Here is a 57,671-nt window from a genome sequence, read left to right on the forward strand (position 1 = left end):
CTCCGCGCTGAGCCATGGATACAAGCGCTCGTCGTACACGCCCATCGGACCGCCTAATACGACGGCCAGATCGAAATCGCCAAGCGCGGGGAAAGCAGTCTGCTCGAATACCTTCGTTCCCGTTACCGTATGGCCCTTCTCCCGGGCCCACGCTTCAATGAGGCCAAGTGTTTCAAACGGCACGTGCTGAATGTAATGAAGCTTCACGGAACATTCACCTACCCTTCCTTTTTCCTATCGTTTACTATATAATGATCGTCAAAATCTATGATTGTACGATACCAAATTCGAATGACATCCCGGAGGAATGCCCCTTGGAACTCAGACAATTGGAATATTTCATGGCCGTATGCCAGGAGCTGCATTTTACGCGGGCGGCCGACAAGCTCGGCATCGCCCAGCCGTCGCTCAGCCAGCAAATCCGCACGCTTGAGCACGAAATCGGTTCGCCTTTGTTCGATCGCGTCGGCAAGAAAACGATCATTACCGAGGCGGGGAAAATTTTGCTCAGCCACAGCTACAGCGTGTTCCACGAGCTGTCGCAAGCCCGCGCCGCCATCAGCGAGCTGCAGGGCTTAAAGCGCGGATCGCTGACCATCGGAGCGCTGCTGACGGTCGTCAATTATTTGCTGCCCCCGACCGTCATCTCGTTTCACGAGCGGTATCCGAACGTCAAGCTGTCCGTCCAGGGCCTCCGCACCGGCGATATTTACAGCGGGCTGCTGCACAACGAATTGGATCTCGGCATCGTCTTCATGCCGATGGAGCATGAGGAGCTGGAGACGATACCGCTATGCAAGCAGGAGCTCGCCCTGGCGGCACCGCTTGATCATCCCATCGCGCAAAAGCTCTCCGTGACGCTTGAGGCGCTGCGGGACACCCCTAGCATTTTGCTGCCGGGCAACTATCATCTGAGGCAGCTTCTGGAAGAGCGGTGCCGGGCGTTCGACTTCGCCCCGCAGCCGGTGCTGGAGATGACGACGATGGAATCGATTATCAATATGGTCGCTCAAGGCGTCGGCGTAACCGTGCTGCCGAAAGCTTACCTCGACTATATCGCCGATCCGCGAATCCGCATCGTACCGATCGCGAATCCTGCGATCACGACGCAGATCGGTGTCGTCTACCGGAAAAATAAATATTTGTGCGCGGCAAGCCGGGTCTTTATGGAGCAGCTTATCTCTACGGTCAAAACCCAAAGCCCCGGGTAACGGCATCCTTTCCCGCAACGGTAAACCATCAAACTCCTTGGCGCCCGTCCGCGGAAACTACTTGTCCGTAGCTTGGGAAAGGACATCCGCAAGCCGTTTCACCGCTTCGTCGATTTCATCGTGGGCCACGTACAAATTCGGCATAAACCGGATCACGTATGGCCCTCCCGGCAGCACCAGCAAACCCATACGCTGCAGCTCGCGGATGAACGGCTCGACCGGCCGATCCAACTCGATGCCGATCAGCAGCCCGAGCCCGCGGACCATCTTCACCTGCGGGGTATGCTGCAGCTCCGCGGCCAGCCGCCGCAGCGCGTAGCGCCCGGCCGCTGCCGCCCGCTCCGGCAGCCGCTCCTCCAGCATCGTCCGCAGCGTGGCGATGCCCGCCGCCATGGCAAGCGGCGATCCGCCGAACGTGGAGGCGTGGCTGCCCGGCGTGAAAGCTTCGCGCAGCTTGAGTTTCCCCAGCATCGCTCCGACGGGCAAGCCGCTCGCCAGCCCTTTGGCCAGCGTCACGATATCGGGCTCGATGCCGTAGTGCTCGTAGGCAAACAGTTTGCCGGTACGCCCCATCCCCGTCTGCACCTCGTCGACGATCAACAGCAATTCCCGCTCTTGGCACAACTGGGCCAGCTCGCGAACAAACACCGGATCGGCGGGATGCACACCGCTTTCGCCCTGCACGAGCTCCAGCATGACCGCTGCGGTCCGCTCGTTGATGCACGCCTCCACCGACTCGATATCGTTATACCGTGCATAGGCAAACCCTTCGGGGAGCGGATAGAAGCCGTCCTTCACCTTATCCTGTCCGGTCGCCGTCAGCGTGGCTAGCGTACGGCCGTGAAACGACTTCTCGAACGTCACGATCTCGTACCGTTCCCTACCCTGCACCCGCTGGGCATAGCGCCGGGCCAGCTTGATGGCCGCTTCGTTTGCCTCCGCACCGCTATTGCAGAAGAACGCGAGGTCCGCGCAGCTATGATCCGCCAGCAGCTTCGCCAGCGTCTCCTGCTGGGGACTTTGAAACAGGTTGCTTACATGCCACAAACGCCCCAGTTGCTCCTCCACGTTCCGTTTGACTTGTGGGGGAACATGCCCTAAGTTGCATACGGCAAGTCCCGACATAAAATCCAAATACACGTTCCCCCGATCATCCCACAGCCGCGAGCCTTCGCCGCGGACGAAGGTCAGAGGATGCCGCGCATAGGTCGGAAACAGCGCGCTTTCCCTCGTTTCAAGCGACGCTAACTCCATGGCAATCCCTTCTTTCTTCAATCGATGTCGTCATAGAGCGGAAAAGCCGCCGTCAATTCCTTCACCTTTCGGCGCGCCTGCTCGCGGACTCCGGCATGGTCCGGGTGCTTGAGCACCGTACCGATTAAGCCCGCGAGCTCGGCCATTTCCGACGGCCCCATACCCCGCGTCGTGACCGCCGGTGTCCCGATACGGATGCCGCTGGTGACCATAGGACTGGCCGTGTCGAAAGGAATCGCATTTTTGTTCACCGTAATGCCGACGCTGTCGAGCAGCTCCTGCGCATCGATGCCGGTCATCTTGATGCTGCGCAGATCGAGCAGCAGCAGGTGATTGTCCGTTCCGCCGGTCAACACGTTCAATTCTTGCGCAAGCAGGCCGTCGGCCAGCGCTTTCGCGTTCGTCAGTACGCGCGCGGTATACTCGGCGAAGTCCGGCTGCGCCGCCTCGCCCAACGCCACCGCTTTGGCGGCGATGATATGCATCAGCGGCCCCCCTTGCGTCGCCGGGAAGACCGCCTTGTCGATCTGGGACGCCCACGATTTGCGGCACAAAATGATGCCCCCGCGCGGACCGCGCAGCGTTTTGTGCGTTGTCGTCGTGACGAAGTGCGCATGCGGCACGGGACTCGGGTGCAATCCTGCGGCAACAGGACCGGCGATATGCGCCATATCCGCCAGAAACAAAGCTCCGACCTCGGCGGCGATTTGCGCCAGCCGTTCGAAATCAATGATCCGCGGATAAGCGCTTGCGCCGACGACCAGCATCCGCGGCCTGTGCTTGAACGCCAGGCTCCGCACTTGGTCGTAATCGAGCCGGTGCGTCTTCTCGTTCACGCCATAAGGAATGAACCGGTACATCTGACCGGAGGCGTTCACCGGACTACCGTGCGTAAGATGGCCGCCGTGCGCCAGGTTCATCCCGAGAATCGTATCGCCGGGGCGGACGGCTGCCAGGTAAACCGCCATATTGGCCTGCGCGCCGGAATGCGGCTGTACATTGGCGTGCTCCGCTCCGAACAGCTCCATTGCCCGCCGGATGGCGAGCGATTCGGCCATGTCCACATACTCGCAGCCGCCATAATACCGTTTGCCGGGATATCCTTCGGCGTATTTGTTGGTCAACACCGTCCCCATCGCCTTCAAGACGGCCGGGCTGACGAAGTTCTCGGAAGCGATCAGCTCGATATGGTCCCGCTGCCGGGCGAACTCCTTTCGGATCGCTTCCGCCACCTCGGGGTCTTGATTTTGCAAATGCCGCATCGCTTGCCCCCCCTTTCGATTCCATCGTTCGGTCTCCGAATGACGGTTAACGATTTTCATTATAGGGAGGGTAGTCCGAGCCATCAATTACGAATTCCCTATCGCTATCATAGGCTAGAGCAATCGTTCATCCCGTATGCATCGGCGCTCCCAATCGTTTTTCGAGCTCCCGAGCTGCAAACAAAACGATGCCGCAAGCGGCAAAAAGCCGTCTCCTCCGAAGAAGAAACGGCGTTGCCGCGAAGCATATGGATGTTCGCTTCCTGCGTCACTCCGCTTTCCCTGTGTTCCGGCAGCAGCACCGTATCCGCTCAGGCATGGGAAAAGCGCTTGCGGTAAGCGCGCGGAGTCAGGCCTTCCACTTTAACAAAGCAGGACGTAAAGTAGGCCGCTTGGTTGAAGCCGACCTCTTCGGCCACCCGGGCGACCGGAAAGTCGGTCTGCAGCAGCAGCAGCTTGGCTTGCTCCAACCGGTACCGCAGCAAATACTCGAAGGGCGAGCAGCCGAACTCCCGCTGCATGCAGCGCGCGATATATACCGGGTGAAAATTGAGCGCCTCCCCCAAGCTCTGTGCAGTCACCGTTTGTTTGAAATGCTGGCGCAGGTAGGATGCCGCCTGATCCGCCACTTCCGCTCCGGGCGGGGGCGTTTCCGCTTGCAGCGAAGCGTTAAGCTGCTCCAGCACCTGCTGAAACAGCTGCTGATGCTTCCAGCGAGCCCAGTTGCGGTGCGACTCCTTCTCCAGCTCGCCGAGCTGCTGCATCGTCCGGTAGACGGACGTCGGCTTCAGCAGCTTGGTAAACTGGGGGAGCTGAATCGCGAAGGTTTGCATCGTGAAACTTTTTTCCTCTATCGAAACGGGCGGAAGCGTCGGCACTTCCTCCTCCGTCTCTCTCCACGCGCCCGTCGTGTTGAAATGAAGCCAATAATGCGCCGTATCCGTCGTGCACCCCTGCGGAGAATAATGATGCCGGTCAGGCCGGAGAATGATCGCATGGCCGGCCGTAACTTCGTAGTAAACGCCGCCTTCCATGATATAAATGCAGCCTTCCTGCACGACGAGCAGATCGAACACGCCGATGTTGCGCCGGTTCGGATGCTTGCGCCCGGGCGCAATGACGCAGAAGCCGCTGGCCAAATAGTGAGGCAGCGGCGGGGATGTAAATTCGAGAATTGGCATCGCTTTCACCTTCTTACCATACGAAGTCGGGTTTATAAATTGATATTTTTAGTTCGGATACTGATACATGATTTCAAGTATACGCTCTATAATGTGATATGGGAATACGGCATCAGGAGGATACGGAACATGAACGACGACAAAAAGTTTACGCTATGGGCGCTCGCCTGGCCCATTTTTATTGAAATGTTTTTGCAGTTTTTGCTGGGTACGGCGGACACGCTGATGGTCAGCCGCATATCAGACGGCGCCGTTGCCGTCGTGGGCATTTCCACGCAATTGTTTGCCGCCGTCACGATCTTGTTCATGACGGTCGCCAACGGGGCCGGCGTGCTGATCGCGCAGAAACTCGGAGCCCGTAAGCCGGAAGACGCTCGGACGGTAGCCATCATGGCCGTCAATATATCGGTCGTGATCGGGACTCTGCTCAGCCTCCTGCTCTATGTGTTTGCCCGCGATATCGCTGCGCTGTTGCAGGTCCCGGCCGCGCTGCTGCCGATGGCCGACACGTACATTTCCATCGTCGGCGGAGGCATGACGCTAGCCGCCGCCATGGCCGCTCTCAGCACGGCGATTCGCAATACGGGGAACACGCGCGGTCCGATGTATATCGCGATCGGGATGAACGTCATTCACGTCGTGCTGAACTACGCCTTTATTTACGGCGCCCTCGGCTTCCCGCAATGGGGGCTGGCCGGCGTGGCCGTCTCGACCCTTGTCAGCCGGCTGCTAGCCACGATCGTGCTCGCCTTCCTGTTTGTGCATTCGTTCGAGCGCAGGGTCGGCTGGAAAGATCTATTGCAGTTCGACCGCCCTTTGTTCCGCGAAACGATGCAGATCGGCTGGCCCATGGGCGTGCACTCGGCTTCGTGGGTATTCTCGCAGCTGATTCTGTTTTCGTTCATTGCGATGCTCGGAGCCAAGGAATTGGCGGCACGGACCTATATGAATACGATGGAGTCGTTTTGCTTCACGCTCGGGTATTCCGTCGCGATGGCTCTGCAAATTCAGATCGCTCATCTTTTCGGGGCCGGACGGGCACAGGACGCGTACCGCGCCGCTTATCGGGGAATGTGGACGGGACTTGCGGTCGTCATGACCAATGCGCTGCTGCTGTACGTATTCGGCAGCAAGGCACTATCTCTGTTCACCGTTGATGCGGAGATTGTGGCGCTCGGGGTTGCGCTGCTCGGTTTGAACCTGCTGCTGCAGCCGGGGAAAATGATCAATATGGCCATGGGCAGCGCCTTAACCGGAATCGGCGACACCCGTTTCATTATGATTACCGGAATGTTCTCGCTCTGGCTGCTCGCAACGCCGTTTTCCTACTTCCTCGGCATTCGGCTCGAGTGGGGCTTGGCCGGAATTTATACGTCGATGATCGCCGACGAATATTTACGCGGCTTTCTCGTTCTCCGCCGTTGGAAAAGCGGCAAAATGCTGAACCCGGCCGCAGCCTCGCCCGGGCATCAGACGACCGTCTCGGTACAAAGCTAGCGCGCACGGCAAAAGACCGTCCGATTCGTCATCATTCGGACGGTCTTTTGTTTAGCAAGAAGCCCAGAGATAAAGCAACCGCCTTGCGAACCACCGGTCAATCCGGCTTCGGTCCGCTGCCGGACGGCTTGTCCAGGTTGGCCCGCCTTCTTTTCTTGAGAGCGGCATGACCTCCCAGCAAGGCGGCGGGAATGACGGCCACGAAGCCGATGAGATGATACCATAACGGAACCTCGGCGTTGGCGAATGAATAATAAAAGCCGATCGCGGCTCCCACGACACCGATAATCGAAGCGTGAAAATAAGCGTCCCGCTTCGCCACCGAAGCCGATACATACCCGCCGAGCCCCGTACAGAACAAGCCGACAAGCAGGTATATCGCCAAAATCGGCGTATCCGCGTACACCTTTGAAATCTCGCTCGGACTGATCTGATTGGACGTGATGTAGATCGTGCCGATCAATAGCGAAGAGACGAACGAAGTGACCTGATCCACCAAAATGCCGGCCAGCACGCCGCCGAAATGTACGTTTTTCTTTTCCATGATTTCAGTAGGTCTCCTATAGTGATGTAGTGCGACTTCTTTTACTGGCGCTGCTCCTATGCCTCCTACGTTCCAACTATACCATACTCCAATCCGGATCGACAGCGCCCGGTCCCGAACCCGCATCCATCGGCTAATGATGCTGAAGTGCAAATTTCCCGAATAATCCGGCAAAGAAAAAGACAAGCAAGGCTGTTATGATAACGTTAAGTAAAGGAGCGATGTCTATGGAAAAACGGATGGAACCCGATGTTCCGGAAAACGCCGGAATGAAGAGCCCAATTCGCGGAAAACGTTTGACAAGGAGAATGCTGCTTGCCTCCATTGGAATGGCGGGCGCGGCGCTTGCTTGCGGAACCGTACTCCGGCCAAGCGTAAGCGGTGCCGGGGCTGGCGCCAACGTTTTCGAAAGCGTTTACACGAATCCTCCCGCGGATTCCCCGCCGCAAGAAGGCGCTGCTTATCCGCCGCAAGTCGACTTCGTCCGGCTGCTTCGGGAGCATAACGAAACGGCGGTCACACTTTACGCGAAGGTTTCCGGAAACCGCGCCCTGGAAGTGCTCATTCCGTTTAAGGGAAAGCGGTGCGCCCATTACGCGTTCGCCAAAGATCCGAATGACGATTTCATGAAACTGATGAACGGGGCCGTATCGGTCATGATCCCGGTAAATCCCCCTTCCGGCGCAGTCCATGCGAGCAAGCAATTTGACGTGCTGCATTCCTGGAGCAACAAGGAATTTGCCTTCTCTGTTACGCCGGCGGGCTCCGGCCTCCCATCGCAGTGGCTGCCCGAGCATGTCAATGTCGGCACCGTCTACGCCGTTGCCCAGCGCATCTATTTCGATGATACGGAGATTGCCGATTGGACTCCGGAGACGTCCTTCCGACCCGTCAAATCGGTAAAAATCGTACAGCGGATGCTCGGCAGACACCCCTCTGATCCCGGCAATCCGCTTGCCGAGATCAATTGCGTGCATACGGCTTCGGCAAGCGGCGTATCGGTCAAATCGAAGGTCAAATGGCTTCGTCCGGTTACGATTTCAACCGGCTACGGCATGATGTTCCCCGTGCCCGGTTCGTTCGCGGCCAAGCTTCTCACCGGCTGCGGGAGGTCATATAATGCCGTCGCTACAGATGGCAGCATAACAGACCTGACGGAAAACGACCAATCGTCGAGCTATGCCTACGTGCATAATAGCGCCGGAACGAACGGAGAGCCTGATACGATGGTCGCCCTGACGATTCACGACATCGCCAAAACGTTCAGGCAGGGCATGCCGGGACGCAGAGCCGCCGGCTCAATCGTTTGGCTGCAGCACCGCGACGCGGGCATGCAGAAGCTGTATCCGCAAGTATTCGATCGTTATGCCGCCGCCGCAGGAGAAACCTACGAAGCGGGCGGCACTTACTTCATCGGGGAGCTTCCGCTGGCGGACCGCTTCTTCGGCTGAATCAGCTGTTTTGGCAAAGCCCTAATATCTGATCCTTAACATTTACATTACTCAATCCCCCGTGATAACAAACCACAGATGCAATGTCGAGGTCTAAATACTTTTTTAAAGAGAGACGGGCTGCATTCATATCCGGTGTGGTCGGGACATGAATTCCCCCGAGCATCCCGTTTACACTGTACATCGAATCCCCGGCAACGAGAGTCTTGCTTTGCCTTAAATAAAGGCTGATATGACCGGGAGTATGCCCAGGAGTATGGATGACGCGAATCCCGCCGCAAAACGGCAGTTCCTGACCGTCAATCAAGGTATCGTCCACTCTGCCTTTCGGGGGATTCTCAAGGTGCCCGTCTTTTAAAAGCGGTATCTCCCCCTGGATATACGGCTTATCCAGTTCGTGCGCATAAACTCTAACATGATGACCGCACTCCTGCAAAATCTCAGGAAGACTGCCTATATGATCCACATCCTGATGCGTCAAAATCACAACTTTTAGTTTGTCGAACGATACTTCTACCTTTTCCATGGCCACGCGTAAATCTTCAATTTGCCCTGGGAATCCTGTGTCTATTAAAACAGCCATTTCTCGATCCCACAAAAGAATTGGGTGGATAATATTCCCATGAAAATCTAGATGAAGCATTTTTACTCCCTTTGAAATTTCCATCATATCGGGCCTCCGTAAAATTAAATTTTTACGCAAAATAATATTATTATGTAGGTTTAGTTGTTGTCAATATCTTCTCTATCAATCGATCAACATAACAGAACGGTTCTGCACAGCTATAGAAAAGAAGGCTGTCTCTCAAGTAGATCGCTCTACTTTTTGAGACAGCCCTTGTTTGGCCCATATGTTACACAATCGCGAAACCGCTCCAAGCGCTCTAGGCGCTCGCCCCTTCCGTGCTCCGCTTGCGGAACAAGCTGTCCACCGCCAGCACACGGTTCCCGCTGATCAACAGGTGCAGGGACATGGCGAACAGCGCAAGATCCAGCTCATACCCGCCGACAAATCCTTGCGGCAGCTTGACGGTCAGGATCGCGCCAAGCATAATGATCGAAAACAATGCGCCAAATACACGCACGCCAAGACCGAGAATCATGCAAATGCCGCCGATCAGTTCGATGCCGCCGACCGCATAGGCCAGAAAACCGGGCAAGCCGATGCTTTGAAAGAAGCCTGCGGCTTTTTCAATCCCCGATTGAAATTTTTGCAGCCCGTGCAAAAGAAAAGTCACGCCCAATACGATACGTACAATTAAAGCTCCCAATTCAGAAAACATTGTCATTTTACCTATTCCTCCTTGAATTAAATCTTAATTTCAGGCTGACTCAAGGACCGCTCCCTTTCGTCCGCCTTGCATCCGATCCGCATCACCTCCTAACTACCGGACACTACTTATTGTAGTGTCCGACCGCAAAAAAATGCGCCGGCCGGAAAAATAATCCGCCTGCGCAGCGGTTTTTTACTGCTCGATTAGAGGGTGGCGAAGAAAAACATCGCGCCAAGCAACAGCACCGCATGGAATGAAATCATGGTCAGCTTCAGCGGCAATTTGAACGGAATTTCGAATTTCGGGTCCAAAATTAACTGAATGCGGCAGTTGATCGAGTTGTCTGCGAACGAGACGTAGGAAAATACCATCGTTTCCGACTTTCTATGCTTCAGGAGCTTCAGCAAGGCGCTGCCGATCTCTACGGACGAGCCCAACTGTTCGATCGCATAGTTATCCGCGAGCACCTCGCGAACGGTCCGGTATTTCTGGTGCACCCACCGGAGCAGCGGGACGTATCCCATGACCGACGAGCAGAGGGACAGCACGAACGTTTTGAGCGGATCGCCGTGCTTCCGGTGATACATTTCATGATGGATGACCGCCTCCAGCTCCCTCGCATCCAGCAGCCGGATCAAGCCCGTCGACAAAACGACTTTCGGGTTCAGCAGGTTCATCGTAAACGCGCGCGGCTCATCGCACGCGACGACCAGAATCGGCTCGCCGCCGCTGCCATACTGCCCGTTCAATTCCGCCGTCATCCGTTCGTCCCGTTTGCTTTGCAAGCGCCGGAACGCGCGCCACGACGCCCATTGCTGCTGGACGATGAGTCCGACGGTCAGCAGCAAAGTGTAGAACACGACGATGTCGAAAGCGTACACCAACCCGTCCAGGCCGTAGGTGCTCGCCGTACTGGCACAAAATTGGATCAGGTTATGCTTGATATCCAAGCCGAACAGCAAATGCAGCGCATACGCGACAATTTGGGACATGATCAGGGCCGACAACCCAAGGCCCGTTAGGAATAGGGTCCTGGAACGTTTTTCCCACATAGGCTATCTTTCCTTTTTCAGAGCTTGAATTTTTTGCTCCAACTGCTCGAGAAGCGCTGGGTCCGCTTCTTCCAAGGCGTCCAGCATATGATTCACGACAAGCGGTCCGAATTCTTCAAGCAAATCGTTCGTCAGCTCTTTGGATTGGGTTTCGAGAAACTGCTCCAGCGATTGGGTAGGCTGGAATAAAGAAACGCGCCCTTCCGCTCTTTTGCGCAGCACGCCCTTGTCCACCAGTCGGTTCATGACCGTCATTACCGTATTGAAATTGATTGCCTGCTCCTTGGCCAGCCTCGCCTGAACATCTTTGATCGCCATCTCCGGACCGTTCCACAGGATATGCATGATTTTCGCTTCCAGAGGTCCGAAAAAGCGGTTTAATCCGCTTTCGTTCGTTTTGAATGAATGTATTTTCATGAAAGCACCTCACACTACCTATTGTAATGTTCGCAAAAGGCACCGTCAAGCTTACAGTCCGTTCCAGCAAAAAAGCACGGCAGCGGGCTCATACGCCTCTGCGCCGTGCTTTTTCCTTCAAAGTTACAAATACTCGCGCAGCCAAGGAAGCTGCGATTCGATCTCGCTTCGAACCTCGTCCGGATCGCCTAGCTCAAGCACCGCTTCCGCCAGCTTGCCCATCTCGCTCCGGTCCAGCTTCGCGAGGAGCGCCCGCGTACGCGCCACGTGGACGCCGCTCATGCTGAACTCGTGCAGACCCATGCCCAGCAGAATCGGAACCGCGTGCGGCTGCCCTGCCATTTCCCCGCACATGCCGACCCATTTGCCTTCCCGCGCCGCCGCGCGGATGACCTGATCGATCAGACGCAGCACCGCAGGCTGAAGCGGATCGTTCAACTGCGCCAGCTTCGGATTCATCCGGTCGGCCGCCATCGTATACTGCACGAGATCGTTCGTCCCGATGCTGAAGAAATCGACCTCTTTGGCCAACCGGTCCGCCATCAGCGCCGCTCCCGGCACTTCGATCATGATGCCCGTCTCCAGATCGTCCCGGAACGCCCGGCCTTCGGCCCGCAGCTCCGCCTTGGCTTCCTCCAGAATGGCCTTGGCACGTCTCCACTCGCGGAGCGAAGCGATCATTGGGAACATGATCTTGACGTTGGCCTCCGCGCTGGCCCGCAAAATGGCGCGAAGCTGCGTCTTGAACAGCTCCGGCCGGTCCAGGCAAATGCGGATCGCCCGGTAGCCGAGGAACGGGTTCTCTTCCTTCGGCAGCTCCAGCAGCGGCAGCTCCTTGTCTCCGCCGATATCCATCGTGCGGATCACGATCGGCGCCCCCGGTCCGAAGGCCCGGGCCGCCGCCGCATAAGCTTCGTACTGCTCGTCCTCCGTCGGCAGCGAGTCGCGGCCCATGTATAGAAACTCCGTGCGGAACAGCCCTACGCCCTCGGCCCCGCCGCGCGCGGCCGCTTCCGCATCGGCCGGCGAGCCGATGTTGGCAGCTAGTTCTACGCTTGCTCCGTCCAGCGTCACGGACGGGCGGTCTACAAATGCACGGTACCGCTCGGCCAACGCCTGCTGTTCGCTTGCTTTTTGGCGGTAGGCGGCAAGCTGCTCCTCTGTCGGAGCGACGAGCACGACGCCTTCGCGGCCGTCGATGACGAGCCGCTGGCCGTCCTGCACTTGGAACAGGCTCTCGCCCAAGCCGATGATCGCCGGAATGCCCAGCGAGCGGGCCAGTATGGCGGAATGCGACGTCTTGCCGCCGGAAGCGGTGACAAAGCCCGCCGTCGATTTCGGGTCAAGCTGAGCCGTCTGCGAAGGCGTCAGCTCATCCGCGATCAGAATGAAGGGCTCTTCCGTCAAGCTCGCGTCCACAGACTCAACAGCATGGAGCAGCTTGCGGATCACACGGCGTGTCACGTCGCGGATATCCGCAGCTCTCTCCCGCAAATATTCGTCGTCCAGGCTTTCCAGCAGCGAGACGGTCTCCTGCATCGCTTCGTCCAGCGCCGCTTCCGCCCGGATAAGTTCCTCGCGGATGATCGTCTGAGCTTTGCCAATCAGCTCTTCATCCTGAAGAAACAGCCGGTGGCCTTCGAAAATTTCCGCTTCGTGCTCCCGGCCCCGATCCGTCAAGTCCCGGCCGATCTCCTGCAGCTCCTCGTCCGCCCGGCGGATCGCCTCGGCCAACCGTTCAAGCTCGGCATCCATCTCTTCCGCCCGGATCGGAAACCGTTCCGGGCGCTGCTCCTCACGCATCACTTTCGCGACGCCGATCGCAATCCCCGGCGCCGCGGCAACTCCCTGCAGCCGCACGGTTACCCCTCCTTCCGGGCCGGCGCTTCGGAATATTCGGCCAGAATGCGGCCGATCTCCTCCTGCGCCGCTTCTTCCTGCTCCCCCTCGGTAATGAGCGTGACCGTGTCTCCATGCTTGGCGCCGATGGTGAGCACGTTTACCAGGCTTTTTGCGCTGACGCGCTTACCCGATTTTTCCAAAAAGATGTTGCATTCCTTATAGCGTCCGGCCGCCTCCACAATTTTTTTGGCGGGACGTACGTGAAGTCCCAACAGATTTTGAACAATATAGTCGTTTTGCATCGCTCTGCACTCCTTTGTTCCGTATAGTTTATATTTCTCTATCTGAATGGTTGCCCACAGCAGGCAAATTTACATGATCTTCTTAATCTCGTCTTTCAACTGCTCGGATTGCGGTCCGAAAATAACCTGTACCGCGCCTTGACCAAGCCTCATGACGCCGGAGGCACCCAGGCCCTTCAGCGCTTTGTCGTCAACCGCCGCTTCGTCCTTCACGACCAGCCGCAGCCGGGTAATGCAAGCGTCCAATCCTACGATATTGTCGGCGCCGCCGATGGAAGCCAGGACTTGGCCCGCCTTTTGAGAGACCGGCGTTTTGCCCGCAGGCGCCGCCGTTTCTACGGCAGCAGCCTCGACGATGTCGTCGTCCTCCCGGCCGGGCGTCTTCAGATTCAGCTTCACGATCAAGATGCGGAACATGAAGTAATAGACGACCGCGAACGCAAGACCGATCGGAATAATCAAGAGCGGCTTCGTTGCCAACGGATAGTTAAGGGCATAGTCGATGAAGCCCGCCGAAAACCCGAAGCCATGCTTAATGCCAAGCGCATACGTGACATAACCGGCTACCCCGGACAGTACGGCGTGAACGGCATACAAAGCGGGAGCGAGGAACATGAAGGCAAATTCCAACGGCTCCGTAATTCCGGTCAGGAACGAGGCGAATGCCGTTCCGAACAACATGGACGCCACGATTTTGCGCTTTTCCGGCTTCGCCGTATGCACCATTGCGAGCGCAGCAGCCGGGAGCGCGAACATCATCATCGGGAAGAACCCGGTCATGAACATCCCCGCCGACTTGTCACCTTTGAAGAAGCGGTACAAGTCCCCGTGAATCACTTGCCCGGTCGCATCCGTAAAGTCGCCGATCTGGAACCAGGCGATCGAGTTCAGTACGTGATGCAGACCGAACGGCAGGAGCAGCCGGTTGCCGACCATGAACCCCGCGGCCCCGAAGCCGCCCAAGCCGACGATGAAGCGGCCGAGTTCGTCCAGCGCATGCTGAATCGGCCCCCAGATAATCCCGAACACGATCCCGATCAGCACCATTGCAAGCGAGGTAATGATCGGCACAAACCGCTTGCCGCTGAAAAAGCCTAACCAATCGGGCAGCTTGATATTATGGTATTTTTTATAAAAGTAAGACGCCAATGCCCCTGCGAGAATGCCGCCGAGCACGCCCATGTTCAGCTTCACGTCTTTATCGACAAGAGCCGGGAAAGCCGCGGGAATTTTAGATAATACGTTGGTCAATACCAAGTAAGCGATTACAGCAGCCAACGACGCGACCGCGTCTCCGATGAAAGCAATCGCGATGCCGACCGCGAAAATCAGCGGCAGGTTATCGAATATGGCGGAGCCGCCGGCGTTCAGGAACGGCGCGATATACTGGTTCAAAAAGCCGCCGACGCTCTCCCCCATATGAAAGTCTTTGACGTAATCAATATTCCCGAACCGCATCAGGATAGCGGCCGCCGGAAGGACGGCGACGGGAAGCATCAGGGCTTTTCCGACTTTCTGCAAAGAAGCGAGCATACTCACTCAACCCTTTCGAAAAGTATATGTTATTTTTTTAAAACCGCACTCAGCAGTCCGGCGTCTCCCGCACGGACCGGCCCCAATCGGTATTCCACGGCCGACACGCTTTCTTCGCCGTTGGCGATGATAACCGGGGTAATCAGCGGGTAGCCCGCTTCCTTAATACGCTCGATATCGAATTCGATCAGCGTCTGGCCGGCCGTCACCTTGTCGCCCGTAGATACGTGGGACGTAAACCCTTCGCCGCGCAGCGCCACCGTGTTGATCCCGATATGAACCAAGAGCTGGACGCCCGACTCATGCTCCAGAATGAGCGCGTGATTCGTGTCGATCCGATGCGCGACCGTGCCGTCGAACGGAGCGACCAGCTTGCCTTCCGTCGGCTCGATGGCAACCCCTTCGCCCATATGCTTGCCCGCGAACGCTTCGTCGGGAACCTGTTCGAGCTCTACCGCCTTGCCCGTTATCGGAGATGCGATTTCCAGCCGATTCGTCTTCGACTTGTTCGATAGCCATTTTGAGAACATCTGTTAATTCCTCCCTTGTTGTGTTGACCGCTCTCCCGGATACGTTTGAAACAACCGGTACAAATGCATGACCATATAGCCGATCTCATCTTCGGGAACATCCGTCTCCAGCCGCTGCCCGATCAGAGAGCCAAGCTCGGCGGCCAGCCGGTATTCCTCGGGATATTGGGTTTTGAATTCGTTCATAAATGGGTTGCGAACGACTTTGCCTTGGGCAATTCGCTCGATCGCATGCCGCAAATGCGTGATAAGCCGGACATAATCCATACTGTCGCGCGGAACGGGGGCGCCCAGCTCGCTTTCCACCACCGCGACCGCTTCGTTCACCAGGTTGGAGAACTTCACCAGCTCTCCGACCGGAACGCTGGACACTGCCGAATGGACGTGAAAGGTCAGGAACCCGATTTCGTCCTCCGGAACTTCGATGCCGAACGCCTCGCTGATCATCGCCGCCGCGCTTCGCGCAATTTCGTACTCCTTGGGAAACCACAGCAGCGTTTCCTGCAGGAACGGATTGACGATATCCATCCCGTTCTTGAGCCGGTATACCGCGAATTGAATATGACTTGGAAGCGCAAAGTACACCTTGTTGTTCAGCGGCTCGGAAAATTGCCCGTTAATGCTGTCGATGATCTGCTCGGAGATTCGGATCACCTCAGGGTCGATTCCTTCCAGCAGTGTGTGATACTCGCTCATCTGATCGCGATTGTCCAGCCGAAATCGTTTTTCAATGCGGGGGTCTTGAGCCTCGATCGTCCCGCTTCCTTTGGAGGAAAATCCGATGCCCTTGCCCAGCAGCACGTACTCCTTCCCGGAATCCGAATCCAACACCATAAGCACATTATTGCTGATGACCCGCTCGATTCGAAGCAGACGATTCGCTTGCATAGCCTAACCCACCACCTTTCCTTACGTTCCGAGCTGACGGCAAACAAAAAAGAGCCAAAAAAAGACCTTTGATCTTAGTCTTTTCCTGGCTCATGCCCTTTTATCGGTAACACGCCAATTTGTATTCGGTTACAGTCTCATCATACCTATTTGTAAATGTTTCGTCAATAGGATTTGCGTGGAATTTAAGGGCGAATTATTGAACAAATTACCAACGGCTATCCTTCTTGACGAGGCAAGCTTTGCAGCGCCGCGTTCACAAGCAGGTCGTAGAAATCGTCGTCCTCTTCCAGCCTTTCTTCTACCGCGAGAATATCCTCTTCCGATCCCGATTCTTTGGAAAAGATCAGGCTGTAGCTCCAATCCTTCGCATTTTTGCTGTACAGCGTAATTTCATACGGCGCTTCATGCCCTTCATATTGAAACTCGACATGGCCCACGTAGCCGTTCTCTTTACTGTGCGTCATCCGGCTTCCCATGATACTTACGTTCATTCGTCAGCTCATCCCTTTCTGTTTGTCTATAGACATTATCGCCTTTTTCGCCCGCTATGCACCAGCCTTTTTTTATTTACGCTTTGTCCCGCAGCGTTTCTGCAGTCGACGCCACCCGGCTTACCGCACTGCCTATTTCGCCAATCGTATGTACCAGCCGGTCCATCTCGCTGCCGACCTCTTCCGTCCGATCGATATTCGTTTGCATCGAGTGTACGATTTCGCCGAACACCCTCCGCGCTTCCAGCGCTTCCGTACGGCTCGTTTCCACGACTTGACGCACCTCGTGAATGGAACGTACGACCCGGTCATTGCACTTATCCGATTCGGTAACGATATCCGCAATGCGCGTCAGCGTCTTCTTCGTATCGTCGGACAATTTGCGCACCTCGTCGGCGACAATAGAGAATCCTCTTCCGTGTTCCCCGGCCCTGGCCGCCTCAATGGCCGCATTCAGAGAAAGCAAATTGGTCTGCGCCGCAATGTCTTGTACGATCGTAACGATATCCTTAATCTGCGACGACAATTCGTTCAACTGCACGGCAGACTGCTGCATATGATCGGCGCGCTCGTGAATGACGACGATTTTCGCTTCCAGCGCCTGAATCTGCTCCTGCCCTGTGCCGGCCATGTTCTGGCTCGATCTCGACTGCTCCGCCATGGAGGCAAAGGCTTCTTTCACGTCGCTGCTCGTTGCGATTAACGTCTCGACCGCCGCGTTATTTTCCTGCGTTAGCGCGGCGAGCTCCTCGCTTAACATGCGCAGATCGCTGCGGTATTTTTCATGCTGCAGCTCCCGCTGGCGCAAATTCTCTTTTTCATACGCTTCCAGCACGAGCTGCTGCTCGAAGTTGAACAGCTTGGTCAACACCCGGTTAATCGCCACCATGTCGTCTTTGTGCTGAACTTGACTGACGACAGCGTCGATAAATCCGTTCTGCAGATTTTGGAAAGCGCTTAAATACCACTTTGGCTCCAGTCCGATCCGCTCGTGAATCAGGGCGATTTTCGTTCTCTTTTCTATAAACGCCCGGTCCATTTTGCCATCGAGCAGCTCGGTCAAATGCGTCTTCATCGTCCGGGTCAGCCGTTCGACGGTCGAATTATCCCGTATAATCCGGTCCAGCTTGTCCACTTGCAGCACGGCTTTGTAAAACGAATCGACAATCTCGTCGATCCGCCCCTTGATCATAGGCTTGAAAACGGCGAGTATACGCAAATCCTCTTCAGACAAAGCGATCATCCTGAGCTGTGCCTCCAGCTCCGCATCGTTCACTTTACAAGTAACTTCAGCCGCGTTCAGCTTGTCCTGCTGCAATAACGAAACATGTCCCTCCGGCGCGGCGCTACCTTTCCCAAACCAACGGGCAATGGTGTGAAACGGACACTTGCTCATAAAACGGACCCCTCCTGTTTATCTGTGTCGGTCCCGAACGCACGAAAAAAACCGCAGCAGCGCGCGCGGCTTCTATGGTTGGCGTTGAAGTGGCGGAATGTCACAACAGTGGCAACCTGGCGATCGTTCTTCCCGTTCGGGAAGGGCAGACCCATGGCTTTGCGTCCCTGCTTTTCAGACAGGTATGCCTTATTCCTTATGAATATGTAAATACTTGATCTATTCTACTACAGTTTGTGAGCGTTTTCTAGCACGATTTATTTTACTTTACCTTCAGGGGCTGCGAATTATTTTTTTCGACACATCCTGTAGAATATTGTAAAATGGAAAAGAACAGGACGAATAGGAGGGAAATTCTGTATGAACAAATGGTACGCTATGCTGCCGGCCTGTTTGCTATGGACGGCACTTGCGGCACCGGGCTTGGCAGGCGCAGCAGATCCGCAGGTGCGCGTGTATCTGGACGGCAAGCCCATCAAATTCGAAGTTCAGCCCATTTTGGACAACGGAACGACGCTGGTTCAATTTCGGCCGATTTTTGAAAAAATAGGGCTCACGGTCGGCTGGGACGAGGCGACGCAAACCGTAACCGGCACGATGGACGACCTCTCCATTAAGCTGGTCATCGACGATACGGACGCTTATATCAACGACCGGGTGAACGAGCTTGAGCTTGCGCCCCGGCTGGTCGAGGGCAATACGTTCGTCCCGCTGCGGTTCGTCAGCGAAGCGAGCGGCAAAGAAGTAACATGGGACGGAAAAAGCATGTCGGTACATATAAAAAGTCCGGCGGATTCGACGGGGCCCGGGAATTCCGGCGGAAATTCCGGCGGCGGCTCCAAGCCTGGCAGCGGAGACTCCAGCAAACCGGGCAGTGGCACGGACACGACCAAGCCCGACAAAGGAGACTACACCTATCCGAACGGGGACAGGTATACCGGCCAGATGGTGAACGGGTATCCCGAAGGACGGGGCAAGCTGTACAACCTGGGCGGCAAGCTGCTGTTCGAAGGCACGATGTCGAACGGGCTCCCCGGAGACGGCCACCTCAAGAGCTACTACGAGAACGGCCAACTGGAATTTGACGGGAATTTGAGAAACGGGGTGCGCACCGGCTCCGGCAAGCAGTACTCTTCCACAGGCTCACTGCTATTCGACGGCACCTTCTCGGTCGGCGAGCGGGAAAAAGGAACGCTGTACTACGACAACGGTGACAAATATACCGGTCCTTTCGATAACGACAAGCCGAACGGAGCCGGCAAGCTCGTCTACAAGAACGGCGACGTGTACGAGGGAGATTTCTTCGATGGACGGCGCGAAGGCAAAGGAACCTATACGACGACCAAGGGCGAGAAGCTGGTCGGGGATTTTAAGAACAACATGATGAACGGAATCATCTCTCATTATGACAAAAAAGGCACCTTGCTGTCCGTCAGCGAATTTTCCAACGACGTCCTGATCCGCAAAGTCGATATGGGCAATGGCAATACGACGCTGCCGAATACGAATCCTTCGGCGCAGCCGGACAGAGTCAAGCTTGAGAATGAGCGTCACGAGAAGCTCGTGAATTCGATACGGGATAATTACAATCAGAACAAAAAGCAGCTGGAGGACCAAATTGCCCAAATCCGCAAGGATAACCCGGGAACCTACTCCAGCCAGGCGGAATATAACAAAGCGCTGAAGGAAGCCGAGACGAAGCAGACGGATATTTCGAATAGGCTGAATTCGTTAGCGGGCGATTATTCCAAGGCGGCGGAGGCGGCCAAGGCCGAGCTGAACAAGCAGCTGACGAATGTTCAGACGCTGATCACGCAGATCCATGCCAAAGGGTCGGCGCAACAGCGGATCGAGGCGTTGAGGGATCAGTTGAACTTCCTGAGAGACAATTACAACAACGAGTTGAAAAGAGCGAACGACCAGCACTTGGAAATCATCAAGCAGCTGAAGTAATCATGATCCGTTGTTCGTTATAACTTACAAACGTACAAAAAGGCCTGCATCGTTTCTGATGCAGGCCTGAGTTTGTTGAGAAAGTGGTCTTATAAAAAATAGAGAAACATACGGAGGTGGGGTATCTACTGGAGGAGCGATAGCGATCGCCTTTGTCTGCGGGAAATATCCGCTGCTAAGCGGCTTCAATCAAAATTTCCCGCGGACAATAGCGACCGGAAGTAGATACCCCACCCCCTTCGTAACCTCTATTACCTCAATTGATCACTTTCTCAACACTCTGAGGCCTGCATCGTTGCGGATGCAGGCTTTTTGCGCATGCCCTCGTGCTTACCCTTTGACGGAGCCGCTGGTCATGCCGGCGATGAACGACTTGTTCATCAGGAAGTAGACGACCAGAATCGGGAGCATCGATACCATCGAGCCGGACAGCATCAAGTGCCATTCCGCCGCAGCGTTAGCGGAGTACTTCAGCGAGATGACGCCGACCGTCAGCGGCCGCAAGTCGGGATTCGTCATCGTAAAAATAAGCGGGAGCACGTATTGGTTCCACGACTCGCGAAACGTAAACAGCCCGACGACACCGAGGCCCGGCGTAAGCAGCGGCAAAATAATGCGCCAATAGATCCCGAAAAATCCGCAACCGTCGATCGTCGCCGCCTCATCCAAGTCTTTCGGAATGGAGCGTACGAACCGCTCAAGCAGAAAAATATTAAAGGACAAGTGCGTACCCACGAAGATCAGTACGATGCTCCACAGCGACTTGTGCAAATGCACCTCGCGCATCATGTCGTAGAGCGGACGGTACGTAATGGCCCCGATCGTGATGAACATCGTGACCGCAAGGACGGCCATGATGAGGCCGCGTCCCGGAAACATGCGCCGGCCGAGCGCATAAGCACCCATCGAGCAGACGATGATATTGATGACCGTGGACGCGATGGAGATAAACAAGCTGTTCCACGTATATTTTGCAAAGTTGGCCCGCTCCCAGGCCTCGGCGTAATTTTTCCAATGCCATTCCTTCGGCCAGATGCTTGTACTGTTCAGCAGCTCGAAGTTCGACTTAAACGAGCCGAATAGCGTAAAGACGACCGGATACAATATAGCGATGACGATGCTCAGCAGAAAGATCCAGACGATCGTCCAGGCCAGCAGCGGGCCGACGCGTACGGAAGCGCCCTTTTTGGCGGCGATTGTGCTCATGATACGGTTCCTCCTTCCTTAATGCGCCTGACTGGATTTGCGCGAGATATATAAGTAAGCTGATGTAAGCAGACCGACGATCAGCGCGGAAACGAAGCCTACGGCAGCGCCGTAGCCGTACTGCTGCACGACCGCGTCGCCCTCGGACACCGGGAAGAACAGCTTGTAGATGTACAAGTACATGACTTCCGTTTTGCCGCCGGGACCTCCGGCTGTCAAGACCATGATGCTTTCGTAGCTCTTGAGCGTATTGACAATCGCCAGCATGACGATGATTTGCATGACCGGCCCGAGCAGCGGTATCGTAACGTACCAGAACTGCTGAACCTTATTGGCGCCGTCGATGGCCGCGCTTTCGTACAAATCGTTCGAGATGCCCTGCAGGCCCGCGAGAAACAGCACCATGTAGTTCCCGACCGCGCCCCAGATGGCGACGAGAATGGCGGTAAACATCGAGTACTTGACGCCGAGCCATTCGATCGGTTGATCGACTAGTCCGATCGACATAAGCATCTTGTTAATAATCCCGTTGTACGAGTTGAACATCAGGTAGAAGACGAGCGAGATGACGGCCGTACTGATGATGGTCGGCATGAAAATGATGGCGCGCATCGTATTTTTGCCGAACAGCTTGTTGTTCAGGATGAAAGCTAAAATAAGAGAAAGCGGCAAAGTAATGACGAGCTTCCCGGCCGTAAACACCAGCGTGTTCCAGACCGAATGCCAATACTGCGAGTCGCGCGTGAACAGCCGGACAAAGTTTTCGAGCCCGATGAAGGTCGCATCCGAGAAGCCGTCATAGTCATAGAACATATATTTGAAGGCCCATGCCAGAGGATAGATGGCAAACAGCAGCAGGAGAACGACCGTTGGCAGAACCATGATGTAAGGTCCCGTATATTCCTTCAATCTTTTTTTGAGCGGCACGCAAATCAGCTCCTTCCAAAGGCGGTTTTTGGCAAAAAGAGAGCAGGCGACTCCCGGATATCCATATAGGAGAGCCACCTGCTGCCCGGTCGTTTATGCAAACGAGAACTTTATTTTTTAATTTGGCTGCGCGGGTCGAAATTCGGCTCGACGATCCGCTTCATGTTGCCGGCTTTTTCTTCGTTGTTCAAGCCGTCGTTGTAACGCTTGTTCAGATCTTCGATCCCTTTGTCAAGCGGCGTCAGGCCGAGAATCGTCTCGGAGATGACGTTCTGCCACGGCTTGCCCTCGATTTTGTGTACGGGATAGGCCGGCCACATGACATCGTCCTTCGGCGCGAATTCCTTGAAGTTTTTGAGCGTCGGCTCTTTCGCTTTGCCGAGAACGCTGGGCACGACGCTGATGCCTTTACCCTGCTCGTAGTAAGGAACGAGCACGTCATCGCTGTAGAGGAAGTTCAGCAGCTCCCAGGCTTCTTTTTTGTGCTTGCTTTTCCCGGACATATACAGCCAGGATGCGCCGCCGTTGATATAGTTCGCGCCCTTCGGCGTTCCGCCGTCGAGCGTCGGCACCTGCGCTACGCCCCAGTTGACTTTGGTCGGGAACTGCGTATCATACACACCCGGCTCGGCGGACAGCGAGAAGTACATGCCGATTTTGCCTGCCGCAAACTGGTTGCGCAGCGGGTCGATATCCAGCGATTCGTAGCCCGGAAGAATGCTTTTGTTATCGACGATTTGCTTCAGCGCTTGGACGTAAGGCTTCAGCACCTCGAAATCATACTTCCCGTTTTTCCAGTCGTAGTAGTCTTTGCCGTCGAGACGAACCATCGGCAGCAGTCCGCGCTCGAAGGCCGAGGCAGGCGTCTTCATATTTAACGCGAAGCCGTATACGTTATCCGCTTTGCCGGCTTCAGTAATTTTTTTCGCATAATCCACAAGCTCCGCCATCGACTTCGGCGGCTCGCTCAGGCCGGCTTTGGCGAACAGGTCTTTGTTATAAACCAGCCTCCAGGTTGTACCGTAGTTCGGAAGGCTGTAGGTTTTGCCGTCCAGCGAGTTTTGCCGGTCGACCTTCAGAAGATTGTCGCCAAAGCGAGACTTTACTTCCGGCGTCAAAAATTCGTCGAGCGGTTGAATCGCTTTCATTTTGACCAAATCTTCTAACTTGAGCTTCATTTTGGCGTTGAAAATGTCCGGCGCCTCGTCCGCTTGAATCGCCGTTTGCAGCGCTTGCTCGTAGTTGTCCGTCATGATCTGGGATTCGACTTCGATCTTGCCTTTAAACTTCTGATTGAACTCGTCCAGCTTCGTTTTCATCAAGTCGGCGTCATGCCGCGCATTGGTCCAAAATTTCAGCTTGACCGGTTGGCCGCTTGCCCCGCCGCCGCTTTCGGAGCCGGCTTTCGTTTGTTCGCCGCCGCCGCATCCTGCCAGCGCCGATGAAGCCAGTGCCATCGCCAACCCGAGCTTTACATAGCTTTTTGTATTCACGAACTTCGTCCTCCCCTATAAGATTCTCTGCGTATACGTGAGTTGATCTTCCTATTTCCAAGTATAGCGAACCGTGTCGAATTTCCTAGGGAGGGAATTTTCATGAGCGAGGGGGAGGATTTACTCCTCCTTGAGCTGTCGAGAAACCCGCTTCGCGCAGAAAACTCTCAGCATACGCCGGTGGGGTATATCCCTCCAGCCGCTCTTGAAACCCGTGAACTTGATTAGAATTTGCGGTATTTTCACGGGTTTCAAAGGCGGACGTAAACTCTTACGGGATATACCCCACCTCTATTTGTCTGAGTTTTTCTACTTCCGGGTTTCTCAACACTCCAGGGGAGGATTTACTCCTCCCCCGTCGAGGTGCCGAGCCGCTGCTCGCGGTACTCGGACGGCGTGATGCCGTTCTTTTTCTTGAAAATTTCGCGGAAATATTTGCGGTCATGGTATCCGAGCCGCTCGGCAATCTCATAGATGGGAATCGCGGCGTCCTCAAGCCAGTCTTTGGCCTGGGCCAGCTTCAGATCGGTGACGTACTCCACGAAGGAGATTCCCGTCTCCCGTTTAAACAGGCCGCTGAAGTAGTTGGGGCTGACGCCGACATAATCCGCTACCGCCGACAACCCGATCGGCTGAAGCAGATTCTGCTCGATGAACGTCTTCGCTTCGCCGACAATGGATTTGGAGCCCGCTTGGACAAACTGCTTGACCAGCATCGCCGCCTGATGGAACCAGACCGGAATATGCTCCTTCAGCTCGCCCAGCTTCGCGCGGTTGCACAGCTCAAACCACGCCTCGGGCAGCGGGCCCCGTTCCCCTTCCGCCATCCCCAGATCGTGCAGAAGCCGGTTCAGCGCAGTGACAAGCTGAATACAGGAGAAGCGGAAGTCGGCAGGCTTGCCCTCCTCCCCTTCGAGCGCACGGAAGAAGGAAGCCGCCGCTTCCTGGGCCGATTCTGCCTGGCCCCGCCTGACGAGCGTCAGCAGCTCCTGCTCCTGAAGCGCCGGGTAACCGGTCCGCTTCATCCGAAACGGAATCAAGTCCTCCACGTGCACCACCTGGTTGTTCCCGAAAAAATACATATGCTCGATTGCCTCGCATGCTTCCCGGTATGCGCCGGGCAGCTCGCGCAGCTCCGGACATAACGAGCTGATGCCGATCGTTACCGTGAGGCCCGAATGCTTCTCCACCGAAGTGCGGCACCAGTCCGCAAATTTCAACAGCTTTTCCTTGATCTCTTTGGCCAGCTCGGCCGGATCGTAATTGACGAGCATCGCCAGCAGGCCCCACTCGGCATAAAAAGCGATGCCTGTCCCCCACGACGACAAGCAGTCGCCGATAATGTTCTCGACGATAAAGCGGCTGAGCTCGACTTCCTCTACGGGTTTATGCGAAATTTCATCGAAACGGTCGATCGCGACAGCCAGCAGCGCGAAGCTCGAAGGCTTGAGCGGAATTTCTGCAAAATCCCATTTATCCCGCAAGCGTACCTGCCGCTCGTCCCGAAACCGGATCATCTCGTTCAAATATTGCTGCCGCAAGGCCGGCAGGCTGCGCCGGATCGTCTGCTGAAACTTTACCCGCTGCGCGTCCCGCTCCTGCTCCATGCGCAGCTCGCCGAGCAGCTTGGCGATAATCCCGGTCATTTCTTTAATGTCAACCGGCTTCAATACATAGTTCGAAGCGCCGAGCGCGAGCGCTTGCTTCGCGTAGTCGAATTCCTCGTAGCCGCTAAGTACGACGAAACGGACGGCCCGCTCGAAGCGTGCTCTGATGTGCTCCATCAGCTCGATCCCGTTCATATTCGGCATCTTGATATCCGTCACGATGAGATCGGCCGGATTGCTTGCATAGCAGAGCAGCGCCTCCTTGCCGTCGAGTGCGATGTCGACCTGCGATACGCCGAGCGTCTCCCAAGGAATATGCTTGCGGATGCCCTGCACGACGCTCTCCTTATCGTCCACCAGCAGTACTTTCATGCGGTACCTCCTCCTTCGCATCCCGGATGCGGATCTCGAATTGCGAGCCTTCCCCTACCCGGCTCTCGACCCGGAACGATGCGCGTTCCCCGAAAAAGTAACGGAGCCGTTCCTTGATATTCATAATCGCGTAACCTTCTCCGCTCTGAGAAGCGACGCCCGTCGCTGCGTCGGCGTCATACAGCGGTGCGTTGAAAAGTCCGATCAGCTCCGGATCGATCCCCGAGCCATTGTCTTCCACGGTCAGCACCGTCGTGTCCGTTCCTTCCCGGAAGGTTTTCACATAGATCCGGTTATTTTGATACTCGTTGTCTTTAAACGCGTGCAGCACCGCATTTTCCGCCAAAGGCTGCAGGATGATTTTCGGTACGACGATTTCCTTCGTCCGCTCGTCCACCGACACCTCGAACGCAAACTGCCGCTTGTATTGATAATTGACGAGCTTCAAATACTGCCCGACGTGTTCCATTTCTTTCTCCACGGTCGTCGCTTCCTCGCCCCGATTCAGACTGAGCCGGAAGAAGCGGGACAACGACAAAATAATATCGCTGGCCGACGAATCGTTGAATTCGAGCGATTTCCAATAAATTTCGTCGAGCGTATTGTACAGAAAATGCGGATTAATCTGCGCTTGAAGCGCGCGCATCTCCGCCCTCCGCTTCGCGAGGCTCTCCTCCACCACCTGCTTCAGCAGCCGCTGAATTTGGTCCAGCAGTTCGTCGAACCGCCGCCCCAGCTCGCCGATCTCATCCCGGCTCTCGGAAGCGAAGCGCACGTCGAGGTCGCCTTTTTGGGCTTGGGACATGAGCCGCTGCAGCCTGCGCACCGGAAGGGTAACCCAGCGGGCGATCGATTTGTTCATGAAGAAAGAGAACGCCAGCAGCGCCACCGTTAGCAGTACGGTAAAATATTTAATGTAAGCGATCTTGACGAGCAGCTGCTTTTTCGGCTGAACGACTAGCGCCTGCCAGCCGGCAATCGGAATCGGCTTATGATTGACCAGATACGTCTGATCTCCCAGCTTCACTTCGAAAAACGACGGTTTGACCGAGAAATCCGGCACCTGCGCCTGCTCCAGAAACTGTTCCGTCACCTCACTGCGGGAGGATAGCAAGATCGGCCGACCGTTCTCGTCCAAAATCATCGAGAACCCGTCGGGCACCAGTTGGATGCTCTGCAGGTTGCGTTCGAAATAGTCTGCCCGCAGCGAGATCACCAAATAATTGTCCAGTTCCAGCGCTCCGGTGGCCGTCGCTGGTCTGCTAACGAGACCGATCACCGCCCCTTCCTCGACAAAGAGCGGATTTTCCCCGGCGTAGACCCAACGGTTCGTCGATGACGGCTTAATCGCTTCGTAATACGCCGTCTCCTTGAAATCGGTTTCCTTTCTTGCCGCCGGAACCCCTTCGAAAAATTCTCCCTTGGGCGTGTATAAATAAATTCCGCGAATCGTAGGGGAGGACAGACTCGCTTTCGAGAACAGCGAAAATACGTTATTGAAAATGACGGAATACGTTTCGTCCGACCGGTTCTGGCTCCATTCGATCGCCCGTGCCAGCTCGTCGCTGGAATTGATCCAGTACAGCTTGTCGCTGACGTTCTTCAGCTCGTTGCCGACATTGGCGCTAAGCTGGCTGACCGTCCGGTCTGCGGCGTTATAGGCGTACTCTTCGATATAGCGGGCCGCCTGATTGAACGAGAATGCCCCCGTCAGCGGCACGGCGATCAGAATGACGATGGACGTCATCAGGAACACCTTCCATTCGAGCCCCCAATCGCGGAAACGCTCCGTTGCCCGGCGCATGCGGGCTCCGAACCACGGCATAGCCACCACCTCTTTCTAGTCTGTTGTAGCATAAACCTCAGGGCCCGAAAAGGGATAAAAATTACAGGCTCTCCTGCTTCGAGCGTAAATATACCGCCTCTCCTCCCTGACGCCCGGCAAAAAAAATAAACCGCGCCTTGAATGGCTCAAGGTTACGGTTTACAGTTTCAGTGCATGGCTCGCGCCGGCGGCGATGAATTTATAGCCTACGCCATGGACGTTGATAATATATTTCGGATTCGACGGGTCCGGCTCGATTTTCTTGCGAAGGTTGCTGACGTGTACGATAATCGTTCTCGTATCGTTGAAGCTTTCCTGTCCCCAAATTTCGCGAAACAGCTGCTCGTGGCTGAAGGTTTGCTCCGGACGCGAGGCGAGAAAGCTCAGCAGATCGAATTCCTTGCGGGACAACGTTACTTCTTGCCCGTTCACTCTCACCACACGGCTTAACCGGTCGATCCGCAAATGGCCGACGACCAGCTTGTCGGGCTGTCCTCCCGCCTGCTCCGCCGCAGCCAAATGCGGCCTGCGCAGATGCGCGCGCACCCGGGCCATCAGCTCGTTCGGGCTGAATGGCTTCGTAATATAATCGTCGCCGCCCAGATTCAAGCCGGCGATTTTGTCCGCTTCGTCTTTTTTGCAGCTCAAAAATAAGATCGGCACGGGAGAAACCGCCCGAAGCTCCCGGCATACTTCAAAGCCGCTTCGCCCCGGCAGAAGCACGTCCAATATCGCCAGATCCGGCCGCTCCGCCTCCGCGATCTTAAGCGCTTCTTCGCCGCTGATTGCGAGTAGGACACGGTAATTGTTTTTTTCCAAGTAAAGACGGATCACTTCCCGAATCTCGGGATCATCTTCCACAACTAACACTGTTTGCTCCGTCATCCGTTTCACCACCGCATCGATGTAGTTCCCTGGTCCTAAGAAGAGAATAAACAATTGGACTGCTGCCGGTCAAGCTTTTTTTGGGGATCGGCAACAGGTATCGTGAAGCAGAACACGGTTCCGTGTCCCGGTTCGGTCCGGTCGACCCAGATGCGTCCCCCATGGTATTCTATGATTTCTCTGGATATGGAAAGCCCGAGCCCTTTGCCGCCCGCAGCAGAATTGCGCGATCGGTTGCTGGTATAGAACCGGTCGAACACGTAAGGCAAATCCTGTTCGTTAATACCGCCCCCCGTATCGCTGACCCGGCACAGCAGTTGTTCTCCGTCGTCGATCATTTCTACCTGAATAGAGCCGCCTTCCGGCGTGAACTTGATCGCATTGAAGATCAAGTTGCTGAACACCTGATGCAGCCGCTCCAGATCGACCTCCACCGCGGAAAATTCACTCGCCGGATCGTCGCCTCCGGCCCGAAGCGTCAGCATATAATGAATGCCCGCATTGCGCGTATCCAGCTCGTAGCGGCTGAACAGCAGCTCGATCAGGCGGTCGGTGCGCATGAGCTGCTTTTTGAAGGTCACCTGTCTGGCTTCAAGCTGGGAGAGCTGGAACAGGTCCTCGATCAACCGGTCCATGCTGATGACTTTGCTGTGTATAAGCCGCAAATAACGCTCTTTCTGCTCCTCCGTATCCACGATGCCGTCCAGCACGGCCTCCAAATAGCACTGGATCGTCGTCAGCGGCGTGCCCAAATCGTGCGATATGTTGCTGAGCAGCCGGCTTCGGGATTTCTCCATTCGCGACAGCTCATCATTTTTCCGCTGCAGCTCCAAATTCGCCTGCTCGAGATCAGCCGTCCGTTCCTTGATCTTGTTATGCAGCCCGCTGTTCAGCTGCGTCAAAGCAGCCGAAAGCTTCTCCTCGCTCCCGTACCCCCGCGACAGCTTGACCGACAGCAGCACCGATTGGGAGAAAATAAAGATCAGCAAGCCAAAAGCGGACATCTTGTCCGTCGTCTGCACCAGTTCGTGAGCATACAGCATATCATTGACGAGTGTAGCGGCAAAGATCAAGCTGGCGAGCAGCAGCAGCCCTCCACCCTCTCTTCTGCGCAAAAAGGCGAGCACGATGATGCATAAAATGTAGCCGACACCCGCTCCCACAATGAGCTGCAGGACGATGAGCCATTTCGTAATCAGCATGGTTGGCAGCAGCGGAACGACAACGGCGTACAGCAGTGTTACCGCGCAGAAATACGTCGTTATTTTCCGCGAGCTTTCCCTCGGATACATGCTGGCGAAAAACAAGACGAACAGCGGCATGCTCAAATCCGCCGTCAAATACTCCAGAACGAGCGCCAGCGTCCAATCGAAGCGGGGAAACGCCTGGGTCACGACCATTTCCCCGATCAGCGCCATGCGCAGGCAGAATACAAGGCAAAATAATCCGAAATAAAGCATGGCCAGCTCTTTGGTCCGTACGACGAACAGGCCGAGATGATAAAGCCCCATAATCAGCAGGCTGCCGATCAGCAGCGTATCGAAGCCGACCGACAGCTGCTTCGCCCTCGCCACCGATTCGAATAGGCCGAATTCGATCGGCTGCCGGATGCCGCCCTTCTCGTGCGAATAGTTCGATACTTGAAGAACCAGCACCAGTTCCTTAGTATGAGTATGAGCGACGGCCAGCTGGGTTAAAAAATGAGGCTTCGATTCCGGCTCGGACTTGCTTGCGGTTCCGGCGGACGCGATTTCCTTTCCGTTTACCCAGAGCTTATAAGACGTGTAGATCGGAGGAAGCCGCAGGGCGAGCATCCGATCATCATCGGACAATAAAATTTTGAGGCGGTATGTGGCGTACCCTTCGCCCGTCAGCACCGTCCCGTCCTTCGTCATGCCGTTCCAGGAACCCGGAAGACCGGCGTAGCTTGGCGCACCGAAGCGTTCCGCAGCCAAGTCTTCGGGATGCTTGAATTCGTTCCAGTAAAACTCCCACTCGCCATTTAGCGGAAGGTGTCCTTTCCGATCCCAGTTCCATTGCCGCAGATCCAATTCGCCTCGTACCGCCGTCGGCGAATTGCCGTAGGTGAAGAACAACCGTTCCCCCGCAATCAGCCCTACGATCAAAAAAACGACAATGGTAATAAATGCGGCAACCCGCCTCGATATTCGTTCCAGCGGCATATGCTACCTCACGCTCCTCCGGCTTCGAGATACCGGCGGATGCCGCTTGCGATTCTTTCAGCCAATTTCGTTTGGTATTCTTGTTGACATGATGGTTGTTTAAAACTGATCGGTTCGATCAATTGTGTATTCGCCCCTCAAGCGTTAAATCCTGCTTTTTCCAGACTCCGGACTCAGGCGTGCGGAGCCGACTGCTTCGAGCGGACCGACGTCCAATCCGTACGGTAGAACCGAATGCACAAGGCCAGCGCAAAGGATGCAAGGAAGGTGTAGAGCGACAGCCAGGCGCCGGTGCTGCCAAGATCCGCGACAAAGGTTAAGACGTAGGCCAGCGGTACAAAGAACAGCCAATTGAGCACCAGTGACGTCCGCAGCAGGAAGGTTGTGTCGCCCAGACCGCGCAGCGCTCCCGCGTAATAGTTCAACAGCCCGTCGAACAGCTGGAGAAAGGCAGAAATCATGATGAGCTTGCCGGCCAGCCGGAATACGGCAGGCTCGCTTGAATACAAGCGCGCCACCGCCTCCGAGAAAACAAACTCAACGATGCCGAGCGCTAGCAAAAACAAGCTGCCGAGCACCGCAACGTCGGTACCCATACGCCTTGCCCGCAGCGGTTGCCCCCGTCCGGTCTCCTGTCCGACCAGAATCGTCGCCGTCGCCCCGAAAGCGAACGCCGGCATAAATCCGAGTCCCATCACATTCAATGCGACTTCGTTGGCGGCCAGCGCCTCGGTACCAAGCCGGGTAACGAACATCGTAAACACGAACATGGCCGCGCTCATGGCCAGCTCCTGCATCCCCAGCTTGCCGGATTCGCCGGCGATCAGCCGCGCTTCACTCCCATTGACCGCTACACGCCGCCGCGTGGCGTAGCGGGCGTGCAGGCGAACGAAGAAGACGTAGGCGCTGCCGAGCAGCCCTAAGCCTTCGCCAATAAAGACCGCCATTCCCGCACCCGCCAAGCCGACTTCAGGAAATCCGAGCTTGCCGTAGGTCAGCGCATAGGTAAAAAAGATCATGGCCGCGTTTGCGATAATGGACATGATCATCGGAGTGCGCGTATCTCCAATCCCCCGGAAAAAGCCATGAAAAATAAAGCTTATCGTAAAACAAGCCACTGCGTACAACCGGAAGCGGAGGTAATTCTCGCCCGTCGATACCAGCTCCGCAGAGCCTCCCATCAGACGCAAGATCAGGTCCGGTGCCAGCCAACCGACCGCAACGGCCAACAGCGCAACCGCGATGCCGACGTATAGCGCAACATACGTCCGGCGGACCGCTTGATCCATTTGTCCGGCCCCGTAATTTTGCGCTACCAAATAATTGATCGAATGCCCGAAGCCCGAGCAAAGTGCCCATGCGTTATAAGCGACAATATTGGATACGCCGACGACCGCAATGACAAGCGCTCCCATCGGGCCGACCATAATCAGGTTGATCGTACCGGTCACGGTGCCTGAAGCAAAGGAAATGACGGAAGGAAGCGCAAGTCCGAGTATCCGCCTCCAGTTTTCAAAAAATGCGGCCTGCCGCTTGTTCATTTCTGTGTCCTCGGTTGATATGAGAATTTTAACCTATCTCTTCCCATTGTGCCTGAATTTGCCGAACTGAACAAGGGAGAAAATACTATAGTCTTTTCTTCCTATTCCAAGGCAGATTTTGCCGCTTTCGTTCCTATGTAAAACGGCCCGGCGTAAATCCGCCGGGCCGGGTAACAGCTCAATGAAATGAAAAGATGCAATATGATAGCTGACGCTCTGTAGTACTTTTCCATAGCTTGCTTATTTGCTTTGGTAAGACAGGGCAAAATCCAAGGTGCCGCCAGAGCGGTCGATCAATACAAGGTCGCCTTTTCCATTGCCGTCGGCGTCCCGGACCATCAGATTAACGCCTTTTCCCTGCGTCCCCCACGGCCCGAAGGTGGAAAGCAGCTTCCACTCCCGGTCCTCGTCCCTTGAATAGACGGTGCAGCGCATCGTCTTCGGGTCCCAGCGGAGCGCGTCTTCCCGGCCGTCCCCGTTGAAGTCCCCGAGGCGGATCAAGCCGTCTTCATTCGGGAGACCGAGATCCACACGGGTCAGCTTCCACGTCATGTCGACGATGTCCGGCTGAAGCTGAATGCCACCCGAGGCGCCGTCTTTAGAAGCAAACAGCGCGGGGCCGCCCTCCATGCGAACCTGAAGCTCCTGATTCATTTCGCTTCGGAGCTTATACGGTTTAATCGGCTTCAGCTCCTTCCCCCGGATTCGCCAGCCGTATAGTTGAAGCTTATCCTTCGTTAGTCCGGCCACAACCACTTCGCCGTTCGATAACGGGAGCGTGTATAGGGAGCTCCAAGCTTTCGCTTCAATTTTCCAGCTCTGCGCCAGACGGAACTGCCGCCCGTCCGATACGTAGCGGTCCAAGCGCCCGCCCGGATTCGCCGTCCAGAAGCTGCATGGCCCTTCCGCATCTTTGCCGCTGACGGCGGCGGCAGCCCCGTTCGCATATCCCGCCTGCCCCCATCGCACCGGCGCCGGTTGCGCCTCATTGCGCAGTCCCTTGTACCGGCCGGGAATTACGCTGATCTCCCCATTCGCCGCATTCCACTGTATCGTATCGGCTTGCCCGTCGCCGTCGGCATCTTCGAGATAAACGTTCTGTTTGCCGCCCGGCAGCAGCTTGACGCTTTGAGCAGGCGTAAACGGAACATAGTCGTGGATGGAATGGAAGGCATACCCTTTCGCCCGGAGACCGGCGATGAGCTTTTGCAGCACGCTTTTATTCTGCTCGGGGTATCGATATTCCGGAAGGCCGTCCCGCATGACCGGTTCGCCTCCCGGATCCAGGACGGGGGTCAAGTATTTAAACTCAAGAAAGGGATGATAAAAAAAGGAAGCCACGTGATTCGATTGACCGACCCGGTCCACAATCATTTTCTCATCTTTATTATAAGGGATGTAGTCGTAAGGTGTCGGAACGTAAGCCGCGCCAAGCGTCGGACTGCCGTAGCCGGAATTGCGCTGATTCCAATAAAAGACGCCTTCGGCATTGCGGTGAGACTGTACCTCCGCCTGATAGTTCAGGCCGAAGTAGGAGCGGAACACCCGATCCTGTTCGGCGGTGGTCCGGTAATGCGGCGCCTCCCAAAACTGCGGCTTCAGTCCCGCTCGCTCGAATATCGCAAGCCCGTCTTTGATTCGCTGCTCCGCATACGATGCCTTCATCGTTTCTTCCGCATCCTCCACTTGAAACTCGTTGCCGATCCCTGATTCGTGGTGGCCGTCATCCCGGCGCACGCTGCCGACTTGGTGCGTATAGCCGTGCATGCCAATGACCGCGCCGCTGTCCGAAGCCTGTTGGAGCACCTTGCGAAAAGCGGCCGCGTACGGGTTAGCCTCCTGGTCAAGCGGTACGTCGTACCGCGATCCGTCCGGGGGCAGATTGATCCAGCGGGGAATCACCGCCATATGATACGCCACCTTCTGATCGCGCAAATATTCCAGCACGGTTCTCAGCTTCCCAAGCTCCTCAAGCGAAGCATATTGTCCGCCGGGACCGATGTCCTCCAGACGCATTAAGACGAATTTAGGCGTACGAGCCTCGCCTTCTACGGTAAAAATCCGATACGCCGACAGCAGCAGCGTAAGCGCAATTAAAGAAACAACAAAACGTAGCCATTTCGAATGGCGTAAATAGGTCATTGGGTGTCCGGAGCTCCCTTCTTGCTGCGTAAATCTACACCCGAATTGTACCAGATTTCCCGCCGGGCGAGTATGTTTTTTTGCAGCGATAGGGCCGAAAGCATTGTTTATTCGCCATTTTTTTCTCCTCTCCCTGCCGACGGACCTAAACGGATCTGCGCCGCTCGAATCATATGAAGAACGAAAAATCCAAGAGAGGGGTGCTTTCGACGCATGGAAAATCAACTGCAAGCGATAACAAAAGAGCTGACGGACCTGCATAAACGGTATGCCGGAATTTCCCTAAGCTTTGCCGCCCTTGAGCGGAAATTGTCAGCCATGGAACACCGCATGTCTACGCTTGAAACCGAATTTGCGAGGCAAGTCCCCTTTCTGCCGGAAGAAACCGGCGCGCCAGCCCACTAAAGGCACCTTCAGCCGCTATTTTCCATCATCCGTATCTTTATCCCGCCAAAGAAAGAAACTCTTCCCCCCTGTCGTCCGGAGGCTTGCGACTGATGCGCAAGCTTCCATGCGCAGCTTGTCCCTCCTCCGTTGCCTGTTTTCAAAATAAAGACTACACGCCGTTTCCCTCTGCAAAAGTCCGCTATCCAAGGCTTGGCATTTACTTCCCGATTCGACGCGCTATATAATGAAATGGCCGCTTCTCCGCGCCATTACCAGCCGTAAGAGCTCGTTTGGAAGCCGGCTTGGCACTTACGCTCCGAAGCACCTGACCCCCGTTCGGATTGCCTTCGGGCCTTTTTTTAATCTGTTACGATGGGGGCAAGCATGGTATAATGAATCGAATGTGACAGGCAGGTGATATCAAAATATGCAAAAAATCCCAGTCATTCGTGATAAAAAAAGTTCTGACATCACCATCATCTCTTCTGATGAAGTCGTTAAAATCGAATGCGTACGGGACAAAGAATATATCATTCATACGGTTTCCGATAAATATTACTGGGCAGCGTCGCTGGAAGCTTTCGAAGAATGGCTGTACGAGGAGGGCTTTCGCCTGATCGATCAGATGAATGTGGTCAATATGAACCACGTAACGGAGTACGAGCCGCGCAAAGGAATCGTCACATTGCAGCACGGTCCTACGCCCCATTATAAAACCGCTTCCGCCGCCTGGATTCACGGCGAGCATATTACGAACGTCATGAATCTTCTGGGAAAGATGAAGGATCTCGACAAAGGCATCATCGACGACGAAGCCGATCGCATTTTCGAGAACGTGCTGGCCCAAGAAGAGGATCATCGGTTCGCCCGGTCTTACGCGATGATCAAAGCGCTGTACGACAAGAAAAAGACCGAACTGCTGCTCGAAGAAAGCGAGCTGCGCTATAAATCGCTGTTCGAACACAATCCCGATCCGATCTGCTCGCTGAACCTTGCGGGCCTCATTACGAGCGTCAATCCCGCCATGTTCGGCGTCACCGGCTATGCGGAAGCGGAATTGCTTCACCGCACGATCAATCCGCTTATTTTCCCGGAAGATTACATGCGGTGGCTCGACCATTTCGAGGAAACGCTCAACGGCATGACTCCTCATTATGAGATTACGTTTGTACGCAAGGACGGCACCCCGGTCGAGCTCAGCGTATTTAACTTCCCGATCTTCGTCAACAAACAAATTGCCGGCGTTTACATGATCGGTCAAGACATCAGCGAGCGCAAGCGGGCCGAGGAAATGATTCTCCGCTCCGAGAAGCTGTCGATCGTCGGCCAGTTAGCCGCCGGAGTCGCTCATGAAATCCGCAATCCGCTAACCTCGCTCAAAGGCTTCGTCCAACTGCTCCAAAGCAAGGTAAGCGGCTACGATAATTACTTCGAAATCATGATCGACGAGCTGGAGCGGATCAATTTTATCGTCAGCGAATTTCTGGTCATCGCGAAACCGCAAGTCGTCAAGTACCAGCCGAAGAACGCCTTTGCCATTCTGGAAAATACGATTATGCTGCTCGGCTCTCAAGCCATGATCCATAATGTCGACATCGTCACGGAAGCGGACCCCGATCTTCCCGAAATCAATTGCGACGAGAATCAAATCAAGCAGGTATTTATCAATATTCTGAACAACTCCATCGATGCCATGCCGGAAGGCGGACAAATCCGCGCCGAATTCCGCAAAATGGAGGGCGGAAAGCTGTTGATGCGGTTTACCGATCAAGGCTGCGGCATTCCGGAAGACCGAATTCCCCGACTGGGGGAACCGTTCTATACGACGAAGGAGAAAGGTACCGGACTCGGTCTCATGGTCACCTTTAAAATTATCGAAAATCACGGGGGCAGCATGAAGATAAGCAGCGAGCAGGGAAAAGGTACGACTGTAGACATTTATATGCAAGGCGTCCGAAGGATCCGGTCTTAGTAAGCGAGACGGGAGTCCGATATAAGCAAACAGCCTTTCGATTCCGACGGGATTCGAAAGGCTGTTTTTCGTTGTGCTGCGGCGCCGCTTATTGTTTGAGCGTGGTAATGTATCGTTTGGCCAGGCCGCTTGGCGTATCAAACGCTTCGTAAACACGGATCGTAAACGGATTTTCGAGCTGCTCCGTTTTCGCGGTGAAGGTCAAAATCTGCTTGCCTGTAATCAGCTTGTTCGGACCGGTAAACGGACCTTCGGCCGTGCCAAGCATGCGTCCTTGCGAATCCACCAGCTCCATATATAGCCTGGAGAAGTTCTGGTCAACCACGACGTTGTCGGTCTGCTTCACATCCAGCGTAAACGACAGCTTGTAGCCATAGGACAGACCGGTCAATCCAGGAGCGGTTGTAGCGGACAATGTCCAATCGACAATTTTCAGATCAAACGGATACATGGCGAAGGTATCTCCCGCCGTCTCGCTGCTTGCAGCCGTCTGCAGCGAAGCGATCGTGCTCGTATAAGGAGCCGCGGACTGCGTATCCAACAGCTTGATCGTCAGCTGCTTGCCGTTCTCCGTCTTCGGCACGTTGAACGAATAATTCACGACGTAGCTCATGTTCGGGTTCAGTGCAGCCGTGACCCCGGATTGCCGCGCACCGGCATAAGCGGCTCCGTCGCTACCGACGATCTCGGTCTGGAAAGCGGGCACGGGAACCGGCTTGTCGCTCTTGTTCGTGATCCGGAATTTGGCGACTACCGAATGAAAGCCGTTGTCACCCTCATGAAGATGCATTTCCATCAGGGTCACTTCCGTATTGGCATTGATCATCTTATTCACCGGATCGAAGATGATGGGGCTGCCGATCCGGTAAGAAATCGCAGGTGTCGTATCCGTCTGCGCACTACCCGGAACCGCAATCTGCACGCGGCCGACGTCAAATCCCGTTGCCGTTGTCGGCGCGCCCTGTCCTCCCCCGGAAACGAACGTTTCAGTCGACGTAACGAATAAGCAGGTCAGCGTCACGTTGTTTTCGACCGGAATAGCGAAATGAATATATTTTTTCTCTCCAGCATCGACCGTCACGGCGCCATGCTCCGTACGGCTGCCGGTATACGTCTTCTTCTCCGATTGCCCGTCGATACGGAATTCAGGTACCGTTTCCCGCCCGACGCCAGGGTTTTCCACCAATAAGGTGACGAGCGCCACCGGACCGGTTCCTGCTCCCGCTTCCGTTCCTTCAGCATCCGGTGCAACTGCAGGAGCCCCGGTCGGAGCGCCAGGCGCTCCGCCGGACGCACCCGCCGCACCGCCGGGAGCTGCCGAAGCCCCTCCCGCTTCCGGCGAGGATGCGCCACCGGAGGTCACCCCAGACGCCGCTCCCGCGGAAGTTCCGCCGGACGGCGTGCCGGAAGCTCCCGCAGAAGCTCCGCTTATCGGATACTGTACCTTGATAGCCGCAGGGGTATAGCGCAGGCTGGAATTTAAGCCCGGAATCGTAAACGCTTCTCCCCATCCCTTCGGCTCGGCAGCTTTATCCGCTCCTGCCGCCGACGCGTACCATACTTGCCTCGCGCCTAGCGGAATCGTCAGCAGGTTCGTTTCCTTTTTCGGATAAACATACTCATCCACATTGACGAAGGAAAGCTCCGACAGTTTAATCGCCGGCGTGCCCTCGATGACGGTCATATACACGAGCTCGCCGATTTCGCCTGGCTCCAACGCCGTCTTGTTCCCAGCGCTCGCCTTCAGCGTATATTGAACTCCGCCCGTCGTGCGGACGTGCAGCTGGTGATCGGGAATCCGCGTTTTCTGCGTTCCTCCGTTATACAAGCGAACGGATGCGCCTATGCGTGTGCCGCCGGCGGTCGTTTCGATCGCCAGACTTTTCACCGCGGCACGGATCGAATCCGTTAAGCCGAAGTTGCTCGGAGCGGCCACAGTCGCTTGGGTCGTATCGGCCGCAAGCGCCGGCAGATTTGCCGGAAGGAGTGTCGTCCCGATTATGACGAAGGTTAGCGCTGTTTTCCAAGGTTGTTTCATCGATGATTCCTCCTTATCCAGTCGATCTTATTTTTTAGCCGGCTCTTGGGCCGCAGGAGCGGGCTGGCCTTGGGGGGCCGGTTTGGCCACCTCCACCTTCTGGCCGTCCTTCAGTTGATGCTGCCCGCTCGTTACGATTTGCTCTCCTTCCTTGACGCCTTCCAGTACTTCCTGATAAGCGTCGCTGATGCGTCCCAGCTTGATTTTACGCTTCTGGACCGTATCCCCTTGAAGCACGAAGACGAACGAATTCGATTCTTCGCGGACAATGCTGAGCGTCGGCACGGCGGCAACCTGCTCCTCCCCCTCGGTGGTGAGTTGAACCATGGCCCGGGTACCCGGTTTCAGCTTCTGATCCGGATTCTGGACTTCCAGTTCCAGAGAATATGATTTGGTGGCTGCGCTCATGACGTTCGATAAAAACGTAATTTTGGCCATGCCTTTATCGGCCGGATGATCCGGGCTGTAGTAGGCAAGCTCCTGCTTGTTTTTGACCAGCTCATACGACGGCTCCGACAGCTCGACCTTTAGCTTGATCGGATCGATCTGCTGGACTTGCCCTATCTTGCCGTTAGGCGAGACGGTCCCGCCAAGCTCTATCGTATAATCCGTCAGCACCCCGCTGACAGGCGCTTTGACGTCATAATTCTCAAGCGACCGCTGAGCCTCTTCCAAGCTGATCCGCGAGGACTCCACCTCCGTCTGCTGGTCGGCCAGCGAATTCGTTTTGTCCAGGGCTGTCAGCTTGTTGCGCTGCGCCTGCACATCCATGCGGGCATTCTTCAGCGCCTGCTCGGCCTGTTCCACCTGCCGCTGCGTTGCTGCGCCGGCGTCAAAATCGTTGCGCATTTTGTTGTAGTCTTTCTCCGCGTCGCTAACCTTCTGCTCCGCCTTCGTAATCTCGTCCTGCAAATTGCGGCGGGAATTGGCGTTGTCCTCCACTGTTTTCGCAAGCGTCTGTTCCGAGCTCTTCAGCTTGACCTGGCTTTTCCTCAAGGTCGATTCGGCCTCGCGATTGTCGATTCGGAACAACACCTCGCCCGCCTGCACAACATCTCCGCGTTTCTTCAAGACTTGCGTAATCTGACCGCTCGCCTTCGGAATAACGTCCATGGCGGACATCCCCACCACTTCCGCCACCTGCTCGCGCGGATCGCTTATTTTGCGCTTGGCGATTGCCTCCGTCTTCACCGGGCGGTTATCCAGCTTGAGGTCAACCGTGGATTCTCCCTTGGCGCCCGGGGCCGAGCAGCCTGCCGCAAGCAGGGCGGCCGCTGCCAATAAGGCGAAGACCCGAAGCGTGAGGACTTTCTTCATCGCAACGTCTTTTCTAACCTTTCTCATCTTTCCGTGCCTCCTCCTTCGTTACATCTCTATTGTCGCCGGCTTCGAACCGTCGTCTGATTTTTTTCGATTAAACCAACCGGAAATCCGGTTTTTCCAGTTCTCAATCATTTCATAGACAATCGGCACGACGACCAGCGTGAGAATGGTCGAAGTCGTCAAGCCACCGATAACGACAACCGCAAGCCCTTTGGAAATCAAGGTGCCATGTGCAAATCCGAGCGCAAGCGGCAGCAGTGCCATGATCGTAGCCGCAGCGGTCATAATAATCGGACGCAGGCGGACCTTGCCCGCTTCCATCAGCGCGTGGCGCACTGTGTATCCTTCTTCCCGAAGCTGCTGCACCCGTTCGAGCAATACGATGGCGTTCGTAACGACGATCCCGATCAGCATCATGAAGCCGATCATCGACGTAACGTTAAGCGACTCCTTTGTCATGAGCAGCGCCAGCAAACCGCCGATCGCCGCAAGCGGCAGCGAGAATAAAATGGCGAATGGCGCCGAGGCGTTGCCGAAGGCCAGCACCATGACCAGATATACGATAAATACAGCGACGGCCATCGCCATATACAGTTGGCCGAAGCTTTCGTCGGTGTCCTTGTTGACCCCTCCGAGCTCGCGGGTTACCCCCTCCGGAAGCTCCAGGGTTTTCAAAGCCTCGTTCACTTGAAGACTGACGCCGTTTTTATTCGGGCTATTGATTTTCGCCGTGATGGAGACCTCTTGCTTTTGGGTTTTCCGGGAGATGCTCGCCGGAGCCTCCACTTCGCGTATTTTGGCCACTTCGTTCAAATAGACTGTTCCCGTCTTTGTAGAAATCGGAAGCCGGCCAAGCTTCTCAAGCGTATCTTTATCTTTTTTGCTAAGAGAAACGGTCGTCTTGTACGTTACGTCGTCCAGCCTAATATCGCCGAGCTGCTGCTTCTGAACCCAACCCCGCGCCGTTTCGCGAATCGTGTTGACATCCAAGCCGTACGTACGTGCCTTTTTCTGGTCCACAACGATATCGACTACGGTTTTGGCGTCGCTTAACGCGTCCTTCACTTCGTAAAGCTCCGGGAACTCCGCCAGCTTCTTCTTGACAATCCCCGCCGCAGTAATCAAATCCTTCTGATTGTCTCCGTACAGGGTGTACCCGAAGTCAGTCGTAGACGGACCTCCTCCGCCGAGAGAAGAAGGAAGAACTTCGGAGCCTTTCGGCAGCTCGGCCAAAATCGCACTCTTGAATTGATCCCTCACTTGATCGGGCTTCACGTTCTCGTTCATTTCCACAAAGAGCTGGAACGCATAAGGCACCCGGTCGTTATTAACCCCGTCTCCGCCGTTATACCCGACGAGCGCCTCCACGTAACGGAATACGGGATCGCCGTTGGAATCCTTGCTTTCCATCAGCATCTTTTCCAATTCCTTGGATTTGAGATCGGTCGCAGCATAGGAGGTCTCGTAGGGCAGCTTCACGGTATAGTACATATTGCGCGGTTGAGCGCCGTCCGGAAAAAAGGCAATAGCCAAATTCGGCACGGTAATGACAATCGAAAGGACAAACAGAACGCCCGATATGAGCAGCGACTTGATCCGGTGCGTCAAAGACCACTCCAAAATCGATTCGTACATCAAAGTGAAGCGGCCGACTTTCGTTTCGTCGTGCGCTTTGAACTGTTTGCCCCGCAGTACCAGCAGCTTGGCGAGCATCGGAATGACGGTCAATGCCACCAATAACGAAGCCATCAAGGCAACGGCTATCGTAATGGCAAACGGCCGGAAGATTTCGCCGACAATACCGCTGACCATCCCGATCGGAGCGAATACGGCCACGGTTGCTATCGTCGAGGACGTAATGGCCATGGCCACCTGCTTGGTCGCCATCAGGATGACCGATTCGTTGCGCTCCTGCGCTTTTTCCAGCGACGTATAGATATTCTCGATAACGACGATCGAATCGTCTACGACCCGTCCGACAGCGATGAACATGCCGCCAAGCGTCATCATATTGAGCGTGATGTTTAAATAATGCAGCAGCATCAGCGTGATCAGCATAGACAGCGGAATCGAAACGAGAACCACGAGCGTCATCCGGACGTTACGCAGGAAAATGAGAATCATGAGCGAAGCAAGTATCGCCCCCATCACGCCTTCCCGCAGCATACCGCTGATCGATTCCTTTACTTCGTCAGCCGTGTTAAAGATCGAGCCGAAGGTGACGCTCGGCATCGTTGTCTTCCAATCGCTCATCAGCTTGTCGGCGGCATCTGAGAACTCCACAGCGTTCGCATCGCTTGTTTTAAACAAATGAATGCCGAGTGCTGGCTTGCCGTCGAGTCTGGCCATAAATTTGGACTCCGTCACGGCGGAAACTTTCGCCACTTGAGACAAGAGAATCGTTCCGCCGGAGCTCGCATTCAGCTCCAGCTGTTCCAGAGCATACAAGCTGTCCAAATCGCCGGATACGCGGGCCATCTTGTCATTCCCGCTCAGCTCGACGGAACCGATCGGGCCTTTGGACAGCGCGGATTCGATCGAAGCGGTCACTTGCGATGGCGTCAAGCCGAAGACGCTCAGCGCGTCGGCATTAAGTTGGATGTCCATCGTCGTTTCCCGGTTGCCGATGGCTGCGATATGGTCGATGCCTTTAATGCCTTCGAACCCCGGCTTGATCTTGTCCTTATACAGCTTATCGAGCTCGGTTTGACTCACGCCTTCGTTCGCCGACACAACCAGATAATAGGCTGGCATCGACGAGAACCCGAACGTCATCGCCTTCGGCCTTTGCGCCGTAGAAGGCAAACTGACATCCTGGATCAAGTTTTCGACTTCCCGCTTTTTCTTGTCCAGGTCCACCCCATGCTTGAACATCACCGTGATGAAAGAATTGTTGTCGTTAGAGGTCGAAGTCAGTTGGTCAAGGTCCGGTATATTCGCCAGCTTATCTTCGATCGGCTTCGTCACGTTGTCCATCACATCTTTTGGCGATCCCGGGTAGGTGGTACTGATGAAAACCGCAGGGAACGAGATGTTAGGGAAGTTCTCCTTCTTCAGCTTCGAGGCCGAATACATCCCGCCGCCGAACAGCATGGCGACGATGATGATCACTGCCGCGACGTTCTTCATCGAAAATTTAATCAGTCCGTTCATTCCACTCCTCGCTCCTTTATAAATGTCCATCCGATTCTGGAAAATACTTTACCTTGCGAATATGAACGGAGCGTGAACCGGATAAAAAAAAGATCAACCCGATTTGGATTGATCTTTCACGCTGTTATTTCTTGTCCGGGGCGTTCCGCTTGCCGGAGAAGCTGGGCAGCGTAACCATAAAGACGGTGCCCTGCCCGAGTTTGCTGCGTACCTCGATCGTACCGTTATGCAGATCGACGATCTTTTTCACAATGGCAAGTCCAAGTCCGCTGCCGCTTTTCTCCCGGTTCCTGGCCCGGTCCGCCTTATAAAACCGGTCAAAAATGCGGGCCTGATCCTCTTCGGAGATCCCGATGCCCGTATCGCCGATCCGGACCTGAATCCGGTCGGTGGTCGAAAGCAGCCTCACCCTCACCATGCCGCCCTCCGGTGTGAACTTCAAGCTGTTGGTGATCAGATTCATCCACACTTGGCTGAGCTGATCCGCATCGGCATAAATTTTCGCCGTGGGCAGCCTCAAATCAAGCTCTAGCTTTTTGGCCGACCAGATTGGCTCCGTGGCTACGATGACGCTGCGAAGCTGCTCATCCAGCGCATACGTCGTCGGGCGAAACGGATGATGCTCCGATTCAAGCGAAGCGAGCTTGAGCAAGTTCTCGCTGAGCCGGGATAACCGTTCCGCCTCCGTCTGAATGATCTCCAGATATTGCCTTCGTTCCTCCTCCGACATCGCCTTCTCCCGCAGCAGCTTGGAAAATCCGGCGATCGATGTAAGCGGAGACTGAATCTCGTGCGAGACATTGGACACGAAATCCTGCCGCATCCGCTCCATCTGCTTAAGCTCTCCAGCCATCTCGGTGAAGCTTTGGGCAAGCTCACCCAGTTCGTCCTTACGAAATTTCCAATCGAAGCCGATATTGAAATCGCCCTTGGCCATCCGCCTGGCCGCTTTGGTCATGCGCTTGATCGGTTTGACCAAATAGCGGCCGGCCACCATAATGAAGACGCTGCCGATAATCAAGGCGTTGATCAGCGAGATGTTCAAATAGCTTTGCAGAAGACGGTCGGACTTGTTCGAGGCCGGCTGCAAAAACATCGCATACGAATGCCCTTGGATCTTCACCGGGTAACCCAGTATGCTGACATCCATGTTCGACTCGTTCCAAAGCTGTTCCCCGCGCAGCACCTGAGCAATTTCCTGCGGAGTAATAACCTTCCTCGTCTCGACGTCGGTATATCCGTATAACGCTTCGTTACCTGCGTCATCGTATACCCTGATGAAGAAGGGCTTGGCAAGCTTGCGGTTAAGCATGTACGAGTCGAAATCGACATTGTCCGTCGCTTTATAGGTATCGATCAAATCTTCCGCCACCAGGGTCATGTCTTCCCGAAGCTGCGCGTTCAGCCTCTCCGAAAAAATGAGACCCATGATCACAAATGCCACGATCAATCCGAAGATGACCGCCGCCAAATAAACGAGCACCATCCGCGTGTAAAGCGTCTTGATCATCCGCTCACCTCAAGCTTGTAGCCAAGCCCCCGGATGGTGCGGATGGTGAAGCTGTCCGTCTCGTCCGCAAACCGTTCTCTCAGCCGCTTGATATGAACGTCCACGGTACGGTCGTCTCCCTCATAATCGTGCCCCCAGATTTGTTCGATAAGCTGGTTCCTCGTGAAAATTTGGTTCGGGTGGCTCGCCAGCTTGTAGAGCAGCTCAAATTCTTTGAGCGGAAGCGTCAGCTTCTCGTCGCCTTTCAGAACCTCATGGCTTTTCTTGTTCAGCTCGATCCGGCCGAATTGCACGGTATCCGACGCATGAATCCGGTATCGCTTCAGCAGCGCCTTCACCCGCATGACCAGCTCCAACGGATCGAACGGCTTGACCAAATAATCGTCCGTTCCCAGCTCGAATCCCTTGACCTTGTCTCCCGTCTCGCCCTTGGCGGTTACCATCAGAAGCGGAAGGTCCGTTTGCTGCATCCGAATATGACGGCTCAGCTCCCAGCCGTCCATAAATGGCATCATAATGTCAAGGATGACCAGGTCCACCCGGTTTTCCTGCAGCAGTTTCCAGGCGTCCTGCCCGTTCTCCGCCTCCTTCAGCCGGTAGCCCTCCTCGCGCAGACTGACTCGGATCAGCTCCCGAATATGCCGGTCGTCATCCACAATCAATACGGTAATCATCGACAGTCCCCCAAAAACCGAAAAATCCGGTAAATCACAGTACCTTCATGATAATGGACCCGCAGGCCGTATTTCAAGCAAACCTATTCTAAACAAAACTTTAAAAACCAATTAACACTTCACGAACAGTTCTTTTTTAAACTAGAAAAGGTTGCCATCTATAACCCAAGACACCGTTAAAGGAGCGAACACGATGTTAACCCGATTTGTAAGAAAAAGCGGTAAACTGCTGGCGCGGATCAGTGCTGCCGTCATGCTGGTGACAGCCGTTCTCGTACCGGCCGCAGGCCAGTCGGCATTGGCCGCAAGCGCGTCTTCCGCGGGAAGCTTCCAGCTTGCCGTTCTTCCCGACACGCAAATGTATGCCCGCTACAAAAAAGAAATTTTCTTGTCGCAAACCGAGTGGATCGCAAAAAATCAGTTCAACGAACGCATTGCATTCACAGCCCACGTCGGCGATATCGTGGATAGAAGAAATCAAGATTACGAATGGCAGGCTGCCGACGAGGCAATGAAATGGCTCGACAAATATCACGTTCCTTACGGCTATGTGGCCGGAAATCACGATATTAACGAATCGCAATGGGATGACCAGCGCAATAACAACGCCGAGAAATTTATGCAGTATTTCAACCCGGCGACCCGCATGTCTGGCAGCCCGGGCTTCGGCGGCGTGTCCCCGAGCGGATATTGCTCCTACTACACCTTTGAAGCGGCCGGCAAAAAATTTCTCGCTCTCTTCCTGGACTGGCGTACCTCCGATGCGTCCATTCAATGGGCGCAGCAAGTCATTGACGCTCACCCGGATCTCCCTGTCATTTTGATCACTCACCAGCTTCTGAACATTGCCGAAGACGGAAAAACGGCCTTCATTACGGCGGAGCACGGCCAAGGCTTGTGGGACAAGCTGATTAAGAAGAACGATCAAATTTTCCTGACGGTGAACGGACATCACCACGGAGCCGCCCATATGGTGAAACCGAACGACAACGGGAAAGACGTGCTCATGATGGTCGTGGATTACCAAGGCGGCTACATGGGCGGCAACGGCTGGATGCGGATGCTCAATATCGATTTGAAAGGCAACCAAATCAAAGCTTATTCCTTCTCTCCCTGGGTGATGAACATCCCCGAAGAAGAGCGGGACGAATTCGATATGGAACGTTTGACCGACGCAAACAACGAATTTACCGTATCCATGAACTTCGAGCGGCGATTCGGCTCTTTCTGGGGATCGCAAAATAAAGTTCCGATCGCCAAAAATGCCGATATCGATACGCTCCAGGACAAACCGGTCAGCGGCAAGCTGAAAGGGGCCGATGCCGATTTCGATACGCTCACTTACCGCATCGGCAATAAGGGGTCCAAAGGCACGGCGACGATTACCGATCCCGTATCCGGCGCCTTCACCTACACTCCGAATGCCGGTCAAACCGGGACGGATACGTTTACTTATGTGGTCAATGACGGGAAAGCCGACTCCCCTCCCGGGACGGTATCCGTTCGTATCAAAAATCCCGGCGAAACGAATCAAGGCACGGTCGCCCATTGGCGTATGGAAAGCGATCAAGCGGTCGAGGGACAGCCGCTCCCTGACGGCATCACGGTCGTGAAAGATCTGTCAGGCAATCATAACGATCTGTACCGTCATAATGTCGGAAGCAGCACGCCGGGAGACTTGGTCTGGTCCTCGGATGCTCCGTTCAAAAGTCAAAGCAAGGCCAGCATTCGCCTGTTCGGCGACAAATCTCAAGGCAAAGCATCCTATCTGAAAACCGCCGATCAGGCGGCCATCAATAACATGACGTTCGAGCAAGGCTACACCATCGAAGCATTCGTCAAGCTGGCTCCCGACTTCGATAAGGACAAGCATGGCTGGATGGGCATTCTGGCCCGCGACGAAACCGGGGCTAACGCCGGAAAAACAGGCGGCGACCCCGCCGAGCCGACGGCCTCGCTGGCAATTTCCACGTTGAAAGAGATGCAGTGGGCCGTTTACCCGCAGAACGTCAACGATACGGTGACCAACTGGTCGGGCGAGCTGTTCTTCAAGTGGTACCATGTTGCCGTGGTTAATGACGGTCAGACGACGAAAATGTACATCGACGGAGCTCCCGTGCTGCGCAACCCGGACGGCAATCCGGTAGGAATTGCGACGGCAGGCAAGCCGTGGGCTATCGGCTCCGGTCACTATGATAATGTGCACGAGCTTTCCTTCAACGGCTGGATCAGCGAGATTCGCATCACGGACCACGCTTTGAAAAGCAGCGAGTTTCTCATGGTGCAAAATCAGACACCGGTCGCAGAGAACGCGTCCATAAGCGCCGATCAGGATAAGTCTGCCTCAGGGAACATGAAAGCTACCGATCCGGACGGCGATAAGCTGACCTACAGCATCGTTAACAAGCCGGCCAAAGGGGGAGTCACCGTTACGGACGAGGTTTACGGCGCATTTACGTATACGCCGAATCCGGGCGCAACCGGCACCGACTCTTTTACGTTCAAAGCCAGCGACGGTAAAGCCATGTCCAACGAAGCGACCGTAACCGTCGACATCCGGACGAATCACGCGCCGAAAGCAGAAAACGCCATGTATACCGTCATCGCAAACGGACAGCTAAGCGGTAGACTGGCTGCTGCGGATGCGGACAGTCAAGACACGCTGACCTATTCGATCGTTAGCGAGCCGGCCAAAGGTACGCTCACACTTGAAAACGCCGTTCTCGGAACGTTTACGTATAAACCGAATCCGGCGGCTGCAGGCATCGATTCCTTCGTTTTCCGGGCACACGACGGTAAAACGGCCTCAAACGATGCGCTCGTCGTTATCGACATCGAGAAGCAGACCGATGGCAGCGGCAATCGTAAACCGGCCGCAGAATACATGACATTCAAGACAAATGAAAGCTTGTCGCTTCAAGGAAAGCTGATGGCCGCCGATCCGGACGGCGATCCGCTCTTCTACCGTATCGTGAAGCAGGGGGCTAAGGGAACGGCGGCGATAACCGATTCCGTATACGGAGCTTTTACTTACACTCCAAATCCAAAGCAATCCGGAAGCGACATGTTCACGTATGAAGTCAGCGACGGCAAGGGTGGCACAGATGAAGCTGCCGTCGTCATCGAAATTAAACCGAACCAATCGCCGAAGGCAGACAACGTTACTTACACCACAAGCCAAGGCGTTACATTAAACGGCGAGTTCAAAGCAACCGACGGCGATCAAGACCGGCTTACGTATTCGATTGCCAAAGAAGCGGACAAGGGAACCGCAACCGTTACGGATGCGACTTACGGCAAATTTACGTACAAGCCGCATCCGGGTCAAGCGGGAACCGACGTGTTCCACTATAAAGTAACCGACGGCTTGGCCGAAGCTTCGGCCACTATCACGATTACGATCACGGAGCCAGACTCGGACAGCGGTTCCTCTCCGGCTCCGAGCACTGGCAGCGGAACGAACACAGGAAGCGGCAGTACTGGCGGAGGCGGTGGTGCTCCGGGAACGAAGCCGAGTATGGACAAGCCGTCCGATGAAGTAAAGCCGGGTAAAGGCGCTGGCACGAATACGGGGAACAACAACGGTTCCGTTCCTGCCGTAACGTTCAAAGACATGAACGCCCATTGGGCGAATGAGGCGGTCGGTAAGCTGAGCACGATGAAGCTGTTCGACGGTTTTCCCGACGGCTCCTTCAAGCCGGAGCAAGCCATGACCCGGGCGGAATTCATTACCGTCATCGTGCGGGCTTTGAAATTAAACGCGAACTCGCAGGCGGCATTCTCGGACACCGGCAGCCATTGGGCCGGCCAAGCGATTGCAGCCGCCGTCACCAAGGGCATCGTCGACGGATTCGGGGACCAATTCAGGCCGGACCAGCCGATTACGCGAGAGCAAATGGCCGTCATTCTTGTGCGTGCCTTCGGACTAAATACTAACGGAACCGAAGCAAAGCTTTCGGATAGCGCGGCTATCTCCGAGTGGGCCCAATCGGCAGTTTCGACTTTGATAAATCAAAAGCTCATTCAAGGATACAATGACGGCTCCTTCCAACCGAAGCGTGCCGCCACAAGGGCGGAAGTCGCCACGATGCTGCTGCGCCTGCTCGAATTCAAAGCACAGCCATAAAAGAAAAAGATCGCCCCTCGGGCGATGAGCTTGTTGAGAAAGTGGTCAATTGAGGTAATAGAGGTGTACGAGGAGGTGGGGTATCTACTTCCGACCGCTCTTGTCATCGGGAAATTTGATTGGAAAGCCGCTTATTAGCGGACATTTCCCGATGACAAAGGCGGACGCTATCGCTTCTCCAGTAGATACCCCACCTCCGTAAGTTTCTCTATTTCAGTCAAAATCCTCTTTTTCAACACTCTGATCGCCCCTCGGGTGATCTTTTCTTCATTGGTTACCCCAGGCAAGCAATTACCGGTTTAACAAACTGCCGACGTAACGCAGCAGTTCATTGGCCGAGGCGGTCGTATAGCCGTGTTCCTCGACAAGACGTTTGATGACCTCGTTGATTCGTTTCAGTTGATTCTCATCAGGGGTTTTCGTCGAAGTCGTAATTTTGACGATGTCCTTCAGATCGGCGAACAGCTTCTTCTCGATCGCTTCGCGCAGCCGTTCGTGGCTGCTGTAGTCAAACCGCTTCCCTTTGCGCGAATAGGAGGACATCCGGATCAGTATCTCCTCGCGGAACGCTTTCTTCGCATTTTCCGAAATGCCGATCTGCTCTTCGATCGAACGCATCAGCCTCTCGTCCGGGTCCATCTCTTCGCCGGTCAGCGGGTCTTTGATTTTGGTCCAGTTGCAGTACGCCTCGATATTGTCGAGGTAGTTGTTGAACAGCGTCTTCGCTGATTCGTCGAACGAGTAGACGAACGCTTTTTGCACTTCCTTCTTAGCCAGCTCGTCGTACTCCTTGCGCGCGATGGAGATGAAGTTCAAGTACCGCTCCCTCTCCTCCTTCGTAATGGACGGGTGCTGGTCCAGACCGTCCTTGAGCGCCCGCAGCACATCCAGCGCATTGATAAATTCCAGACCTTGCCGGATCAGTGCGCTGGAAATCCGGTTGATGACATAGCGGGGATCGATTCCGCTCATGCCTTCCTCCAAATATTCGCTCTGCATCTCCTTCAAATCCGCTTCCTTATACCCTTCGACCTCTTCGCCGTCGTACATGCGCATTTTTTTGACGAGATCCATCCCCTGCTTCTTGGATTCCTTCAACCGGGTCAAAATCGAGAAAATCGCCGCGGCCTTCAAGGAGTGAGGCGCGATGTGCACATGCTTCATGTCGCTTTGCTTGATCAGCTTGGCGTAAATTTTCTCTTCGTCCGACACCTTCAAATTGTAAGGAATCGGCATAACGATCATCCGCGATTGGAGCGCCTCGTTCTTTTTATTGGAAATAAACGACTTATATTCGGATTCGTTCGTATGGGCGATAATGAGCTCATACGATATATACTGTTAAAACCAAATAACAATGACCTTACAAAGCCCATTTTAACGGGCTTTAAAAGAAGAAGCCACTACGCAGATGTAGTGGCTTCTTTCTCTTCAGTGGATATTGCGTTCTTAATTGCAATTTCCGCGAGTGTGTTATGCAAATCCACCCACTCCTCATAGGTCGGTTTATTGCTTGGTACAATTATTCCGATTCGGCCGTGTATACCCTGAATGTACTTTGCAACCTTTTCGTGGATCTTAGAGTATTCATTACCGTTATCGTCCATTCAATACCTCCCACCCATTGGATGTATTTATTTCTATTTGTCCTTTTTCTGATTTATAACCAAGAATCATTTTCCTTCGAAACCGCTCAGTCGAAGAATTAGTACGATTCGCTTCTAGCATATTGGGTAACAAGATAGAACTCGCAAAAATACTAATTTACAATAAAGGAAAACACTGTTAATATCATATTGTAGTAAATTATTCCATTATAAGGAGATGATTTACAATGAAAAAATTGGTCGTCAATGGTTTGCTGACTCTTTCGCTTACAGCCGGGATTGTGGCCTTACCTGTCGACGCTCCTGCAAAAGTACACGCTGCCAATATTCAGACAACACAAGCACAAGTACAGCCAACTGAGTATTATGAATCTATTTATTTTAATTACTATCAGCTAAGGAGAGAGCATTTGTGGGTTCCAATAAACGACGCTAAATTAACAGTACCTTTCACTAGAAACTACAATTTTTATATTAAACAATGGACCACTGACAATACGAACATTAACGCAGTAAGATATCAAATAGTGAGCGAAACGGGCGGTTATAGTCCAGTAATCGATATTGAAGGCAACGGGAAACATGACAGATCCGTTACGCTGACGCCGGGAAAATACAGAGTCGAAGCCAGAACTTACCATAACTCCCCAGTCGAGATTATAGGTGAGCTCTTCCCTTCATAATCCCTGTTGTCTCCCCCACTAACCATGTGGGGGAGTCGTCATTTACACTTTCTTTTTCATCCCCTCACCCTTTCTCTTGAGCAATTTTCGCGAGCCTCATTTTTTCTTCCAACCTTCTGTAAAACTCGGCATTGCCATGCGAATCAATGTCTTTATAGTCGAATAATTGCTGACATTTCGGGCAATATGGAAGCATGGCTCCTTTTCGGTAGAATTGCTCCAGTTGCTTGAACAGTACCGAGTGAGGCTTTTCTTTGATCCATTGCTCGCGCTGTTCAAACAGGGATTGTTGCTCGCGGTTCAGTCGATCATAATGCGCCGCCAAGTATTCCATCGCCTCAAAAGGATCTACAATTAGGCCGCAGTCGCAGGTGATTTCCCGATTCACCGTATCCACTCGAAATGTTCGGCCATCTCCGCAAGTACATTTTCGCGGTTGATTCCGATCCAGACGTATCGTATCCAGTACGATGATGTTGTCCATGTCTTCACCCTTTCTCTTGGGATACCGGATTAGATGTCTCGCTTCCTCCGCTCTCTTGTGATTCGCCGTCTTGATCTGGCTCGTCAAACAATTCGTCGTATTCTCCGTGCTCGATGCGTTCATGAATGTCGTCGACTGGACCTCGCGATGATTTTTTCATCCATATACACCGCCTATTCCTTGTAGTTGCAAGAAGACGCGAAACTATCCCACGCTTTTGCCTCTGCCTCTTCAGCCTCTTTAATGATTTTCATGTAAGCTGCTTTATCTTCATCCGTACCCTTGATGTGCTCACAGTCCATGAAATTCTCGAAGTCATTTCCAAACAGGTGGTATATGCTATCCGGCTCTTGTCCATCTTCAACAATCATTCCCGGGCATTCTTGATAACCACCACCAAAATCATCGTCATATTCGAACCATTGTGGCGTCATCATTATGGTCTTACCTGACAGGTGCTCGCATCTGTGCTCTTTGCACCATTCTTGTCCGAACTTAACGCTATCGCCACGACTAAACTGTATCTTCTGTTCCATAGAATTCACCCTCCTATTCCTTGTATTTCTGTATTCATTCAGTTACTTCCGTACAACCCGTTCAAAGTTCCGTCTTCAAAAGCTTTTTGGTAAAGAACCGTCAGTAAATCTCTGCTTAGTTCTCGGTTATAATCTTCGATCACTCCGGCTTCCAGCATCATACCTAAGATGACATTCACTCGGTCTTGCTGCTTTTCCATGCCATCCCCTCCTATTCAGTTTCTTGTGATGCCTATTCCTTGTATTTCTGTATCAAAGCTGTCCATTACCAATCGTTTCGCTCGCGGACAATCGCAAGCTGCTCGTCAGTCAATTCGACTTCCACCGGATCATAATTCCGCTTAATAAAATCAACATCGTTGCTCATAGGCAGCGCAGCTACAAATCTATAAAAGTCCTCAATATCCGACTCATCCGGCTTGGATAAATCATTGCGGATAATCAGCGTAGCATCCGAAAGGATCAGGGTATCCAGCCACTCATCGTCCCAATCGCCGCACTCGATCCCGTCACACAAATAGCGACCTTCCTTGTTTTTCGCCTTGAAAGCAATTGCACTTACTCCCATCTAAATCCCTCCTATTCAGTTTCTTGTGATGGATCAATTCGAATATATCGTCCCGTCGAATCCGTGGCGGCCTCTACCGTTCCATATCCAATCTCAGCGATATATGCGACTTCCTTTTCGATCTGCTCGGAAGTCAAGGTTGTGGGGTATTCTTTTCTCCAGACGCATTTTCCGTTTGCGAAAAAGTCCGTAATCACCACTTTAGGCATGATCAGTTGCTCCCTTCCGTTTCTTGTGATGCCTTGATACGGACCAAGGCGTCAGCAGCCATATGAGCAAGAGCTATAGAGGACCGTTCACCTTGTGATATTTCTTTCAGGGTTTCGACTACCATTACAAGTTTGGTAGACACCCGGCAGCGTTCTTGCCATTCTTCGAGTTCCGCCCCCAACGCCTCCGCCTCTGCGAGCAGGTTGTCGTATGCCTTCTGAGCTTCGGAAAGCTCCACGGTCTGTTGCTGGATGATCTCTGTGAGTTTCTGGAGCCATGTGGGCGATTTAATTTTCACCCATGCTAAACTGCCAAATAGGTGACATTCGTTCTTAGGAGCTTTGGCAGCATCGTCCATCGCCGTTTGGACCTCCGTCAGCAACTCCGCGATCTGTTCTGGAGTGTATTTCATGGCTTTTCACCTTCCCAGTTCCATAATCCTTGTTGACCTTTTGTATTTACCGGATCGATACGGTTAACATCTTGAAGCAACCACGCATAGCGACCATCTTCGTAATGCCCAAAGCTAGTTTCAGGCGAATCTTTTCCAATCCACACTTTTGGGACGCCACCGAGCATCAGTACTATATCCCCCGTATGGTCTACGTGAATTTTGTAGCATTCCACGAGATTGGCCGTTGCCACAATTGCCCCCGTTGGCATATGACTTATAGCTCCCGATGCTATGTTTAACCTGTCATAAAAGGAATCAAATACTGAAACTTGAACGCCATGCGGCAATGATTGAATCATCAACTTCGGGTCTTTCTTGCTGGCATGTATCGCAATCGGTCCGCGATAGTTCGTCTTCCATCCCCGCGTTTCAAATCGTTTCGCACCAATGGATATCAAACTCGCCCATGGCTGATGAATCGTAATGGCCTTCATCCCTGTTCCCCTCCGTCCTAATCCATGAATTCCTTGATCAGATTGCCTTTTCGATCAAAATACTTTGTTTTCCACCATGGATGACAATTTTCTGCGTAATATTTGCCGTCGAATACAACATCAAGATTCAAACTGTCATTACCGCCGACAATCGTTCCAAATTGCCCGTCTACTTCGATTCTCATGCCTTGATAAGCGAAGGAGATTCCTCGTTTCTCACAAACCCGTTCAAACTTTTCTCGGTTGCTGAAGAGGTCGCTAACCTTAAACCCGCCAATCTTGCGGCAGCGAAGAAATTTAACAATAACGCTGAATGACTCCTCCCAAATGCCGTCCTGCATGTAATACCAGTGTGCGTATTTGGCTTTTCCGGCCGTCTCAGCAGGATATGTGCCTCTGCACCACGATTCCCCGTATTTGTCCTCGCACCAGACTTCGTATGTGTTCACCGTTGTTCCCCTCCTCTCAAGGCTAGGAGAGCGGCCATAGCGACGGCGTGCATGGCTGATGTACTGTCCGCTACATACTGCTGACCGTCTTTGGCGAAACCAACTCCACAACCGTCGGCCCTTGTCAAAATAGCCACATTCCATCCTCGCCGTCGCATCTCCTCTACAATCAGCCCTGCACCTTCCCATGATCTGGATAGCAACCGTGGGTACGAATAGTATCTGCCGTCACCAACGAGTCCGTTCCTCCCGACACCTCCGCGTATCTTCCCGAACAATTCGACTTCGAGCAGGATGTCCATATCCGGCCCCGGCTGCATGTTTCTGATCTCTTGTTCTGTCATTGCTCGGCACATCCAATCGCTAGAAGAGCAGCCCGGCAACGGTCTGCTGCGGAGGCGTGGATGAGGGCGAATATGTCATCAGGCGATGGCGGCACGTCTGGATCTTCGATGCCAACGATATCCATTAGTGCAAACACATATCGCCCGAGCAGCTCGTCGTCTTCTGATATTTCGGATTCGACTACCATTGCGGCATCCATGTCTGTGGAGTAGAACTTCGGAACTTTTTTTGTCTTCATGATGCTCCGTTCAACAAGGGCATCAAGTCCTGTTCCGGGGGCGATATCCCGTATTTGTTGTTCTGTATAGGTCATTGGCTTTTGGCCTCCAGTCCGGGGAGTTTTTCTAACTCATTCCAATTTTCCAGTGGAGGCGTATATGGATTCTCTGTTTTAGCTCGATGAAAATATGCTGCCTGACTTGCCGCCATATGTCTTGCCATCGCCAAACGGTATTCCAGCACCTTTCGGACAACTTCCTCGGGGGATTCGGTTACACAATATCCATCACCGCCGAACCATACACTGGTGTTTTTATATTCTTCGTGATAATTTACAGCAATGATTTGATCAGGGTTCACATACCATTTACTTCCGTTTGTAAGTGTTAGCTTTATCATTGGCTTTTGGCCTCCTCTACCTTTTGGAGTGCGGTTAAGTCGTAATATGCGATGTTCCATCCAAATTTTACTCGCGCCTTCTTGCCCGACTTCGATAGACCGCGCACTTCTCCAATGCCATAATACTTGTGTTTCGTATGCCGCACTTTGTCGCCCTCTTTCAAGCTCGGTTTGTCCGGTTCGAACACCCCTTTTTCAAGCGCTTCGGTCAACGCTGCAGCAGCCGGCGGAATCAAATTTTGCTGCGCCCATTGAATGAGTTTATTTTGATCGATCATTGTCTGGCCCACTCTAATAGATGTGGATGATCGTGGATTTTGCCTATGACTTCAAATTGATCGCTAGGCCAAATTTCGTGCAAAATGTCACTTTCAACTTCCCAGAAGTCCCAAAAACATTTGTCGCATTTCACGACCGACAGGAATGGTTTTTTAGGCTCGCTATATCTTCCAATCAAGGAGTATCCGATATCCCCCTCATAAATCTCCTGCCCGTTCGGGTATTCCTCGGTTCGCTTGCTGTCTTGGAGGCCGGTGTATTGGCCTACTGTTTTGGGATCGACTGGATAGCGCTGTGCTTCTCCATCAATAACGCTTACGATCCATGTGTTTCCTTGATATTGCCATAGGTCGCCATACACCCATTCACCGGTGTCGATTCTTCTACCGCGAAACTTGTACTCTCTCACCGTTCCATTCCTCCCTATCACGGACATACGCAATATTTTCCCGGTCTCTTGCAGTAGTCGCACATTTCTACCCATTCCATCTCCGGGTCGTTACATTCGCAACGTTGGCAACAAACCTCTTCTGGAATGCCTGCATCACCATTTATTGCCTCTTGTTCCGCCCAGCAACATGAAGTTAGCAGCCTTTTCATGTTTCGTCTTGCTCCATTGCGTCCACACGATCCAAGCATTCCTCGCAGACGATAACCGGCAATTCTGGATCGGCCCCACCTATTCTTTCAGCCTTAGTAAAAATGACCTCGTCCTTCAACTCATCGCACAGAATACATCTAAACAACTCACGCACGTTCCATTCCTCCTTAGGCTCTTCAGGCAAATCCATCCAATGCGTAACAGTCATATCGACAGTCCATTCTGGACTATCAAAAGAATCCAAAGATATCACTCTCCATTTGCCATCTTCTCCAAACCTTCCGATTTCACGACCTACGATGTTGTACACCAGATATTCTCCTGGCTTGTTTGGTCTATTTGTTCTTGCGTCAATCCATCCTGAGCCTGTTGAATTTGCCACTGTTCCATTCCTCCCTATAGTGGGGAGAAGGCTTATTGACCTTCTCCGATATAGTCATCAATCATTTTGATTGCCGCCAATAGCGGTAGTATCTGTAAGGGGTCCACCGCATTCCCCAAAGCTTTCAAACGGGCCGTCCTGTTCTTGATCCCGCTCGCCACCCGTGGCGGTTCCCACTCGTGCTGTGGCATGCCCATCAACGCAGGCTGCGGATATTGGGAAACGAATTCTTGCAGCGCATCCAGTGGATTCAATCCACGTCCGTCCAGCCAGGCGGAAAGTTCATGAGTGCTTCGACCCAAGAGGGGTTCAATTGGCCGCTTTGGGTCGAAACACACATCGATAGCTCGACTTGCTTCCCCATTTCGATCCTTCGTTGAATGCAAGGCATCGAAAGATTCCCGCGGTCCCGATTGTCCGAGGCGTTTGGCGTCGGCCACAGCTTCACCGCTGCCGGCAGTCCGTTCCGCGGGTCCGTCGGATTGATCTCCCCACGCTTCTCTGCATCGTTGGCCCTCGGTGTCGGCCAGAGCTTCACAGCATCGTTCAAGTTCTGGCTCCATCCCTGTTCCTGTT

Annotated in this window: 55 protein-coding genes, 1 pseudogene and 1 riboswitch (2 of these 57 running past the window's edge); of the genes and pseudogenes, 8 read left to right on the forward strand and 48 right to left on the reverse strand. The window is 54.2% G+C overall.

The genetic code is table 11. The annotated features are described in order from the left end of the window. A protein-coding gene (locus tag NI000_RS03895) for a type 1 glutamine amidotransferase (RefSeq protein WP_253407904.1) crosses the window boundary here: on the reverse strand, nt 1-207 show its beginning. It extends 552 nt beyond the left edge of the window; only the first 207 of its 759 coding nucleotides appear in the window; it begins with the start codon at nt 205-207; the stop codon falls past the left edge of the window. Between the two features lie 107 nt (nt 208-314). Here NI000_RS03895 and NI000_RS03900 point away from each other — a divergent pair, with 107 nt between their 5' ends. After that, on the forward strand, nt 315-1,211 hold the full coding sequence (locus NI000_RS03900) for a LysR family transcriptional regulator (protein ID WP_253407905.1): 897 nt from the start codon (nt 315-317) through the stop codon (nt 1,209-1,211). Nucleotides 1,212-1,268: 57 nt separating this feature from the next. Here NI000_RS03900 and NI000_RS03905 read toward each other — a convergent pair whose 3' ends face one another. The 3 genes from NI000_RS03905 to NI000_RS03915 form a co-directional block, all read right to left on the reverse strand. After that, entirely contained in the window at nt 1,269-2,465 is a 1,197-nt protein-coding gene (locus NI000_RS03905) for an acetylornithine transaminase (protein WP_253407906.1), read from the reverse strand. Nucleotides 2,466-2,482: 17 nt separating this feature from the next. Beyond that, the gene (locus tag NI000_RS03910) at nt 2,483-3,727 is read right to left on the reverse strand and encodes a serine hydroxymethyltransferase (RefSeq protein WP_253407907.1); all 1,245 of its coding nucleotides are present in this window, start codon (nt 3,725-3,727) and stop codon (nt 2,483-2,485) included. A gap of 311 nt (nt 3,728-4,038) precedes the next feature. After that, entirely contained in the window at nt 4,039-4,908 is an 870-nt protein-coding gene (locus NI000_RS03915) for a helix-turn-helix transcriptional regulator (RefSeq protein WP_253407908.1), read from the reverse strand. A gap of 129 nt (nt 4,909-5,037) precedes the next feature. Between NI000_RS03915 and NI000_RS03920 the strand changes: the two genes are divergently transcribed. Continuing rightward, nucleotides 5,038-6,405 (forward strand): MATE family efflux transporter, encoded by a 1,368-nt coding sequence (locus NI000_RS03920; protein ID WP_253407909.1) that lies wholly within the window; start codon nt 5,038-5,040, stop codon nt 6,403-6,405. Between the two features lie 97 nt (nt 6,406-6,502). On the opposite strand, the gene NI000_RS03925 is transcribed toward NI000_RS03920, so the two are convergent. Then, on the reverse strand, nt 6,503-6,949 hold the full coding sequence (locus NI000_RS03925) for a hypothetical protein (RefSeq protein WP_054974639.1): 447 nt from the start codon (nt 6,947-6,949) through the stop codon (nt 6,503-6,505). Between the two features lie 227 nt (nt 6,950-7,176). Here NI000_RS03925 and NI000_RS03930 point away from each other — a divergent pair, with 227 nt between their 5' ends. Then, nucleotides 7,177-8,400, forward strand: coding sequence for a hypothetical protein (locus NI000_RS03930; protein ID WP_253407910.1), 1,224 nt, complete (start codon nt 7,177-7,179; stop codon nt 8,398-8,400). Between the two features lies 1 nt (nt 8,401). On the opposite strand, the gene NI000_RS03935 is transcribed toward NI000_RS03930, so the two are convergent. The 11 genes from NI000_RS03935 to NI000_RS03985 all read right to left on the reverse strand — a co-directional run bounded on the left by NI000_RS03935 (nt 8,402) and on the right by NI000_RS03985 (nt 18,128). Next, nucleotides 8,402-9,067, reverse strand: a complete 666-nt coding sequence (locus tag NI000_RS03935; RefSeq protein ID WP_253407912.1) for an MBL fold metallo-hydrolase — start codon at nt 9,065-9,067, stop codon at nt 8,402-8,404. 217 nt (nt 9,068-9,284) lie between these two features. Beyond that, nucleotides 9,285-9,689, reverse strand: a complete 405-nt coding sequence (locus NI000_RS03940) for a DoxX family protein (RefSeq protein ID WP_253407914.1) — start codon at nt 9,687-9,689, stop codon at nt 9,285-9,287. A gap of 188 nt (nt 9,690-9,877) precedes the next feature. Continuing rightward, nucleotides 9,878-10,666, reverse strand: a complete 789-nt coding sequence (locus tag NI000_RS03945) for a M56 family metallopeptidase (RefSeq protein ID WP_253407916.1) — start codon at nt 10,664-10,666, stop codon at nt 9,878-9,880. A 63-nt stretch (nt 10,667-10,729) separates the two neighbouring features. Next, nucleotides 10,730-11,143, reverse strand: coding sequence for a BlaI/MecI/CopY family transcriptional regulator (locus NI000_RS03950; RefSeq protein WP_025849161.1), 414 nt, complete (start codon nt 11,141-11,143; stop codon nt 10,730-10,732). A gap of 123 nt (nt 11,144-11,266) precedes the next feature. Further along, nucleotides 11,267-13,003: a phosphoenolpyruvate--protein phosphotransferase gene (ptsP, locus tag NI000_RS03955; protein ID WP_253407918.1), complete on the reverse strand. Its 1,737-nt coding sequence runs from the start codon at nt 13,001-13,003 to the stop codon at nt 11,267-11,269. A 2-nt stretch (nt 13,004-13,005) separates the two neighbouring features. Beyond that, nucleotides 13,006-13,287 carry an HPr family phosphocarrier protein gene (locus NI000_RS03960; RefSeq protein WP_010492478.1) on the reverse strand — a complete coding sequence of 94 codons (282 nt, stop codon included), beginning with the start codon at nt 13,285-13,287 and terminating at the stop codon, nt 13,006-13,008. Nucleotides 13,288-13,356: 69 nt separating this feature from the next. After that, on the reverse strand, nt 13,357-14,820 hold the full coding sequence (locus tag NI000_RS03965) for a PTS transporter subunit EIIC (RefSeq protein ID WP_253407920.1): 1,464 nt from the start codon (nt 14,818-14,820) through the stop codon (nt 13,357-13,359). Nucleotides 14,821-14,849: 29 nt separating this feature from the next. Continuing rightward, nucleotides 14,850-15,350, reverse strand: coding sequence for a PTS sugar transporter subunit IIA (locus tag NI000_RS03970; RefSeq protein ID WP_253407922.1), 501 nt, complete (start codon nt 15,348-15,350; stop codon nt 14,850-14,852). A gap of 3 nt (nt 15,351-15,353) precedes the next feature. After that, entirely contained in the window at nt 15,354-16,238 is an 885-nt protein-coding gene (locus NI000_RS03975) for a BglG family transcription antiterminator (RefSeq protein ID WP_253407924.1), read from the reverse strand. A gap of 218 nt (nt 16,239-16,456) precedes the next feature. Then, the gene (locus tag NI000_RS03980) at nt 16,457-16,732 is read right to left on the reverse strand and encodes a hypothetical protein (protein WP_253407926.1); all 276 of its coding nucleotides are present in this window, start codon (nt 16,730-16,732) and stop codon (nt 16,457-16,459) included. A 76-nt stretch (nt 16,733-16,808) separates the two neighbouring features. Beyond that, nucleotides 16,809-18,128 carry a globin-coupled sensor protein gene (locus tag NI000_RS03985; RefSeq protein ID WP_253407928.1) on the reverse strand — a complete coding sequence of 440 codons (1,320 nt, stop codon included), beginning with the start codon at nt 18,126-18,128 and terminating at the stop codon, nt 16,809-16,811. Between the two features lie 107 nt (nt 18,129-18,235). Further along, nucleotides 18,236-18,327, reverse strand: a riboswitch (cyclic di-GMP riboswitch). 161 nt (nt 18,328-18,488) lie between these two features. On the opposite strand from NI000_RS03985, the gene NI000_RS03990 reads away from it, so the two are divergent. After that, on the forward strand, nt 18,489-20,081 hold the full coding sequence (locus NI000_RS03990) for a stalk domain-containing protein (protein ID WP_253407930.1): 1,593 nt from the start codon (nt 18,489-18,491) through the stop codon (nt 20,079-20,081). A gap of 330 nt (nt 20,082-20,411) precedes the next feature. Here the strand turns inward: NI000_RS03990 and NI000_RS03995 are convergent, their stop codons facing one another. From NI000_RS03995 to NI000_RS04035, 9 genes are all read right to left on the reverse strand, one after another. Further along, on the reverse strand, nt 20,412-21,287 hold the full coding sequence (locus NI000_RS03995; RefSeq protein ID WP_051775513.1) for a carbohydrate ABC transporter permease: 876 nt from the start codon (nt 21,285-21,287) through the stop codon (nt 20,412-20,414). 18 nt (nt 21,288-21,305) lie between these two features. Beyond that, complete coding sequence (locus NI000_RS04000; RefSeq protein WP_253407932.1) at nt 21,306-22,214, reverse strand: carbohydrate ABC transporter permease; 909 nt, start codon at nt 22,212-22,214, stop codon at nt 21,306-21,308. Nucleotides 22,215-22,324: 110 nt separating this feature from the next. After that, nucleotides 22,325-23,707 carry an ABC transporter substrate-binding protein gene (locus tag NI000_RS04005; protein WP_253407934.1) on the reverse strand — a complete coding sequence of 461 codons (1,383 nt, stop codon included), beginning with the start codon at nt 23,705-23,707 and terminating at the stop codon, nt 22,325-22,327. A gap of 344 nt (nt 23,708-24,051) precedes the next feature. After that, nucleotides 24,052-25,686: a response regulator gene (locus tag NI000_RS04010; RefSeq protein WP_253407936.1), complete on the reverse strand. Its 1,635-nt coding sequence runs from the start codon at nt 25,684-25,686 to the stop codon at nt 24,052-24,054. After that, nucleotides 25,661-27,511, reverse strand: coding sequence for a cache domain-containing sensor histidine kinase (locus NI000_RS04015; RefSeq protein WP_253407938.1), 1,851 nt, complete (start codon nt 27,509-27,511; stop codon nt 25,661-25,663). The genes NI000_RS04010 and NI000_RS04015 overlap by 26 nt, the downstream gene beginning before the upstream one ends. Nucleotides 27,512-27,670: 159 nt before the next feature. Next, complete coding sequence (locus NI000_RS04020) at nt 27,671-28,396, reverse strand: response regulator transcription factor (RefSeq protein WP_253407940.1); 726 nt, start codon at nt 28,394-28,396, stop codon at nt 27,671-27,673. Between the two features lie 35 nt (nt 28,397-28,431). Further along, complete coding sequence (locus NI000_RS04025; RefSeq protein ID WP_253407942.1) at nt 28,432-30,579, reverse strand: sensor histidine kinase; 2,148 nt, start codon at nt 30,577-30,579, stop codon at nt 28,432-28,434. Between the two features lie 173 nt (nt 30,580-30,752). After that, on the reverse strand, nt 30,753-32,120 hold the full coding sequence (locus NI000_RS04030; protein WP_253407944.1) for an MATE family efflux transporter: 1,368 nt from the start codon (nt 32,118-32,120) through the stop codon (nt 30,753-30,755). A 240-nt stretch (nt 32,121-32,360) separates the two neighbouring features. Beyond that, the gene (locus tag NI000_RS04035) at nt 32,361-34,262 is read right to left on the reverse strand and encodes a DUF2334 domain-containing protein (protein WP_253407946.1); all 1,902 of its coding nucleotides are present in this window, start codon (nt 34,260-34,262) and stop codon (nt 32,361-32,363) included. A gap of 213 nt (nt 34,263-34,475) precedes the next feature. Here NI000_RS04035 and NI000_RS04040 point away from each other — a divergent pair, with 213 nt between their 5' ends. Beyond that, nucleotides 34,476-34,667, forward strand: coding sequence for a hypothetical protein (locus NI000_RS04040; RefSeq protein ID WP_253407948.1), 192 nt, complete (start codon nt 34,476-34,478; stop codon nt 34,665-34,667). Nucleotides 34,668-35,076: 409 nt separating this feature from the next. Further along, nucleotides 35,077-36,621 (forward strand): ATP-binding protein, encoded by a 1,545-nt coding sequence (locus NI000_RS04045; protein ID WP_253407949.1) that lies wholly within the window; start codon nt 35,077-35,079, stop codon nt 36,619-36,621. Nucleotides 36,622-36,709: 88 nt separating this feature from the next. Here the strand turns inward: NI000_RS04045 and NI000_RS04050 are convergent, their stop codons facing one another. The 5 genes from NI000_RS04050 to NI000_RS04070 all read right to left on the reverse strand — a co-directional run bounded on the left by NI000_RS04050 (nt 36,710) and on the right by NI000_RS04070 (nt 45,319). Continuing rightward, nucleotides 36,710-38,659 (reverse strand): hypothetical protein, encoded by a 1,950-nt coding sequence (locus tag NI000_RS04050; RefSeq protein ID WP_253407950.1) that lies wholly within the window; start codon nt 38,657-38,659, stop codon nt 36,710-36,712. Nucleotides 38,660-38,686: 27 nt separating this feature from the next. Next, nucleotides 38,687-40,003, reverse strand: a complete 1,317-nt coding sequence (locus tag NI000_RS04055) for an efflux RND transporter periplasmic adaptor subunit (protein WP_253407951.1) — start codon at nt 40,001-40,003, stop codon at nt 38,687-38,689. Between the two features lie 21 nt (nt 40,004-40,024). After that, a complete protein-coding gene (locus tag NI000_RS04060) occupies nt 40,025-43,135 on the reverse strand; it encodes an efflux RND transporter permease subunit (RefSeq protein WP_253407952.1) in 3,111 nt (1,036 codons plus the stop codon). Nucleotides 43,136-43,259: 124 nt separating this feature from the next. After that, nucleotides 43,260-44,645 carry a HAMP domain-containing sensor histidine kinase gene (locus NI000_RS04065; protein ID WP_253407953.1) on the reverse strand — a complete coding sequence of 462 codons (1,386 nt, stop codon included), beginning with the start codon at nt 44,643-44,645 and terminating at the stop codon, nt 43,260-43,262. Next, nucleotides 44,642-45,319, reverse strand: a complete 678-nt coding sequence (locus NI000_RS04070; RefSeq protein ID WP_253407954.1) for a response regulator transcription factor — start codon at nt 45,317-45,319, stop codon at nt 44,642-44,644. Before NI000_RS04070 ends, NI000_RS04065 begins: the two co-directional genes overlap by 4 nt. Nucleotides 45,320-45,512: 193 nt before the next feature. Between NI000_RS04070 and NI000_RS04075 the strand changes: the two genes are divergently transcribed. Then, entirely contained in the window at nt 45,513-49,445 is a 3,933-nt protein-coding gene (locus NI000_RS04075; RefSeq protein ID WP_253407956.1) for an Ig-like domain-containing protein, read from the forward strand. Between the two features lie 291 nt (nt 49,446-49,736). Here the strand turns inward: NI000_RS04075 and NI000_RS04080 are convergent. After that, nucleotides 49,737-50,771 (reverse strand): annotated as a pseudogene (locus NI000_RS04080) (protein prkA); the annotation flags it as partial. Between the two features lie 77 nt (nt 50,772-50,848). After that, nucleotides 50,849-51,052 (reverse strand): hypothetical protein, encoded by a 204-nt coding sequence (locus NI000_RS04085; RefSeq protein WP_253407958.1) that lies wholly within the window; start codon nt 51,050-51,052, stop codon nt 50,849-50,851. 227 nt (nt 51,053-51,279) lie between these two features. On the opposite strand from NI000_RS04085, the gene NI000_RS04090 reads away from it, so the two are divergent. Continuing rightward, nucleotides 51,280-51,735 carry a hypothetical protein gene (locus tag NI000_RS04090; protein ID WP_253407960.1) on the forward strand — a complete coding sequence of 152 codons (456 nt, stop codon included), beginning with the start codon at nt 51,280-51,282 and terminating at the stop codon, nt 51,733-51,735. A 64-nt stretch (nt 51,736-51,799) separates the two neighbouring features. Here the strand turns inward: NI000_RS04090 and NI000_RS04095 are convergent, their stop codons facing one another. From NI000_RS04095 to NI000_RS04170, 16 genes are all read right to left on the reverse strand, one after another. Continuing rightward, entirely contained in the window at nt 51,800-52,219 is a 420-nt protein-coding gene (locus NI000_RS04095) for a hypothetical protein (protein ID WP_253407962.1), read from the reverse strand. A gap of 4 nt (nt 52,220-52,223) precedes the next feature. Then, nucleotides 52,224-52,379 carry a hypothetical protein gene (locus NI000_RS04100; protein WP_253407964.1) on the reverse strand — a complete coding sequence of 52 codons (156 nt, stop codon included), beginning with the start codon at nt 52,377-52,379 and terminating at the stop codon, nt 52,224-52,226. 13 nt (nt 52,380-52,392) lie between these two features. Continuing rightward, nucleotides 52,393-52,755 carry a hypothetical protein gene (locus NI000_RS04105; RefSeq protein ID WP_253407966.1) on the reverse strand — a complete coding sequence of 121 codons (363 nt, stop codon included), beginning with the start codon at nt 52,753-52,755 and terminating at the stop codon, nt 52,393-52,395. A 38-nt stretch (nt 52,756-52,793) separates the two neighbouring features. Beyond that, entirely contained in the window at nt 52,794-52,955 is a 162-nt protein-coding gene (locus NI000_RS04110; protein ID WP_253407968.1) for a hypothetical protein, read from the reverse strand. 65 nt (nt 52,956-53,020) lie between these two features. Then, a complete protein-coding gene (locus NI000_RS04115; RefSeq protein ID WP_253407970.1) occupies nt 53,021-53,323 on the reverse strand; it encodes a hypothetical protein in 303 nt (100 codons plus the stop codon). Nucleotides 53,324-53,334: 11 nt separating this feature from the next. Next, entirely contained in the window at nt 53,335-53,532 is a 198-nt protein-coding gene (locus NI000_RS04120) for a hypothetical protein (RefSeq protein WP_253407972.1), read from the reverse strand. A gap of 2 nt (nt 53,533-53,534) precedes the next feature. Then, complete coding sequence (locus NI000_RS04125) at nt 53,535-53,945, reverse strand: hypothetical protein (RefSeq protein ID WP_253407974.1); 411 nt, start codon at nt 53,943-53,945, stop codon at nt 53,535-53,537. Next, complete coding sequence (locus NI000_RS04130; RefSeq protein WP_253407976.1) at nt 53,942-54,421, reverse strand: ASCH domain-containing protein; 480 nt, start codon at nt 54,419-54,421, stop codon at nt 53,942-53,944. The genes NI000_RS04125 and NI000_RS04130 overlap by 4 nt, the downstream gene beginning before the upstream one ends. Before the next feature lie 17 nt (nt 54,422-54,438). Continuing rightward, on the reverse strand, nt 54,439-54,870 hold the full coding sequence (locus NI000_RS04135) for a hypothetical protein (protein WP_253407978.1): 432 nt from the start codon (nt 54,868-54,870) through the stop codon (nt 54,439-54,441). After that, nucleotides 54,867-55,214 (reverse strand): hypothetical protein, encoded by a 348-nt coding sequence (locus NI000_RS04140; RefSeq protein ID WP_253407980.1) that lies wholly within the window; start codon nt 55,212-55,214, stop codon nt 54,867-54,869. The genes NI000_RS04135 and NI000_RS04140 overlap by 4 nt, the downstream gene beginning before the upstream one ends. Next, nucleotides 55,211-55,528, reverse strand: a complete 318-nt coding sequence (locus NI000_RS04145; RefSeq protein WP_253407982.1) for a hypothetical protein — start codon at nt 55,526-55,528, stop codon at nt 55,211-55,213. Before NI000_RS04145 ends, NI000_RS04140 begins: the two co-directional genes overlap by 4 nt. Continuing rightward, nucleotides 55,525-55,833: a flagellar FlbD family protein gene (locus NI000_RS04150; protein WP_253407984.1), complete on the reverse strand. Its 309-nt coding sequence runs from the start codon at nt 55,831-55,833 to the stop codon at nt 55,525-55,527. Before NI000_RS04150 ends, NI000_RS04145 begins: the two co-directional genes overlap by 4 nt. Then, the gene (locus NI000_RS04155) at nt 55,830-56,111 is read right to left on the reverse strand and encodes a hypothetical protein (protein WP_253407986.1); all 282 of its coding nucleotides are present in this window, start codon (nt 56,109-56,111) and stop codon (nt 55,830-55,832) included. Before NI000_RS04155 ends, NI000_RS04150 begins: the two co-directional genes overlap by 4 nt. Next, the gene (locus NI000_RS04160; protein ID WP_253407988.1) at nt 56,108-56,521 is read right to left on the reverse strand and encodes a YopX family protein; all 414 of its coding nucleotides are present in this window, start codon (nt 56,519-56,521) and stop codon (nt 56,108-56,110) included. Before NI000_RS04160 ends, NI000_RS04155 begins: the two co-directional genes overlap by 4 nt. Nucleotides 56,522-56,708: 187 nt before the next feature. Beyond that, the gene (locus tag NI000_RS04165; RefSeq protein WP_253407990.1) at nt 56,709-57,095 is read right to left on the reverse strand and encodes a hypothetical protein; all 387 of its coding nucleotides are present in this window, start codon (nt 57,093-57,095) and stop codon (nt 56,709-56,711) included. A gap of 32 nt (nt 57,096-57,127) precedes the next feature. After that, nucleotides 57,128-57,671: the 3' end of a DNA cytosine methyltransferase gene (locus NI000_RS04170; protein WP_253407992.1), read on the reverse strand. It continues 629 nt past the right edge of the window; 544 of the gene's 1,173 nt are visible here — the last part of the coding sequence; its start codon lies off the right edge, out of view; its stop codon occupies nt 57,128-57,130.

Origin of the sequence: Paenibacillus tyrphae (assembly GCF_024158745.1) — a bacterium.
Taxonomy (GTDB): domain Bacteria; phylum Bacillota; class Bacilli; order Paenibacillales; family NBRC-103111; genus Paenibacillus_G; species Paenibacillus_G tyrfis_A.

Coding starts and splice junctions, on each gene's coding strand:
- NI000_RS03905 (WP_253407906.1), bottom strand. CDS start 2,465: ATGGAGTTAGCGTCGCTTGAAACGAGGGAAAGCGCGCTGTTTCCGACC.
- NI000_RS03910 (WP_253407907.1), bottom strand. CDS start 3,727: ATGCGGCATTTGCAAAATCAAGACCCCGAGGTGGCGGAAGCGATCCGA.
- NI000_RS03915 (WP_253407908.1), bottom strand. CDS start 4,908: ATGCCAATTCTCGAATTTACATCCCCGCCGCTGCCTCACTATTTGGCC.
- NI000_RS03920 (WP_253407909.1), top strand. CDS start 5,038: ATGAACGACGACAAAAAGTTTACGCTATGGGCGCTCGCCTGGCCCATT.
- NI000_RS03925 (WP_054974639.1), bottom strand. CDS start 6,949: ATGGAAAAGAAAAACGTACATTTCGGCGGCGTGCTGGCCGGCATTTTG.
- NI000_RS03930 (WP_253407910.1), top strand. CDS start 7,177: ATGGAAAAACGGATGGAACCCGATGTTCCGGAAAACGCCGGAATGAAG.
- NI000_RS03935 (WP_253407912.1), bottom strand. CDS start 9,067: ATGGAAATTTCAAAGGGAGTAAAAATGCTTCATCTAGATTTTCATGGG.
- NI000_RS03940 (WP_253407914.1), bottom strand. CDS start 9,689: ATGACAATGTTTTCTGAATTGGGAGCTTTAATTGTACGTATCGTATTG.
- NI000_RS03945 (WP_253407916.1), bottom strand. CDS start 10,666: ATGTCCCAAATTGTCGCGTATGCGCTGCATTTGCTGTTCGGCTTGGAT.
- NI000_RS03950 (WP_025849161.1), bottom strand. CDS start 11,143: ATGAAAATACATTCATTCAAAACGAACGAAAGCGGATTAAACCGCTTT.
- NI000_RS03960 (WP_010492478.1), bottom strand. CDS start 13,287: ATGCAAAACGACTATATTGTTCAAAATCTGTTGGGACTTCACGTACGT.
- NI000_RS03965 (WP_253407920.1), bottom strand. CDS start 14,820: ATGCTCGCTTCTTTGCAGAAAGTCGGAAAAGCCCTGATGCTTCCCGTC.
- NI000_RS03970 (WP_253407922.1), bottom strand. CDS start 15,350: ATGTTCTCAAAATGGCTATCGAACAAGTCGAAGACGAATCGGCTGGAA.
- NI000_RS03975 (WP_253407924.1), bottom strand. CDS start 16,238: ATGCAAGCGAATCGTCTGCTTCGAATCGAGCGGGTCATCAGCAATAAT.
- NI000_RS03980 (WP_253407926.1), bottom strand. CDS start 16,732: ATGAACGTAAGTATCATGGGAAGCCGGATGACGCACAGTAAAGAGAAC.
- NI000_RS03985 (WP_253407928.1), bottom strand. CDS start 18,128: ATGAGCAAGTGTCCGTTTCACACCATTGCCCGTTGGTTTGGGAAAGGT.
- NI000_RS03990 (WP_253407930.1), top strand. CDS start 18,489: ATGAACAAATGGTACGCTATGCTGCCGGCCTGTTTGCTATGGACGGCA.
- NI000_RS03995 (WP_051775513.1), bottom strand. CDS start 21,287: ATGAGCACAATCGCCGCCAAAAAGGGCGCTTCCGTACGCGTCGGCCCG.
- NI000_RS04010 (WP_253407936.1), bottom strand. CDS start 25,686: ATGAAAGTACTGCTGGTGGACGATAAGGAGAGCGTCGTGCAGGGCATC.
- NI000_RS04015 (WP_253407938.1), bottom strand. CDS start 27,511: ATGCCGTGGTTCGGAGCCCGCATGCGCCGGGCAACGGAGCGTTTCCGC.
- NI000_RS04020 (WP_253407940.1), bottom strand. CDS start 28,396: ATGACGGAGCAAACAGTGTTAGTTGTGGAAGATGATCCCGAGATTCGG.
- NI000_RS04025 (WP_253407942.1), bottom strand. CDS start 30,579: ATGCCGCTGGAACGAATATCGAGGCGGGTTGCCGCATTTATTACCATT.
- NI000_RS04030 (WP_253407944.1), bottom strand. CDS start 32,120: ATGAACAAGCGGCAGGCCGCATTTTTTGAAAACTGGAGGCGGATACTC.
- NI000_RS04035 (WP_253407946.1), bottom strand. CDS start 34,262: ATGACCTATTTACGCCATTCGAAATGGCTACGTTTTGTTGTTTCTTTA.
- NI000_RS04040 (WP_253407948.1), top strand. CDS start 34,476: ATGGAAAATCAACTGCAAGCGATAACAAAAGAGCTGACGGACCTGCAT.
- NI000_RS04045 (WP_253407949.1), top strand. CDS start 35,077: ATGCAAAAAATCCCAGTCATTCGTGATAAAAAAAGTTCTGACATCACC.
- NI000_RS04050 (WP_253407950.1), bottom strand. CDS start 38,659: ATGAAACAACCTTGGAAAACAGCGCTAACCTTCGTCATAATCGGGACG.
- NI000_RS04055 (WP_253407951.1), bottom strand. CDS start 40,003: ATGAGAAAGGTTAGAAAAGACGTTGCGATGAAGAAAGTCCTCACGCTT.
- NI000_RS04060 (WP_253407952.1), bottom strand. CDS start 43,135: ATGAACGGACTGATTAAATTTTCGATGAAGAACGTCGCGGCAGTGATC.
- NI000_RS04065 (WP_253407953.1), bottom strand. CDS start 44,645: ATGATCAAGACGCTTTACACGCGGATGGTGCTCGTTTATTTGGCGGCG.
- NI000_RS04070 (WP_253407954.1), bottom strand. CDS start 45,319: ATGATTACCGTATTGATTGTGGATGACGACCGGCATATTCGGGAGCTG.
- NI000_RS04075 (WP_253407956.1), top strand. CDS start 45,513: ATGTTAACCCGATTTGTAAGAAAAAGCGGTAAACTGCTGGCGCGGATC.
- NI000_RS04085 (WP_253407958.1), bottom strand. CDS start 51,052: ATGGACGATAACGGTAATGAATACTCTAAGATCCACGAAAAGGTTGCA.
- NI000_RS04090 (WP_253407960.1), top strand. CDS start 51,280: ATGAAAAAATTGGTCGTCAATGGTTTGCTGACTCTTTCGCTTACAGCC.
- NI000_RS04095 (WP_253407962.1), bottom strand. CDS start 52,219: ATGGACAACATCATCGTACTGGATACGATACGTCTGGATCGGAATCAA.
- NI000_RS04100 (WP_253407964.1), bottom strand. CDS start 52,379: ATGAAAAAATCATCGCGAGGTCCAGTCGACGACATTCATGAACGCATC.
- NI000_RS04105 (WP_253407966.1), bottom strand. CDS start 52,755: ATGGAACAGAAGATACAGTTTAGTCGTGGCGATAGCGTTAAGTTCGGA.
- NI000_RS04110 (WP_253407968.1), bottom strand. CDS start 52,955: ATGGAAAAGCAGCAAGACCGAGTGAATGTCATCTTAGGTATGATGCTG.
- NI000_RS04115 (WP_253407970.1), bottom strand. CDS start 53,323: ATGGGAGTAAGTGCAATTGCTTTCAAGGCGAAAAACAAGGAAGGTCGC.
- NI000_RS04120 (WP_253407972.1), bottom strand. CDS start 53,532: ATGCCTAAAGTGGTGATTACGGACTTTTTCGCAAACGGAAAATGCGTC.
- NI000_RS04125 (WP_253407974.1), bottom strand. CDS start 53,945: ATGAAATACACTCCAGAACAGATCGCGGAGTTGCTGACGGAGGTCCAA.
- NI000_RS04130 (WP_253407976.1), bottom strand. CDS start 54,421: ATGAAGGCCATTACGATTCATCAGCCATGGGCGAGTTTGATATCCATT.
- NI000_RS04140 (WP_253407980.1), bottom strand. CDS start 55,214: ATGACAGAACAAGAGATCAGAAACATGCAGCCGGGGCCGGATATGGAC.
- NI000_RS04145 (WP_253407982.1), bottom strand. CDS start 55,528: ATGACCTATACAGAACAACAAATACGGGATATCGCCCCCGGAACAGGA.
- NI000_RS04150 (WP_253407984.1), bottom strand. CDS start 55,833: ATGATAAAGCTAACACTTACAAACGGAAGTAAATGGTATGTGAACCCT.
- NI000_RS04155 (WP_253407986.1), bottom strand. CDS start 56,111: ATGATCGATCAAAATAAACTCATTCAATGGGCGCAGCAAAATTTGATT.